We start from the raw sequence: 54,763 nt of genomic DNA, 5'->3' as shown, positions 1-54,763 counted from the left end.
GCGCGGAAAAGGAATTCAGCGATCTCTCATGGGTCGCCATGCTGTTTAGCGCAGGGATGGGGATCGGACTCATGTTCTGGAGCGTCGGCGAACCGCTGTTTCACTTCGCCGATCCGTTGTTCGGGGCTGAAGGCGAGACGGCCGCTGGAGCCGAAGTCGGCATGGCCACCACCTACTTCCACTGGGGATTTCACCCGTGGGCGATCTACGGACTGGTCGGGCTCGGTCTCGCCTTTTTCTCGTTCAACCGTGGGCTCCCGCTGACGTTCCGGTCGGTGTTCTGGCCGATTCTGGGCGATCGGATCTACGGTTGGCCGGGCCACGTAATCGACATCCTGACCGTCTTCGCGACGCTGTTCGGGATCGCAACATCGCTCGGGCTCGGCGCGCTCCAGATCTCGGCTGGGCTCTCGTTTATGGGCAACGAGGTCGTCGGGACAGCAGTCCCCACGGGGACGGGGATGCAAGTCGGTATCATCGCAGTTATTACGGCGATCGCACTCGTGTCAGTTGGCGCCGGACTGGACAAAGGCATTCGCCGACTCAGTACTCTCAACGTCGGCCTGATGCTCGCAATCATGGTTACGGTTCTGCTCGTCGGGCCGACAGTGTTCGTCCTCGGACTGTTCCCCCAAGCGCTGGGAACATATCTGTCGAACTTTCCTGAGCTGGCACTGTGGTCTGATAGCTTCGATAACGCTCCGTACGCGGGCTGGATGAACGACTGGACCATCTTCTACTGGGGCTGGTGGATCGCGTGGTCGCCGTTTGTCGGTCTGTTTATCGCCCGCATTTCCCGTGGCCGAACTGTCCGTGAGTTCATCGGCGGCGTCCTGATTATCCCAGCAGTCTTCTCTTTTTTCTGGATGTCAGTCTTCGGAGGCACGGCACTGCATTTCGAACTGTTCACCGAGCAGGGCATTATGGAAACGGTCTTTGACGCCGGTGAGGAAGTCGCTATGTTCGAACTGTTTACCCTGCTACCGTTTACGATTCTCCTCTCCACACTGGCGATCATCCTGGTAACGACGTTCTTCGTGACGTCGTCTGACTCCGGTTCGCTGGTCCTTGGGCACCTGTCCTCGGGCGGGAAACACGACGCCCCCCGAAAACAGCGGATCGCCTGGGCACTCACCGAGGGAATCGTCGCATCCGTGCTCCTGATCGGTGGCGTTCTCGGTGCGTTACAGACGGCGGTGATCACGGCCGGGCTCCCGTTCGTACTTGTCCTCGTTTTCCTGTGCTATAGCCTCTATCTGGGGCTCTCGACGGAGTATCGGACGCTCGAATCCGACGAGTTCGCCGAGTGGATCGAGGAGATCGAGGACGAACAAGATGTCGTCGTCAAAAAATCCGGTTCTGGCGTGGTAACGAACATTCGAGATACCGGGAGCAAACGGGGTGGGGCCGCCGAAGACGACTAGTAACGTCCCATGCCTGTACTGACGCGTCGAACCGGTTTGCGGGTGTCGGTTCGACGGAACGGATCGTTGTGTTCGATTACCGTTCGATCGGCTCGTTTTCACGGTGACGCGTCGTCGTCACCGGCACGTTCGCCGTCCGAACGACTTTTTCGGTCGTACTCCCGACGAGATAGTCGTCGATCCCGCTCCGTCCCTGTGCACCCATGACGATACCGTCGATGTCGTTGTCGTCTGCATAGCTGACGATCTCCTGTGCGACGCTACCGGTCCTTACTGCTCCCTCGCCGTCGAGCCCCTTCTCGACGGCCTTGTCGACGACGCGTTTGACGAGGTCCTCGCCGTAGGTGCGGTACTCATCCATCTCCCCGGGATCGTGTCCCGCAGCTGTGAAAACGTAGTGGGCTTTGGTCTCGATCACGTAGAGAGCGTGGACGGTCGCATCGAACGCGGTAGCGAGTTCGATGCCGTGGTCGACAGCCTTCCGCGCCGGCGTGCTCCCGTCAGTTGGAATGAGAATTGTCTCGTACATCCTCGGTCTCAGAACGGGTATTCGCCTGACAACCGCAAGTAATTTATTACATTTCACGGTCATTTCCAGTTCTTCTGACGATCCGTGACCACGTTCATGCTTCTCTGAAATACAGACTGAAGCTCACGAACAGAAAACTCGTCCCCACGAGCATGTATCGGTCCGTCGCAAATGCCCAGAGCGCGACGATCGCCAGCCCGCAGGCGATGGCCAGCGCGATCACGCCAGTTCCCGGCAGTGACGCTCACGATGGTGGCTCACGGCGTCGTTTGAGCTGCCGATCGACGTACCGAAAACAGTGTCTGAGACGGACTGTTGGCCGTCGGTACCGCTGATCGCCCCAGGCAGTTACCGATCCGTTCGGTCGGATCGCCGATCGGCTCGAATCCCGCCTCGGCGGCGAAAGAGCGAGGGGAGGGTCTTCCCAATTCGACCGAGCTGTTTGGCTGTCGGGGCTGTTGCTGGTAGGTAGAAATCTGGGATATGTGGGTCGTCGGTCTTTGATCGGTCCGAGCTCATATCGTGTGGTTGTCCCTCGATAGCATAAAAATCCCGGCATGGGGACGTATGGTATAAGAATTATCAGTACTATTATGGTATCTTATGACTACGAACGTCTGCGATCGCTCATACAACCCAGTCCTGTCGAGTCACTCCCGATCGTCGTCGAGAAGAACGTCCTCGATGAATCGAGCGGAGCCGCGTCTGAGTTGGCCGCCGACTGCCGTTGGCGAGAGATCGAGCAGCGATGCCAGTTCCGCCATGGACATCTCGCGTGGCTCGTCGTACAGTAATTCAGGCCGACTTCAGATAACGGTCGTGGGTGAGCCGACGCAGTCGGCGAATTACGCTGCGGTTCTGAAATTTTGGTTCAGATTCTCAAATCGTGGTTCAAATCCAATCGCGCCCCTCATTCTGCGATGACTGAACGTGAGATGTAAATCCGTCCCGCTTCCCAACATTGTTCGCTCCGGTAACGTAATGATCATTGACACCGTTATAGCATATGTCGGCAGAGCCGGTCGACGGCATCACATTGGGGATAGGGGGGAATCACAAATCGATCATCGCGACACGCGACGATCACCATCCCCGCTGCCGACGTGCGTACACCCTTTCGAAACTAGTATTCGGCCGTTGACCATATTGAACACAGCTGAACGCAAGCATACAAAGATTCATACGCTCCAACAAATCATCTGAATGTATGGTTGCAATCGGAATCGGGGCTCCGATCTACGTAATTATCCAAGCAGTTATCGCGCGCTTCGTCTACCGTGAAGCTTCGGCTCACAATCGACGATCACCGCTTGTAGTTGCCGTAAGCGTATTCGTCCTCAGCATTATGGCGGTGTTCGTCATCCATATCCTTCTTATTTTGCTCGCCCAATCAGTCGTTATCGCACTGTACCGACTTGGTACCTCACGGAACCAGCCAGCGCCTCAATAGCCCACTTCTGAACAGGTGTTCCACTAGTGTCAGCTGTCGACTGTTGTCAACTTCCACAGCATACCTTTTCAGGCCGACGATACAACCCCCTCGAGTCCAACGTCCCTCCATGGACGATACAGCCGTCGACACGACCGCCTACACCGATCTCGTCGCCGGGTCTACTAGTTTTCCCGAGCAGGCACGCCGCCGCGCCGAGACCGAACGCGAGGCCGTCGAGTGGGCGATCGACGAACTCGAGTCGATCGTCGACGAGCAGGGTGTCAACTTAGCGCCGTTGCTCGAGTACGCCCGACGGAGTCATGAGAGCCTCCCCGGGCGCCACCTGCGGGCCTACGAGGCGATGGCCGAGGAGTTCGATGTCGATCCGGAGATCTACGACGTCTACGTGTTCGCCTACGCGGAACTCTGCGAGGAGTTAGCTGATGGATCGGGACGCTCCGAAAAGAATCCGAGGGGATGTACGAATGCGCTCGTTGCCCCGCCGAAGGTCGAATCGGACGGTGGATTCGACGCCGGTAGCGCCGAGACATCCGCCGACCCGTGTGCCAGCGATTCCGGGCCGCTCGTGCTCAAAAACCGCGATATCGCGGGTCGGGGAACGCGCCCGAAGTCGATCATCGAGCAGCCGCCGATCGACGACTACTACGGCTTCCTGACGGTCGACACCTGCGGCACGATTTCGATCTTCAAAGGGGTCAACGATCAGGGGCTGGTCGCGGCTAACACGTTCATCGACAGCAAGCGCGACGATATCGAACCAGAGGATCAGCTCCGAAACGGCACCGTCATCCGGATGATCTTAGAGGAGTGTGCCACCATCGACGAGGCTCGAGACTTGCTCGAGTCCCACCCGACGCGTCACCTCTGTGGCCAGACGCTGTTTCTCGCGGACGCGACCGACGCCGCCTTGCTCGAGGTTGATCCGGTGGCTGAGCGGATCGTCGTCGACGACGATCCCGTCGTGACCAGAACGAACCACTTCGTGGACGGAGAGTCCACGCAGACGGAGAGTTCGACGGAGCGACGCGAACGGTCGCTCGAGTTGCTCGAGAGCGCGGACCGACTCGACCGCGACGACCTGTGGACGTTCGCGCAGGATCACGCGAACGGCCCCGGCGACGACTCGATCTGTCGCCATCCGGAGCCCGAGACGGACGAACCGCACGCGTTCGGCCAGTTGACGACTGCGAGCACGGCGATCTTCGAGGGTGGCTCGCCGGTGATCGAGGTCGGGATGGGCAACCCTTGCGAGACGGAGCGCACGCGGTGTGAATTCGGCGACGAGATTCCGACCGATCTCCGGACCGGCCGGCGGTGGCTCGATCGGCTGCACTGACGGTCGGTTCCCGATCACTCGCCCGGTGAACTGAACGGGGCACGCTTAGTCACCCAGTTAATCAAAATAGCAGTGGACTGTGAAAATGAGGCGTATTTAACATTATGAGGGGCTATAGCTAAAGTCGAGGGATATGGAATGGTCAATCATGACGACGTATTTGACGCATTGGCGGCCAGCCACCGACGACAGTTACTAGTAGAGCTACTTACCAGCACTCAACACGTCCCAGAACCGTCTGGCATTTCTCGAGAGGTTGCAGAAGCGGACGAAAACCTACTTCGGAGACATCTGTCCAGTTCTCGAACGATTCCAAAAGTGGATGAATATTCGGTCAGTATGCACCATATCCACCTTCCTAAATTGGCAGAGTACGGATTCATCGGGTGGGATTTAGATCTCAATCTCGTCGCACAGGGACCCTGTTTTGACGAGCTAAAACCTCATCTCAGACTATTGGCCGAACACGAGGACGGACGCCGTACAAAAGGCCCCGTCGTAACCCATCGTAGGTGAGGGTCGGTTGAGACAGCAGGCGCTATTCAGTATTTTTCCTGCTCGGATCGGCTCCCAGCAAAGTGAAAGACGGATTCAGGCTCGAGCGGGCTGGGTCGCGAGGTCAGCCTCGAGCCTTCTCGCCGCTTCCAGCCGAAGCCGTTTCGCTCGGCGCTTCGTGAGCCGCGAGTCGGGCAGTCGCTTCGCGAGCGGATCGTACGTCGACGGCGCGAATCCGAGTTGCTGTAGGTAGGCACGGACGCTCGAGTCACTCAGACCGTCGTAGATCGCGGCGTCGGTGATTTCCTGGACGGTCTCGAACTTGGGGAGGGGTACCTCACCCCCAACGTCCGGGCCGCCGCCGACGGTGGTCCCGCGGGCGTCGGCGTACGTGACGATCGAGCGGACCTCCTCGGCGAGGTGGAGGATCTGGCTCGGGAGTGCGGTGTCGGGCGAGCGCCACTCGACGGTCGGCATCGCCTTGCGCAGTCGGACGGGCGTCCAGACTGCATCGTAGGGATCGAACTCGTCGTCGAAGTCGGCCGGATCGACATCGCGCTCGAGTGCGCGTTCGCGGAAGCAGTCGTAGGCGTCCTCGAGGTTGGCCTCCCACTCCTCGACGCTGTCGACGTAGGGCCAGAGCTGGCCCTGTTCGGGACAGGCCTCGTAACACGAGCGTCGGTAGAGGAACGGGCGCGCACACTCGAGGAGGCGTTCGCCGCGGTAGTGCGAGGAACTGTTGACGAGCGCGAAGGCGGGATCGAGCGCCGTCAGCGTGTTCAGCTGGTCGACGACGTTCGACTGTTCGAAGTGGATGTGCGTGCCGGCACAGACGCGGGCGTCCTCGAACGCCGGGCCGACGATCCGGCGCTGGAGGTCGGTCCCCTGTTTGTCGCGGTAGGGAACCTCTTCCGGACCGGCGTGCAGCGGCGTCGACAGCGGAACGAGCCGTTTGTCCTGTTCGCGTGCCGCGTCGACGGTGGTACCGATGAGGCTGCGGAACTCCGCGCGGAGTTCGGCCATCGACTGACACGGGGTGGTCTTGATCTCGAGCATCGGCTCGACGAACTCGGGGTCGATCTGTTCTGAGACGTCGAGCAGTGATTCGGGTGGGACCAGGTCGCCGTCGTTGTCGATGACCCAGTACTCCACCTCGAGGCTGGTTTTCATGGATGGCTCCGTTGGGGGGTTCGGTGGTGCTGTGGCCCTCGAGCGAGCCGTCACCGGGCCAGCACGTGGACGGTGACCGTCGAACCCGAATGCGACGCACGAGTTCGTCCCCGTCCAGTGATTCGCTCCTGTAACTATCTCGGTAGGCCAGTACTACGTGAAGGGGTTGAGCCTGCGTGCGCAGGGGATAGATCGTCGGCTCAAGACCGTTCTTCTCCCGCGTATCGTGTGGTAAGCTACCCCTACGCACTGCCGACCGCAGTCTTGTGCGGGTCGTGTCGCTCAAAAACTCCACTAACACGAGTGTTACGTGGTTGCTTTCACGTCTCTACTGGGTTCATAGCCGTGCAGTAACATTGTGTAACTAGATGAGCAACGAAACGACCGGAGACGACAGCGGAACTGACGGGTCGGTAATCATCGTCGGCGGCGGTGCCGCCGGACTGAGCGCAGCGCTGTTTACGGCGAAGAACGGCCTCGAGACCACGGTGTTCGATGCGGACGAGACGTGGATGCACAAGGCTCACCTGTTCAACTATCTTGGTATCGGCTCGGTCGGCGGCAGCGAGTTTTTGGCGACCGCACGCCAGCAGGTCGACGACTTCGGTGCCGATCGCCATCAGGACGAACCCGTGACTTCGGTCACCGAGACTGACGACGGCTTCGCGGTCGAAACCGACGACGGTCACTACGAAGCCGACTACGTCGTCCTCGCGACGGGTGCCAACCGCGACCTCGCCGAAGGGGCCGGCTGCGAGTTCACCGACGCGGACGTCGTCGACGTCGGCGTCGAGATGGAAACGAGCGTGTCGGGTCTCTACGCAACGGGTGCGATGGTTCGGCCGGAGGAGTGGCAGGCCGCCATTGCGGTCGGCGACGGCGCCGCCGCAGCACTCAACATCCTCTCGAGCGTCAAGGGCGAACACTACCACGACTTCGACGTCCCCGCCGACGCGGCGCGTGTCTTCGGCGAACAGCTCGCTGAATAACCCTCCGAACGTATTCACACCACATGTCTAACGAGACCCAGAACCCAGTCACGTCCGAGCTACCCGACAGCCCCGTCCACATGACGGGCACCGATCACGTCACCATCTGGGGGAGCAACGAGGCCGATACCGTCGAGTTCTACCGCGACCTCCTCGGGATGCCCCTCGTCCTCCGCCAGCCCAACCTCGACGACCTCTCCCAGACCCACCTGTTCTTCGACACGGGTGACGGTCGCATCCTCACCTTCTTCGTCAGCGACGACCGCCCGTCGAACCGGCAGGGCCAGCGCGGCGGCGTCGGCGCCGTCCACCACCTCTGTTTCAGCGTCGACCCCGACGAGTACGAGGAGACGATGCAGGCGCTCGAGGACGCCGGCCACCGCTACAACGTCTTCGACCGCGGCATCTTCCACTCGATCTACACCACGGACAACAACGGCCTCGTCATCGAACTCTCGGCCGACAAGTACGAGATCCCCAACGATCGCCGCGGCGAGATCCTGGCGAAGGCACAGGAGCTCCGGGAGAACGACGGTGCCGACTACGCCAAGGACGAACACCTCCGCGGCGCGATCGAGGCGCTCGGCCTCGAGGTCGTCGAGCACGACCTTCCCGACGCCAGTGCCGGCACCGGTGGTCTCTGATGGCCGCCGAGTACGACGTCGACGGCCCGCATCAGGGTCAGCCACTCGTCACCGGCGGGACGGCCCTCGAGAACGCTTCCGCCGCGGTCGTACTCACCCACGGCCGGGGCGCAACGGCCCGGAGCATCGTCCAGATGGGCGAGGAGGTCCACCGAGACGGCGTCGCACTCCTCGCGCCGCAGGCCGCGCGTAACACCTGGTACCCGAACTCGTTTCTCGCCCCGGTCGAGCGGAACGAGCCCGGACGAACCTCGGGGCTGCGAGCCATCTCGGAGGCGATCGAGCAGGCGAACGAGGCCGGCATTCCCGCCGAGCGCGTCATGTTCGTCGGCTTCTCGCAGGGGGCCTGTCTCGCCAGCGAGTTCGTCGCTCGAAACCCGCGACGCTACGGCGGGCTCGCAGCCTTGAGCGGCGGTCTCATCGGCGAATCGATCGATCCCGACGACTACGCGACCGAGGGCGCAGATCTCGAGGGAACCTCCGCATTCCTCGGTTGTAGCGACGTCGATCCCCACATTCCGGAGGAGCGGGTCCACGAGACGGCCGACGTGCTCGCGGCGATGAACGCCGACGTCACGAAACGGCTCTACGAGGGGATGGGCCACGGCGTCAACGAGGACGAACTCGAGTTCGTCTCCGAGATGGTCGCGAATCTGGTCGACTGAACTCACGGACTTCGGCTGTGACCGTCTGTCTCCTCGCGGCGACCGTTCGCCTCGAGTGAACTGCGACTTATTCCGTTCACACGCGTAGTACCGACAATGACTCCCTACAGTACGGACCGCCGGACGCTCCTCTCGGGAGTGGCCGGGACCCTTGCAACGGTCTCCATCGCCGGCTGTCTGGGGCAGGACTCGAGTGACGATGACGGGGACGACGAACCCGACCCCGTCGTCGACGAAGCGGAGTTCGTCGAGGGCGATACCGATCCGGACGCGTGGCGGGACGTCGAGGAAATTCAGTTCGACGGCCACGTCGGCGGCTGGGTCGGCGTCGAACCGGCCGCCGTCGACCGCGTCGAGAACCCGACGCTCGTGCTCGAGGCGGGCCGGGAGTACGAACTCACCTGGGAGAACATGGACGGCGTCCACCACAACATCGCGTTCTGGGACGACGACCGCGAGGTCGTCGACGGCTACTCGACCGACGGCAACGAGACCGTCGGTGAGCGCGAGACGCTCGCGTTCGAAGCGACCCCCGAGATGGCGACCTACCGCTGTGAGTACCAGCCGGAAGGGCAGGTTGGCGAGGTTGTGTTTCTCGAGGATGCAAACGACAGTTTGTAGACACGCTCACATCCTCGTAGAATCGATCACCGAACGACCGTCACCGACATCGGGGCCCGACGGACGACCTGCTCGGCCACGCTGCCCAACAGCGCTCGAGACGCGCCGGATCGGCCGTGGTTGCCGATGATGATGTGGTCGATATCGTTCGCCTCGGCGTAGCTGACGATCTCTCGAGCGGGGTTGCCGGTCGCGACCTCCGTTCGGTAGTCGACGTCGGCGTCGTCGACGAACTCCGGAAGTTCCTCCTCCAGTTTCTCGATGGTCGTCTCCCGTCGCTCGCGAAGCAAGTCGTGGACGGCTTTGATCGTTGCCTCCGTGTAGCTGTCCGCGACCTCGACGACGCGAAAGAGGACGATCTCCTCGTCGGGGTACTCGTCGAACGCGCGTCGTACTGCCTTTTGTGCCGGTTCCGAGCCGTCGTAGGCGACGAGGACTGTCATACTCGCCGATAGCGGGGCCCGAAATATAAACCCGCTTACTGTCCGCCAACTGTCGGTACCTCGTGGGTTCGACTCGAGTAACCGTTACTCACGCAAGCGCGACTTACTGCCGTTCGTCGCGGACGTTACTCCTCGAATCCGTCTCTACGGCTCGCGTCGCTCGCCGTTTCAATCCGAGATCTTCGCGACGCTCAGATCTCGCTGTCCTCGAACCGGAACGTCCCATCGCGCTGGACGATCTCGCCATCGACCTCGATGAGCGAATCCTCGCTCATGTCGACGATCATGTCCACGTGGACCGCGGAATCGTTGGCCTCGTTCTCCTCGCCGACGGTGTCGTCGTAGGCGCGACCGACGGCCATGTGGACCGTATCGCCCATCTTCTCGTCGAACAGCATGTTGTAGGTGAACCGGTCGATGTCGCGGTTCATCCCGATGCCGAGTTCGCCCAGTCGGCGAGCGCCGTCGTCCGTGTTGAGCACTTCGGTCAGGACCTCCTCGTTCTTCGCCGCCGAGTGGTCGACCACTTCGCCGCCTTCGAACTCGAGGTAGACATCCGTGATCTCGCGGCCCTGATGGTAGAGTGGCATGTCGAACAGCACCTCGCCCTCGACGCTGTCGGGCTGGGGGGCGGTGAAGACCTCGCCGCCCGGCAGGTTGTGCTCGCCGTAGTCGTTGAGCGTCGGGTTGCCGTCGATCGACATCGTGACGTCGGTCGTTTCGCCGCTCTTGATGCGAATCTCCGAGGCGGGATCCATGAGCTCGACCATGTTCGCCTGGTGCTCGCGCTGCTCGTCCCAGTCCTTGTTGACGGCGTCCCAGACGAAGCCCTCGTAGCCCTCGGTGCTCATCTCCGCGAGCTGGGCGTTCGCCGGCGCGGGGTACTGCGTGAGACACCAGCGCGTCGAGAGCCGTTCCTCTAAGATCGGCCGGTGGGCCTGCTGGTAGGCCGCGCTGCTCTCGGGATCGACGTCCGCGGTCTGGGTGACGTTGTCGCCGGCCCGAATCGCGATGTAGACGTCCGTGTTCTGGATGAGCGCGAGTTCGTGCTCGGGGGTGTCGTACTCGTTATCGCCGGCCCGCAAAAAGGCGCGTCGCTGGCGGGCACCCGTTCGCTGGCTGACCGTCATCGGGTTCGCGCCGGCGTCGCCGATCACCTCGTGGAGGGCGACGACCAGGTCCTCGGCGACGGGGTGGGCGTCGACGACGACGTTGTCTCCGTCCTGCAGATCGACCGAGTGGTTCGCAATGATTTCGGCGTGTTCGCGGATACGCGGGTCCATGTGCCAGACGTCTCCCGACGCCGGGATACCGTTTTCGAATCGAAATGGTACGAAACTCAGTCTCGGTTCGCCAGAAAGATTCCGAGGTAGATCGACGCCAACGCGCAGGCGACGCCGGCGCCGAACGCGAGCGTGAACGGGGACTCGAGGCTCACCTCGCCGCCGTCGTCGAGCACCCAGCCGGAAAAGCCGAGCGCGAGCAGCCCGAACGCCGCGAGCCGGAGCGCCGAAACGAGGTGGGTGCCGGGACCGGGTGATTCGCCCATACGATGGATGCCGTTCGAGACCGTAGAAAACGTTGGGGTTTCGATGTGTTCGACACCTCGCGGAGCCGACATGCCGTCGACTATTTCTGCCCGCACTGCGCACCTCGAGTCATGATCGATCTGCGCTCGGATACGGTGACGAAACCGGACGATGTGATGCGGGAAGCGGCCCACAGTGCCGACGTTGGCGACGACGTCTACGGCGAGGATCCGACGGTGAACGAACTCGAGGCCCGCGCCGCCGAGGCGGTGGGGATGGAGGCCGCCCTGTACGTTCCCTCGGGGACGATGGGCAACCAGATCGCGGCGCGGGTCCACACCGACCGCGGACAGGAGGTGCTCGCGGACCGCAAGAGCCACGTCGTGAAGTACGAACTCGGCGGGTTCGCCCAGCACGCCGAACTGCAGGTCAGGATGCTCGAGACGGACCGCGGCGTGCCCTCACCCGCCCAGATCGCAGACGAGTACGTCGCGGAAGACCTCCACCGGCCCGGCACCGGCCTCGTTTGTCTCGAGAACACGCACAACGCTCGAGGCGGACTCGCCATCGCACCCGAGCGTCTCGCAGCGGCGGCCGACGCGGCCCGCGAGCGAGACGTTCCGGTCCACCTCGATGGGGCGCGACTGTTCAACGCCGCGACGGCGCTGAATGTCCCTGCCAGCCAACTCACCGACCCCGTCGACTCGGTCATGTTTTGCCTTTCGAAGGGGCTCGGCGCACCCGTCGGCTCGATGCTGGCGGGCAGCGAGGAATTCGTCGAGCGGGCCCGACGCACCCGCAAACTGCTCGGCGGCGGGATGCGCCAGGCCGGGATCATCGCCGCGCCCGGCCTGCAGGCGCTCGAGAACGTCGCCGACCTCGAGACCGACCACGAACACGCCCGATTGCTGGCCGACGGACTGGCCAACATCGCGGGATTCGACGTGCAAGAACCGGAGACGAACATCGTGCTCGTGGACGTTGCGGGGACGGGTCTCGAGACGGAGACGGTACTTGCACGACTCGAGGAACGAAATGTACTGGCGTCGCCGTTCGGGCCGACGACGATCCGGTTTTGCACCCATCGAGACGCCTCGCGGGAGAGCATCGAGACGGCACTGGAGACCGTCAGAAATACGTTCGACGCGGTCTGAAACCCCCGATCAGCGACCCATTCCTTCGCGGAACTCGAGGATGGTCTTGCGCAGGAGCAGATACGAGAAGAAGACCAGCGACAGGAGGATCAACACGATCACGATGATAACGGGATCGTCGGGGAGGAAGCCCAGCATACGAGAGCGTTACCGTGTCGGAGTGCAAAACCGTTTCGACCTCGTTCACGTATTCTCGAGTTGCCACGTTTCGATCACAGAACGGTAGACGGCTGGTCGTACGACGGCCCGTAGCCCGCTCGTACAGTAACTAAAACCGTATTTTCACCTTACGCTGGGTATATGCTTTCGGCTCGCGTAGCTATCGATGCGTCTCGATCGCTGGCCCTCCACCCTCGTGGTCGAGACCACCCGTCCGTTCGATCACCCTCACAGCAGCCTCCGTCGACGTCCGACCGCCAGTCGGACCGAACGGGCGATTTTCGGGTCGGGGACGTCCGGCCCGAGCGTTCCCGCTTCACTCGCACACCGAGCGTGTTCTCGGTACCGCGACACCCCGCTGACGCCTGGTTCCCCTGACGCAACGGTTTCCGTACGCCGATACGCTCCCGCCGATTATTCCTGCAGAGCGTCTGCTCTCGGCACCGTCAGCTCGAACGACGTCACGACCGTCCCGTCGGGTTCGCGGATCTCGCCTTCGAACGCGTTTCGTCCGTCCTCCGCCTCCTCACCCAGTTCGGGCTCCGTTTCGTTCTGTTCGCTTACCCTGCCGTCCGTTCGCGGCTCGAGCACGGCGAACCCCGGCCGATTCCCGCGCGGATCGGCGTGGCTGCCGGGATTCAACAGGAGGACGTCCTCGGTTTCGACGACCGTCGGTCGGTGGCTGTGGCCCGAGACGACGACGTCAGCGTCTCGCGAGCGACCGAACATCGCCAGTCCCGTCTGCCCGCCGTCTCGTCGGTGGGTTACGGCGAATCGGACGCCGGCCGCTTCGACGACGCGGGCCGTCGGCAACCGCTCGCGGACGGCCGCGCTGTCGGCGTTGCCGTGGACGGGAAAGAACACCTCGCACTCCCTCTGGAACGCCTCGAGTGCGGTCTCGCTCGTGAAATCGCCGGCGTGGATCACGACGTCGGCCTCGCGGGCCGCTCGCAGGGCCGCGCCCTCGAGTTCGTGTCCACTGGCGCTGTGCGTATCCGAGAAAATCGCGATCATACTGGTGGTACGGACTGCGGGGTCACGTTCTTTTCGTCGTGAGGGTCACCGAGCGAACTGGGCTTCCATTCGATACGCTACGTACGCTACTGTACCCCGCCGCCGTCGTCGCTGTCGTCGTAGCCCGCCACGACCGTCGATCCCGGCGGTCGGTCGTTCAGGGTCGCCGTCACCGTCGTCTCCTCGAGATCGACGGTCGACTCGAGGGCCTCCCAGCCGTCCTCGCCGTCGACGGCGACGGCGACGTCGGTCGGACTCGCGCCCGGCGGCAGTTTCGAGGGGTCGTAGACGAGCGCGATTCGGACCGCTTCGACGGCCTTCAGATCTTCGAGAGCGACGAGTTCGACGGGATCCGCGAGCGCGTCAACCGGCGGATCGCGGCCGCTCTTCTCGAGGCCGAACTCGTCGGGGACGACGCCCGCGACGACGGCGACGCGGGCGCCCGCGTGCTCGAGTGTGAACTCTGCGACGTTGCTGGAATCGTACCCGGGAATGGCCATACTCGTAGCGACGGCCCAGAGACATATGGCCCTGTAGCGTGCGTTCGCCGGCCGGCGGTTACGCAATTTGCCGGACGGCCGACCACCAATCACCGTTCCCGCCGAGTCGCGTTTACGTGCGTGGGTCGAACCGAGACGAACGCTTTTATCGCAGTGGGAACCAATTATCCACCGTGTCCGAAACAGCCGGGTACATGCGCTTTTTCCCGTACGAACAGCCGTACGAGAATCAGCGCGAGGCGATGGACCGCATCCACAACTCGCTGCAGCGAGGCCAGGACGTCCTCTTCGAGGGCGCTTGCGGGACCGGCAAGACGCTCTCGTCGCTCGTCCCCGCCCTCGAGGTGGCCCGCGAGCACGACAAGACGGTCGTCATCACGACCAACGTCCACCAGCAGATGCGCCAGTTCGTCGCCGAGGCCCGGGCGATCACCCGCGAAGAGGACATCCGCGCGGTCGTCTTCAAGGGAAAGTCGTCGATGTGTCACATCGACGTCGGCTACGAGGAGTGTCAGGCCCTGCGGGACAACACCCGCGCGGTCGTCGACACCGAACGCGACAAGCGACAACTCGAGCGTCGCCAGCGCGAACTCCTGTCCGAGAGCCAGGAGGGCGACGGCGGCGCGGCGGACGCTCGCAGCGCCGTCATGGACGAACTCGAGAACCTCGAGGACCGACTCGAGGACCTCGAAGAGCAGAACGTCTGTGAGTACTACCGGAACAACCTGACCGAGGATACGGACGACTTCTTCGCGTGGCTCTTCGAGGACGTCCGCACCCCCGACGAAATCTACGAGCACGCGGAAAATCAGGAGTTTTGCGGCTACGAACTGCTCAAGGAGGGGATCGAGGGCGTCGATCTGGTCGTCTGTAACTACCACCACCTGCTCGATTCCACGATCCGAGAGCAGTTCTTCCGCTGGCTGGGCCGAGAGCCCGAGGACGTCATCGCCGTCTTCGACGAGGCCCACAACGTCGAGGACGCCGCCCGCGAGCACGCCACGCGAACGTGTTCCGAACGGACCTTCGACTCCGCGCTCGACGAGTTGGCCGACGCCGACGACCCGCGCTCGGAGGACGCCGCGAACGCCCTCTCGGCGTTCCACCGCGCGCTCGTCGAGACCTACGAGGACTCCTTCGGCTTCGGCGACCGCGAGGCGATCGACGAGAACTGGACGGACGTCTCTATCGCGAACGAGAACCGGAAGGACGACCTCACGCTCGAGTTCCTCCAGCGCTACTCGGGTCGAGGGATTCAGGATGATCTCGAGGCCGCGATGAAACTCGGCCAGGAGTTGGACGAGCAGTACGAGGAGGCCTACCGCGAGGGCGAGACGGCCACCCGGACGGAGTGTCAGACCTTACAGGCCGCCGCGTTCGTCAGTGCGTGGATGAACGAGGGCTCGAAGGAGGGGCTCTACCCCGTCGTCGCCGTCACCCGTGACGGTGGCACGGACGAGGTCTACGGCCGCGCGGAACTGTACTCCTGTCTGCCGCGGCAGGTGACCGGCCGGCTGTTCGACGAGGTGTACGCGACCGTGTTGATGAGTGCGACGCTCCAGCCGTTCGACGTCACCGAGAGCGTGCTGGGACTCGAGGATCCGGTGACGATGGCCTACGGGCTCCAGTTCCCCGAGGACCGGCGGCGAACGTACGCCGTCGAGACGCCGGCGCTCTTCTCGTCGGACCGAGACGACCCCGCCGTCCAGGAGGAGGTCGCCGAGACGATTCACGACACCGTTCGGATGACCCCCGGCAACACGCTCGCGTTCTTCCCCAACTACGGCGAGGCGAGTCGGTACGCGGAGCGAGTCGACGAGCGCTCCGAGAAAACGGTCTACCTCGACGAACCGGGGACGTCGGTCGAAGAGCTACGCCAGCAGTTCGTCGCGGACGACGGCGCGGTGCTGTGTACGTCGCTGTGGGGCACCCTCGCGGAGGGGGTCAGTTTCGACGGTGACGACGCCCACACGGTTCTCGTCGTCGGCGTTCCCTACCCCCACCTGGACGACCGTGCGGAGGCGGTCCAGGAGGCCTACGACGCGGCCTTCGAGGGAACCGAGACGGGCTGGCGCTACGCCGTCGAGATTCCGACGGTTCGCAAGACCAGACAGGCGCTTGGCCGGGTCATCCGGTCGCCCGAGGACGTCGGCGTCCGCGCCTTGCTCGACCGGCGCTACTCGCGGTCGGCCAAGTCGGATCTCGGCAGGTACAGCGTCAACAGCACCTTCCCGCACGAAGAACGCGAGGAACTGATCGACATCGCACCCGAGAAGCTCAAGTTTGCGATGCTCAACTTCTACGGCGATTTCGACGCCTACGGCGGCAAGACGCCCGCGCCGTAGTCTTCGTAGCCTGTCGTTGTGGGTGACCACAACAACTATTCTGTTGGAGGAAGTAACAACGAACGATGGGCGGGAGCGCTGATGACGATGCTTCACCGGTGATTCGGGTCACAAAGGACTTCGGCGAAACGTATGCCGAAGTCCGAGCGTGGGATGTTCCGGAGTCGGAAAGATATCCCGACGGCCTAAAGTAGTCAATGCAGTACGGAACGGCTGACGGTGAGACGATCGTTCGATACGATAACTTTCCGGATCATCCGGACGCGGCTCCCCATCACAAACATCAGTCCGATGGAACGGTCGAAGATGTCGAATTTGTGGGTCTCGAACCGCTATTCGAACGATTTCAAAACGAGGTACGTGATTATGGCGAACACTGGTAACTCCACCGACGGCGACCGAACGATGTACGTCCGCTTTCAACAGGGCGACGAAGACGGGCTTAGAGACGCTCTTAGTGACCTTGATCGAGATGAAACGACCACCCCTCACTTCGAGGTCGTCTTCGATGACCCCGACGACATCCATCGCGTTACGCGACCGAAGAACCTCGAGTTACTTCGGACGATCGCCCAGTTCGAGCCCGAAAGTATTCGAGAGACGGCACGTCTCGTCGATCGAGACGTCCGACAGGTCCACACGAACCTCGAGGAACTGGCGGACCTCCACTTGATCGAACTCGAGCAAGATGGACGACGAAAGCGCCCGACCGTCTGGTACGAGACGATAGAAGTTGATCTTCCGCTTTCTGAGTCAGATGTGAGCCGCGATAGAGCCAACGTGTAAGGGAATTACGACGCCTACGACGGCGAAACGCCCGTGCCGTAGCTCCTGCCTCGAGAACCACGCACCCGTCTCACTCGACCGGTTCGACCGTCACGTCGGCGACGCCGTTCGTCACCGTGACGACGTGGGCGCCGTCGGATTCGATCGTCACGTCGTAGCTGTCGCTCTCTTCGATCGATCGCGCGTCGAGGGGGCCCTCGCCGACCTCGGCGACCTGCACGCTGACTGCGCTCCCCTCGTCGACTTGCTGGACGTCGACCGCGACGGCGAGATCGTCGCCGGCGTCGGCGCTGAACTCTGCCGGTTCTTCGTCCCGGAGGGTGTCGTCGACGTAGCCGTCGTCGATCAGGCCGGTAACGTCGCTACAGCCCGCCAGTACCACCGCCGTCGACCCCGCGAGAACTGCCCGTCGGTACATAGCTCGAGGTACCGAGACGACCGAGTAATAGCTCCCGGACGACTCACGGTTCGATTCCGGCGCTGAGTCCGCGTCGGACTGCTGGCGAGTTCGATCAAGCCGGCAGCGAGACGCGGCTCACCGGCAACTTGTACGTGCCGTCCCAGAACTCGAGTTCGCTGACGGTCCACCGGATCGGCTCGATCTCCCGTTCGGCGAGGCGTTTTGCGGTCTCGAGGTCGCCACCGCGGGCCAGCGTGACGTGGGGAACGTAGTCGGCCCCCTCGAGGCCGTCGACAGTGTCGAAGGTCTCGGTGAGGGTCGCGTGGATCGACTCGAGGCCGGGGCTCTCGACGGCGAGATAGACTACAGGAGCGGAGCCGAGCGGCGGATCCTCGAAGTAGTCGATACCCGTAATTCGGGCTTCGACGGCGGGACTCCCCTCGAGCGCGCGGTGGGCGCGGTGTTGTAACTGGGCGACGTGGTCGGCGTCGCCGAGGCGTTTGAGCAGACAGGAGTGGTCCTCGCGGACGTTGTCGAAGCCGACGAGTTCCGGGTAGAGCTCGTTGGCGATCGTTCGGACGCGTCCGGGGACCGGGACGTTGACGCTGTACACTACGGCGCTCGTAGGGGTGAGCACCCTATCAGTGTGGCGTTTCGCTAGATGCGGTCAAGCAGCCAGAGACCGATCACGAGCAGGATGGCGATCATGAGCAGCGGCTGGAGAAGCCCGAGGAGCCCGCTGATGATCGAGCTTAGAATGTTGATGACCAGCAGGATGGCGACCAGTACGAGGACGATTTTCAGAAGCGTTTCGACCTCGAGTTTGCCACGAGTTCCGTGCATACATTCTGCTACGGACGAACGTTTCAAAAATACATCGCTGTCGTCGTCGGAAAGACCTATTTGGACGGCTACGACAGTTCATGGTAATGGATTCGAAGGGGCTCTGGGCCCTGCTCTGGGTGCTCGTGGTCGTCGGGTGTGCGGTCGCGTTGCTGCCGGTTGCGTCGGTCGGTGCGGTCGCCGACGCTGGAGCCACAGGAGCGACGGTTCAGGAGGACGAGGAGCCGGTCGAGCGCGAAGAACTCGACGAGGCGGACGAGGTGCACATCGACGTCTCTCTCCTCGAGAACGGATCGGCGACGTTCGAGGTCGACTATCGGTATTTCCTCGAGAACGAGAACAACACCGAGGAGGACTGGGAAGAGCTACGCGAACAGATCGATTCGGACCCCGAGGCGTTCACCGAAGCGGAGATGGAGGGCTGGGACAGCATTCGTGCCGAGGGACAGAACGAGACTGGACGGGAGATGAACATCTCGAACGCCACCGTCTCGACCGACGAGAGCCCCGCGCCACGGGATATCGGTCACGTCCAGTTCACGTTCGAGTGGTCGTCGTTCGCCTACGTCGAGTTGACCGAAATCACCGCGGGCGACGCGCTCTCGGGCTTTACGCTCATTGAGGGCACGACGCTACAGATCACCGGCCCCGAGGGCTACGCGGTCCACGAGCACGAGCCGACGGCCGACAGTACGGAGCCGAACGCGGTCTACTGGGACGGTGGCGGGACCGAGTTCAACGACGATCAGCCGCGAGTCGTCTTCATCGAGAACGGGGATTCGGCTGCGGAGGCGACCGAACCCGACGACGGGCTGCCGACGACCTGGCTCGCCGTACTGGCCGCGCTCGGCCTGCTCGCGACCGGAGCGGTGATCGGCTGGTGGCTCAGACACGGTCGGGACGACAAACCGGCTCCCGGCGGTGACGTCGCCGCGCCGCCGCCGTCCAACGAGGCGCCCGCGTCCGGCAACGCGGCGGGACCGCCACCCGAACTCCTCAGCAACGAGGAACGCGTCCTGCGGCTGCTCGAGGAGCGCGGCGGTCGGATCAAACAGCAGGAGGTCGTCGCGGAACTGGACTGGACGGAGGCCAAGACGAGCCAGGTCGTCGGCAGCCTGCGGGAGGACGACGAGATTGAGGTGTTCCGAATCGGCCGGGAGAACGTGCTGTCGCTTCCCGACGAGGACGAGGAGTAGTTGCTATCGCCGCGTCCGCGATCACCACTGTCGGTCGGTTTCGACTTACTGCTACCGATTGAACTCTCGTGACGTGTTATCGTTCGCATCGCTCGCTGCGGGTTAGAAAGCCGCAATACTTGCTATTCAGCAGGATTTAATACCGGTGGCGCTCTACGAGCCACCAATGAGTCTCACCGTCGGTACCACGCTCGCCGCGTTCGGTACCGACGGGACCGTCTCGCCGCGGCGACCGCGACGGCGGCGGCCGGGCCTTTGAGCCCGACTATTACTTCACCATTCGACCCCAGTTTGTTCCATCGTTCACCACTCTAGTAAACCTAGAATTTTCGGTTAGCAGACGCTCTATCGTTAATTTACGCGTGCTAAATCAATGTGCTTAAGTCGCTCCTGCCGTTTTCCTCGAGTACGATATGACACGCGTTGCACTCGCGTTCTCGGGTGGGTTGGACACGACCGTCTGTGTCCCGCTGCTCGAGGAAGAATACGGATACGACGACGTTATCGGCGTCACGGTCGACGTCGGTCAGCCGGCTTCCGAATTCGAGGAAGCTGAAGAAACCGCAGAAGCGCTCGGTCTCGAACACTACGTCGTCGACGCGAAGGAGGAATTTGCACAGCTCTGTCTCGACAGCGTTCGCGCGAACGCGACGTATCAGGGCTACCCGCTCGGCACGGCACTCGCCCGCCCCGTGATCGCGAAGGCGATTCTCGAGGTCGCGGAGGAACAGGGCTGTACCGGCATCGCCCACGGCTGTACGGGCAAGGGGAACGACCAGCTCCGTTTCGAAGCCGTCTGGCGCGACTCGGACCTTGAGGTCATCGCGCCCGTGCGCGAACTCGGGCTCACGCGCGAGTGGGAGAACGAGTACGCCGCGGAGAAGGACCTGCCCGTCGAGGGCGGCGACGGCGGCAAGTGGTCGGTCGACACCAACCTCTGGAGTCGCTCCGTCGAAGGCTCCGAACTCGAGGACCCCAGCTACGTCCCCGGGGAGGAGATCTACAACTGGACGCAGGCACCGACCGGCGAGACCCAGGAGATCGAAATCACCTTCGAGAAGGGCTACCCCGTCGCCGTCGACGGCGTCGAGTACGACCCGATCGAGCTCATCGAGCACTTAAACGGCGTGGCGGGCGCGTACGGCGTCGGCCGCACCGACTCGATGGAAGACCGCATGCTCGGCCTGAAGGTCCGCGAAAACTACGAGCACCCGGCCGCGACGACGCTGCTCAACGCACACGAAGCCCTCGAGGGCCTCGTCCTCACGCAGGAAGAACGCGAGTTCAAGCAGCTGATCGACCAGCGCTGGTCGAAGAAGGGCTACGAGGGCCTGATCGACGCACCGCTCGTGAAGGCGCTCGAGGCCTTCATCGACGAGACCCAACAGCGCGTCACCGGCACGGTCACGATCCGTTTCGAGGGCGGTCAGGCTCGCGCGGTGGGTCGCGACAGCAAGTACGCCGCCTACTCCGCCGAGCACGCCTCCTTCGACACGGAGACGGTCGGCAAGATCGACCAGGAAGACGCCACGGGCGTCGCGAAGTACCACGGCTTCCAGCGCCGTCTCGCGAACTCGGTGACGGGCGCGGAAGACGAGGACGACGCGGTCGAACTCGCGACCGACGGCAGCGGAACTGACGAGGACGAGTAACCATGACCGAGGAGAGCGCTCACGACGACCTGTCCGAACTCGAGTCCGCAGTCGCAACCGACGGGAGCGGCGAGGGCGTCGTCCGGCGGGACCGCTTCAGCGGCGGCCCCGCCCGGAGCTTTCTCTCCTCGCTCGAGGCCGATCGGCGGATCTTCGAGGCCGACCTCGAGGTCGACCGCGCACACGTCCTGATGCTCGCCGAGCAGGGGATCGTCGAGGACGACGTCGCGGGCGAGATTCTGACGGCCCTCGACGCCATCGAAGTCGACGGCCACGGCTCGCTTCCCGACGGCGAGGACGTCCACGAGGCCATCGAGACGGCCGTTATCCAACGCATCGGTGCCGAGGGCGGGAAGATGCACACCGCGCGCTCGCGTAACGACGAGGTCGCGGCCTGCATTCGCTACCGCCTGCGCGAGGACGTTCTCGAGGCCATCGAGACGACGCTCGCGTTGCGCGAGGCACTGGTGGTGGTTGCCGAGGCGAACGCGGAGACGATCATGCCCGGCTACACCCACCTCCAGCCCGCCCAGCCGATCACCGTCGCTCACTGGGCGTGCTCCTACGAGGGAGCCGTCCGCCGCGATACGGAGCGCCTGCTCGAGGCCTACGCCCGGATCAACCAGTCGCCGCTCGGTGGCGCCGCGTTCGCCGGGACGACGTTCGATATCGACCGCGAGCGCACGGCCGAGTTGCTGGGATTCGAGAACGTCGTCGAGAACTCGATGGACGCCTCCTCGAGCCGGGACTTCCTGCTCGAGACGACGCAGGCGCTGTCGACGCACGCGACGACGCTGTCGGGACTCGCGGAGGATCTGATCATCTTCGCGAACCGCGGCTTCGTCGATCTCGCGGACGACTACTCCTCGACGTCGTCGATCATGCCCCAAAAAAAGAATCCCGACACGCTCGAACTCGTCCGCGCGGTCGCGGGCGACGCCGCAGGATCGGTGCAGGGGTTGACGACGACGCTCAAGGGACTGCCGCGCGCGTACAACCGCGACCTCCAGCGGGCGACGACCCACGCCTGGGACACCGTCGACGCCGTGACGGATGCGAGCGAGGTTGCGGCGGGGGCCGTCGCGACGGCCGACTGGAACGAGGAGACGCTGGCCGCCGAAGCCGGCGCGGGCTTCTCGACGGCGACCGGCGTCGCCGACCTGCTCGCGGCGAACGGGCTGCCGTTCAGGACGGCCCACGAGATGGTCGCGATCGCTGCAGCGAACGGGGGCGACTACGAGGCGATCGAGTCGGCTGCCCAGGAGGTACTGGGAGAGCCACTCGAGTCGTTCGTCGACCCCGCGGCCGTCGAGGCCGCGCTCGATCCCGTCGAAAGCGTCGCGAGCCGCGACTCGCAGGGTGGCCCTGCCCCCGACGCGATCGGGCCACAGCTCGAGGCGGCCCGCGAGGCGCTGTCGACCGACGAGGAGTCGCTCGCCGAGACGAGCGATTCGCTCGAGGCGGCTCACGAGGCGCTCCGCGAGGAGGTGAACGGCTATGTCTGAGGCAGAATACCCGCGGCCGGCACCGCGACCGTCCCCGCGAGGGGACAATACACCGTCTACATGATATGTCAGACAAAATTTGCCGCGAATTCGCCTTTTCATCTGCTTAGCGGACAGTCTGTGTAGTGTAATTTTGCTGTTAAGTTCGAAGGCTTTAAGGGTCATCGGCTCTCAGTTGCAGGTACAATGACCGAATGCGTCGAGTGTGGGGCTGAGGTGTCCCTGCACGACGATCTGGAAGTTGGAGAGATCGTTGACTGTACGACCTGTGGAGCAGAGCTAGAAGTCGTCGACACTGAGCCGCCAGTCCTCGAGCGAGCCCCGGAGCTCGAAGAGGACTGGGGTGAGTGACCTTGCAAATAGGAATACTCTACTCACGAATCCGCAAAGACGAGAAGCTCCTCCTCAACGAGCTTCGCGAGCGCGACCACGAGATCACTAAGATCGACGTCCGCAAACAGACGTTCGACATCAGCGAGGTCCCCGAGGAGTTCGCGGACCTCGACATCGTCGTCGACCGCTGTCTCGCCACGAGCCGGAGCCTGTACGCCACGCAGTTCTTCGAGGCCTACGGCATCCCCGTGGTCAACAGCCACGAGACCGCCGACATCTGTGCGGACAAAGTGAAGAACAGCTTAGCGCTCGAGAAAGCCGGCGTCCCCACGCCCGCCACGAAAGTCGCGTTCACCAAGGAGACCGCGATGGAAGCCATCGAGGACTTTGGCTACCCCTGCGTCCTCAAACCCGTCGTGGGTTCCTGGGGCCGCCTGATGGCCAAGATCGACTCGCCAGACGCTGCAGAGGCGATTCTGGAGCACAAGGCGACGCTGGGCCACTACGAGCACAAGGTGTTCTACGTCCAGGAGTTCGTCGACAAACCCGGCCGCGACATCCGCGTGCTCGCGACCGACGGCGAACCGATCGCCGGCATGGTCCGCTCCTCGGACCACTGGATCACGAACGCCGCCAAGGGCGCCGAGACGAACGTCTTCGAACCCGACGAGGAAGCGAAAGAACTGGTGAAGAAGGCCAGCGACGCCGTCGGCGGCGGCCTGCTCGGGATCGACCTCATGGAGACCGACGAGGGATATACGGTCCACGAAGTCAACCACACCGTCGAGTTCAAGGCGCTCGACGGCGCGGTCGACACCGACATCGCCGGCACCGTCGTCGACTGGCTCGAGGAGAAAGCGGCCGCCGAAGCCGACGAGGAACTCGAGGTGACCGTCTGATGGCGGTCGGTACCGAGACCGGTGCAGCGGCGGACGCCGAGACGGTTACCGCGAGCGTCATCGGCGGCAGTGGATTCACGGGCGGCGAACTCCTGCGACTGCTCGCCGGCCATCCGAACTTCGAGATTACGGAAGTCACCAGCCGCTCGAAGGCCGGCAAGAGCGTCGGCTCCGTTCACCCGCCACTTCGCGGCTCGGATCTACGGTTTACCGAACCCGACGATCTCGAGTCCGTCGACGTCCTGTTCGCCGCGACGCCACACGGCGTCTCGATGGGGCAGATCGACGAGTTCTTCGAAATCGCCGACACCGTCGTCGACCTCTCGGCGGACTTCCGCCTCGAGACGGAAGAACAGTACGACGAGTGGTACGACGGCCACGACGCGCCCGAATACCTGGAAAAGGCCGAGTACGCCCTGCCCGAAATCAACCGCGAGAACCTCTCCGGTGCGGGGCTCATTGCTGGCGGCGGCTGTAACGCCACCGCGACGATTCTCGGCCTGTACCCGCTGTTCGAGCACGGGATTCTCGAGGGCGGCGAGCAGGTCGTCGTCGACGTCAAAGTCGGCTCCTCGGAGGGCGGTGCCGGCGGCGGCGAGGCCTCGAGCCACCCCGAGCGCTCGGGCGTCGTCCGTCCGTACGCGCCGACGGGTCACCGTCACGAGGCCGAGATCGAACAGTTCCTCGACACCTCGGTCTCCTTTACGTGCCACGCCGTGGACATGATCCGCGGCGCCAGCGCGACGAACCACGTCTTCCCCTCGGGACCGGTCTCGAAGGGCGACCTCTGGAAGGCCTACCGCGGCTGTTACGAGGACGAGCCGTTCGTCCGCATGGCCGCTGGTGGCTCCGGAGTCTATCGCTACCCCGAACCGAAGGCCGTCGCGGGGACGAACCTCGCCGAGGTCGGCTTCGAACTCGATCCCTCGAACAAACGCATCGTCGTCTTCTCGGCCATCGACAACATGATGAAAGGCTCCGCGGGACAGGCGGTCCACGCCGCCAACATCGCGCTGGGCTTGGAGGAAACGGCCGGACTCGAGTTTACGGGACTGCATCCCGTGGGGGCACCGTAAATGACGACCGTCGTCAAAATCGGCGGCGCGCGGGCCGTCGATCCCGAGGGCGCGCTCGCGGACGTCGCGAGCCTCGTCGAAGACGGCGAAGACGTCGTCCTCACCCACGGCGGCTCGACCGCCGTCGATGAAACCTTGGAAGAACTCGGTCAGGAACCGACCTACGTCGAGACTCCCGGCGGCGTCGTCGGACGCTTCACCGACGAGGACACGATGGACGTCTTCAAGATGGTGATGCCCGGCAAGCTCAACACCGATCTGGTGGAGAGCCTGCAGACCCTCGAGGTGAACGCGGTCGGCCTTTCGGGTACCGACGGCAAACTGCTCGAGGGCAAACGCAAGTCCGCCGTTCGCGTCAAAGAGGACGGCAAGAAGAAGATCAAGCGCGGCGACCACTCGGGCAAGATCGAGTCCGTGAACGCGGACCTGCTCGAGACCGTTCTCGATGGCGGCTACACCCCCGTCGTCTCCGTTCCCATGTTGGGCAAGGAGAAAGGCGGCGGCTACACGGCGGTCAACGCCGACGCAGACCGCGCCGCCGCTGCGATTGCTGGTGCGCTCGATGCGGACCTGGTGCTTCTCACGGACGTCTCGGGGATTTACGAGGATCCCGACGACGAGTCGACGCGTATCGAATCAGCGTCCACGCCCACCGAGTTCTCCGCGGTCAAATCCGCCGCTGAAGGGTTCATGACGAAGAAGGTCATGGCCGCCGAGGAGGCGCTCGAGGGCGGCGCATCGTCGGTTATCGTCGCGACTGCGAACGCCGAGGAGCCGATCACGAGCGCGCTCGCGGGCGAGGGGACGACCCTCGAGCCCGGCGTACTCGAAGACGGGGCTGCGGAGGTGGAACAGTGAGCGACCACGACTTCATCTCCGGCAGCAAGCCCATCGGCATCGAACGCGGCGAGGGGCCGTACCTCTACACCGCAGACGATACGGCGTATCTCGACGCCGGCGCGAGTTTCGCGTGCACGCCGCTGGGTCACAGCCACCCTGCAGTCGTCGAGGCGGTCCAGGAGCAGGTCGGCAAGCTGACGTTTGTCGACTCCTCCTATCCCGTGCAGTCCCGGGAGGACGCCTACGCCGCGCTCGTCGCGGCGACGCCCGACGGACTCGAGTCCGCCTGGTTCTGTAACTCCGGGACCGAGGCCAACGAGGCCGCACTGAAGTTCGCCCGCTCGGCGACCGGCGAGTCGAAGATCATCGCCGCGACCCGCTCGTTCCACGGCCGGACGATGGGCTCGCTCGCGGCGACCTGGAAGGACAAGTACAAGGAGCCGTTCGAACCCCTCGCCGGCGACGTGGAGTTCGTTCCCTACGGCGACAGCGAGGAGCTCGCGGCCGCCGTGGACGACGAGACCGCGGCCGTCATTCTCGAGCCGATTCAGGGCGAAGGCGGGATCAACGTCCCGCCCGCGGGCTACCTCGAGACCGCTCGCGAACTGACCGAGGAGACCGGCGCGGCGCTCGTCTTCGACGAGGTCCAGACCGGCATGGGCCGGACGGGCGAGATGTGGGCCTGCCAGCGGGCAGGCGTCACGCCCGACGTGCTCACGACGGCGAAAGGGCTCGGTAACGGCCTGCCCGTCGGTGCCGTCGCAGTGCAGGACTGGATCGCCGACGGCGCGGCTTCGCACAACGCCACGTTCAGCGGCGGTCCCGTCGTCTCCGCGGCGGTTCACGCGACCCTCTCGACGCTGGTCGAGGAGGAGTGGCCCGCCCACGCCGCCGAGATGGGCGACTATCTCACGGCGGAACTCGAGGCCGCACTCGGCGACGGGGTGCGCGAGGTCCGCGGCGACGGCCTGCTCGTCGGCATCGAGCTGAAACGCGGCGCGAACCGCGTCGCTCGGGATCTGGCGATGGACCACCAGATCCTGGCGCTTCCGGCGGGCCGGACCGTCCTACGTCTGCTCCCGCCGCTCGTGATCGACGAGGCGGAAGCCGATCAGCTCGTGGACGCACTGACCGAGATCGTCGCCCCCGAGGCGAGTGCCGAATCATGAGTGCAGCCATGGAAGATACGACCGACGTCTCGCTCGAGGACGCGCGCCAACTGCTGACCGACCTCGTGTCGATTCCGTCGCCCTCGGGCGACGAGGCGGAGGCCGCGGAGCGACTCGTCGACTTCTTCGACGCCCGCGGCCGCGAGGCGTGGATCGACGAGGTCGGCAACGTTCGCGCACCCGCGGACGACGCCGTCCTCCTCACCTCACACGTCGACACCGTGCCCGGCGAGATTCCGGTCGAGGTAACGTCGGCCGACGAGACCGACGTCGAGCGGGAGGTCGCTGAAGAGACCGGCGAGGATATCCTCTGGGGCCGCGGCAGCGTCGACGCCACCGGCCCGCTGGCCGCGATGGCCGCCGCCGCCGTCCGCACGGGCGTCTCCTTCGTCGGCGTCGTCGGCGAGGAGACGAACTCGCGCGGTGCGCGACACCTCGTGGAGGACCGCGAGGAACCCCGCGCCGTCGTCAACGGCGAGCCAAGCGGTGCGACGGGCATCACGCTCGGCTACCGCGGTTTTCTGGCAGGGACCTACGTTGCGACCAGCGAGTCCGGCCACACCTCGCGTCCCGAACCGAACGCGATCCAGCACGCGACCAACTGGTGGACGGGCGTCGAAGACGCTTTCGAGGACGACGAGTACACGGCCGTCTTCGAGCGCGTCACCGCCAAACCCGTCGACATGAACGGCGGGATCAGCGACGACGGGCTCTCGGTCGAAGCGACGCTCGACGTACAACTGCGGATCCCGCCGTCGCTGGACGCCGAAACGGTCCGCGAGACCGCCGAAGCCGGTCTCGAGATCGGGACCGTCTCCTGGGCAGAGCCGATTCCGCCGGTGATGGAGAGTCCCCGAACCGAGGTCGCCCGAGCGTTCCGCGCGGCGATCCGGAAGGGCGGCAGCGATCCGCGGCTCCTGCGCAAGACCGGTACCAGCGACATGAACCTCTATGCCGGCGTCTGGGACTGCCCGATGGTCACCTACGGCCCCGGCAACTCCGACCTCGATCACGCGCCGGACGAACGGCTCTCGCTCGTCGAGTTCGATCGCTCGGTCGAGGTCTTAGAACGCGTCGCGACGACGCTGCGCGGAGGCGACGACTGATGGCGGGCGATACTGACGTTCGTCACTTCCTCGAGATCGACGATCTCTCGCCGGACGAACTCGAGACGGTCCTCGACCGCGCAGAGACGTACAAAGAGGCCCAGCAGCAGGGGGAAGATCATCCCGATCTGGACGGCCAGACGCTGGGGATGATCTTCCAGAAGCCGAGTACGCGAACCCGCGTCTCCTTCGAGACCGGGATGACCCAACTCGGCGGTCACGCCGTGTTCCTGGGCGAGGACGACATCCAACTGGGCCGCGGCGAGCCGTTAAAAGACACCTCGCGAACGCTCTCGCGGTACGTCGACGCCGTGATGGCTCGCGTCTTCAAACACGAGAACATCGAGGTGTTCGCGGAGTACGCCTCGGTCCCGGTCGTCAACGGGCTTACCGACGACGCCCACCCCTGTCAGACGCTCGCCGATCTGCTAACGATTCGCGAGGAAGAGGGCGGGTTCGAAGACGTTTCGGCGGCCTGGATCGGCGACGGGAACAACGTCGCCCAGTCGTTCGTCCTGGGCTGTGCCATCGCGGGGATCGACCTGACGGTCGCCACGCCCGCGGGGTACGGGATCGACGACTCGGTGCTCGAGCAGGCACGAGCACTCGGCGGCGATCCGACGGTGACGACCGACCCGGTCGAGGCCGTCTCCGACGCCGACGTCATCTACACCGACGTTTGGATCAGCATGGGCCAGGAGGACGAACGCGACGTCCGAATGGACGCCTTCGAGGGCTTTCAGGTTCGCTCGGGGTTACTCGAGCACGCCCCCGACGCGTCGGTCATGCACTGTCTGCCCGCCCACCGCGGCGAGGAGATTACCGACGACGTCATCGAGAGCGATCGGTCGATCGTCTTCGATCAGGCCGAGAATCGGTTGCATGCCCAGAAGGCGTTGTTGAGCTGGCTGCTCGAGTAACCGTCGGAGTCAACTGTTTCGCGGTCACCCTCACTACGATCCCCGAGTCGCGTACGCGAAGTCGTCACACCGGGGGTCGTCGACGCTTGTCGGCCATCCCCCTGCGTCGGTACGTGTTCCCTTCCGGTCGATAACCCGAACATTACCCGAGGAAATACAGTATTGCCTCTCGACAGGATCGACGGCGGAGCTGAACGATCTTCCGTGCTTATATGTAGCGTTCAAATCGTTCCGACCGGAAGATGTCGTTCAGAGTACTGCTCGCCACGCTGATCATGCTGCTCGGGCCGGCGGCCCTGTTGGCAGTGCATCTGACGTGAGCGAGTTCGGGGGTGGTGAACAGGCGATAGACTGTGTGGATCGACCGAGACGCTCGTTTTTGGCCGTTCCGTCGACGGGTTCGGAGCGTCGGGACCGCCGAACCCACGTGCTTTTTCTCCCTCGCCTCCCTCTCGAGGGACAATGAGTCTCAGTCTCTCCGCGGACCAGCCGTCAGCACCCGACGACGCCGACGACGGCGTCTGGCTCGAGTGTATCGAGTGCGGTGAAACGTTCGCTCCCTTCGACGATATTCGCTATACCTGTGACGAGTGTGACGGGCTGCTCGAGGTCCGCTACGACGAGCTGCCGACGTTCGACGACTTCGAGGGCCACGGTGTCTGGCGCTACGCCGACGCCCTGCCGTTCGAGGCGGGTGTCTCGATTCAGGAGGGGGCGACGCCGCTGTACGAGGTGCCGCGGCTCGAGGACGATATCGGCGTCGAGGCGCTGCGGATCAAACACGAGGGGATGAACCCGACGGGCTCGTTCAAGGATCGCGGGATGACCGTCGGCGTCCGGGTCGCCGAGGAACTCGGCGTCGGTCGACTCGCCTGTGCGTCGACGGGGAACACGAGCGCGGCCCTCGCGGCCTACGGCTCCCGCGGCGGGATGGAGACGCTCGTGCTCCTTCCCGCAGGGAAGGTCGCAGCAGGGAAGATCGCCCAAGCGAGTCTCCACGGCGCTCGAATTCTCGAGGTCGACGGCAACTTCGACGCCTGCCTCGACATCGTCCAGGAGCTGGCCGGCCAGGGCGAGGCCTACCTGCTGAACTCGCTGAACCCGTTCCGACTCGAGGGCCAGAAGACGATCGGTCTCGAGATCCTCGAGGGCTTTCTCGCCGACTACGACGCGGTTCCGGACCGAATCGTGCTGCCGGTCGGCAACGCCGGGAACACCTCGGCGCTGTACAAGGCCTTCCGCGAACTCGTTCAGGCGGGCGAGCTCGAGAAGGAGGACGTGCCCAAACTGACGGGCGTTCAAGCCGAGGGCGCGGCACCGATGGTCGAAGCGATCGAAAACGGCGCGGACGAAGTGACGCGCTGGGAGGAGGTCGAGACGCGCGCGACGGCGATCCGAATCGGGAACCCGGTCAACGCACCGAAGGCACTGCCCGGGATCCGCGAGACCGGCGGCACCGCCGTCGCGGTCTCCGACGAGGAGATCACCGAGGCCCAGCGGGACGTCGCCGGCGAGGGAATCGGCGTCGAACCCGCTTCAGCCGCCTCTATTGCGGGCCTGCGGAAGCTCCGACGCAAGGGGATCGTCGACGACGACGAACGCGTCGCCTGTCTGACGACCGGTCACCTGCTCAAGGACCCCGACGCCGCAGCGGCCGCGGGTGCCGATCCCGAACCGGTGCCGAACGATCTCGAAGGGGTCCTCGCGACCCTCGCGAGCGAGGGTTCGTCGGAGCGGTAGATCCGACGGTGTTCTCGAGCATCTTCGCAAGTGATGCTGTGTCTTTCGAGTGCACGACCCGCGTCAGACGCGTCTGACGGCCGACTGACTGAGCTTTTTCCGGACTGCGTGCGAAGCCGTATCCATGTCCGTCGAGCAACGACCTCCCGCCGGAACGTCCCCCACTGACGAACTCGTGGCAGCGCGAGGACGATCGCCCTCCGAGCGAGCGGCTGATTCCGTGTCCAGCCATCCCTCGAGCGTAGGGGGAACTGATCGCACGACGCCCCCGAAGCCACCCCTCCACGCTCGGATCGAACAAACACAGTTGCGGGTGCAGGTCGCAGCACTCGAACGCGCACTCGAGACGAGCGAGCGACGACGACAGACCGTCATCGACCGATACGAGCACCTCCTCGCGGAGCGCGAGGCATCAGCCAACGAGTCGTCGGCGTCGACGGCGCGACCCGGCCCCTCCCTGAAACGACTTCTCGGTTTGTCGCACTGAGCTTCGACGATTCGTCGTTCGACCGAATACCCTGAAACGACTGCGCTTTCGACCGGCCGCTTCGCTGCCGTGAGCGCCGACCGTCGACCGGTTGCTCGGCTCCTTCTTTCGGATGCACCGAGTCATCGATCGGACACCGTTCGCGTATTTATTCCCATTAGCCATCCTACATTTTAAATACTATCACGAACCTCAAATCACATACGGAATGGAAATAACCAATGGTTGATGTTGACTCAACTTCCGAGTGTCCCGAATGCGACGGCAGATTACGAACGAGGGGAACTGAAACTATCTGTGAGGACTGCGGACTCGTCTCTGCGGAGGATTCGATCGACCGCGGCCCTGAATGGCGTTCGTTCGATGAGGAGGAGACTGACCGTCGGCGAACTGGTGCCCCGTTGACTCGCTCGAGACACGACCGTGGGCTCTCGACGGAGATTGGCTACGGCTCCGGCTCGGACGCCGACTACCGGTCCCGACTCACCGGTCGGAAACGACGCCAGATTACCCGGCTTCGCCGAGAACACAATCGCGCTCGAATCTCTACGAAGGCCAAACGCAATCAGGTGTACGGATTCACCGAAATTCAGCGGGTCAACGTCTCGCTGTCGCTTCCCGACTCGGTCAGGGAGCAGGCGTGTGTCCTGTTCAAATCGGCCCAATCCGAGGGTCTCTTTCCGGGGCGGTCACTCGAGGGGTTTGCCGCTGCATCGGTGTATGCGACCTGTCGAACGCAGTCGAATCCGCGAACGATCGCCGAGGTGACGACCGTTGCTCGCGCCAGCGACGACGAACTCACCGTTGCCTACGATGCGCTCAACCGCGAACTCGGGCTACCCACCGGTCCGATCGATCCGACACAGTACCTGCCGCGGTACGCCTCGAAACTCGACCTCGGGACGGCCGTCGAGCGCCGCGCCCACGAGTTTGCGTCCACGTTACTGCAAAACGGGGCGGTCGGTGGGCGCAACCCCAGCGGCGTCGCGGCGGCCTGTCTCTACGAGGCGGCCGGCGAACGCGAGGAGTGGCCGACGGTCACGCAGGCTGCGGCGGCCGACGTCGCCGACGTTGCGCCGGCGACGGTTCGATCGACCGTGAAAACGATCCGAGAGCTGTGACTCGTCGTCGAACACTGCGTCGGGACAACTCATTCGGTTCGATTTGATCGCCCTCGAGCGCTATCGTCGACCCCGGCGTCGTCTACAGTCGGTTCGATTACGTCGTTCGGAGGTTGTCCATGCTCGGCTCGTAGACCTCGCCTTTCTGCTTGAGCTTCTCGATCTCGTGTTCCGCTTTGGACTGATCCATCCCGATCTCTTCGGCCCGCTCCATGACGATGTCGACCGGCGCGCCGTCGTCGTACTCCTCTTCAATATCGCTGATGAGCTGTTTGAGGTTCTTGATCCGGTCGCGCTGGGACTTCGAGGTTCCTGCCTCGACGATGTCCGCGTCGAACTCGCCCGTTTCAGGATCGACCCCGATATCCTGTAGACACGAGCGAACGATCTCGATGACGCGGTTCGCGTCCGACTCCTCGACCGTATCCGAAAGCCGTACGCGAGCGCTGGCCTCCGAGAGACGGACGAGCGCCTCGAGTTTCCGTGCCGTCACCGGGATCGGCGCGTCGTCGTCGGTCCCCTTCGAGCGCAGGTCGACGTAGAAATCCCGGATCGCGTTGCGGGCCACCTCCGTCATCCGCGGATGACAGTTCTGCTTCGAGTAGGCGATGTACTTCCGCAGGAGGTCGGCGTCGATCTCGGGATCGACCTTCTCGGTCATCTCCTCGATCTCCTCGCTCGAGACGTCCATCGTGTTCATCTGCTTCTGTTGGGTCGTCAGCTCGCCGGCGTAGTTGGTGTTGATGATGTGTTCGGCGAGGTTTCGATCTTTCTCCTCGTCCGGCTCGTCGGTGACGGTGAAGATCAGATCGAATCGGGAGATGAGCGCCGGCTCGAGGTCGATCTGCTCGCTGATGGGCTCGTAGTGGTCGAAGCGGCCGTACTTGGGGTTCGCAGCTCCGAGGAGCGAGCAGCGAGATTTGAGCGTCGCGTTGATCCCCGCCTTGGAGACCGAGATTTTCTGTTGCTCTAAGGCCTCGTGCATAGCGGACCTATCTTCGCTTCGCATTTTATCTAGCTCGTCAACTGCCGCGATTCCGCGGTCGGCAAGGACGAGCGCGCCGGCCTCGAGCGTCCACTGTTGGCCGTCGCCGAAGTCGTCGCGAACTGCGGCGGCAGTAAGCCCAGCAGAGGAGGAACCCTTACCAGACGTATAGACGGCTCGAGGGGCGATATTTTTGATGTAGCCGATCATCTGCGATTTTCCGGTACCCGGATCACCGATCAGCAGCATATGCAGGTCGCCACGGATCCTCGAGCCGTCGGGCAACTGCTTCGTCACGCCCGAAAACAGCTGCAAAATCATCGCGAGCTTCTCCTGTTCGTAGCCGTAGATCGAGGGGGCGATGGAGGCGACCATCTGCTCGTAGACGTCGTCCTGATTGGAAATCTCGTAGATCGCCTTTTTGTCCTCGTCGGTGATGTCCATGTCCTCGAACTGCTCTTCGTCGATGTCGACGGACATCCCCTCCATGTAAAAGTCGAAGACGGGCGACTTCTCCTGCTGGTCGCCCTGTTGCTCGAGTCGCAACACGCCGGTCGCGGAGACGTGGTCGCCGGGGGTGACCTCGCCGGTGATGTCGTCTTCGATGTGGACGTCGAGCGACTGCGGGGTCTCTCCGCCGCGTAGTCCTTCGGGGCTCTCTTGCATCCGGAGCTTCTGGGAGTCGACGAACTCCGACTGGTCGAAGTTCACTTTGAACGGTCCCTGTCGCTCACAGCCTTGACACTCGTGGGGCTCCTGGAAGTCGCCGCTGGACTGGGGAATCCGCGTCAGGGTGCCACAGAGCTGGCACTCGAAGGCGGCCTCCTCGATCTTCGGGCGGACGTCGGTAGCCTTCCGGACGATGCCGTGGACCTGCACGAGGGAGTTCATATCCCGCGCGCGGATCTCCCGAATTTCGGGGGCCTCCGTCTCGGGGAGCCCTCGAATCCTGACGTGGGCCTGTCCGAGGCTAACGTCGATCGGCAGGTCGTACAGCCGCAGCGCCTCCTCGGCGTAGCGCTGGAGCTGTTCGGGCTGGTTGAGATAGTCGTCCGCGAGATCCGGATCGTACCGGTAGAGGTCCTGCCAGTCGATATGAAGCGAGCGCTGCTCGTTGGGGTATCGCTGCGCAAGCTGCTTGATCTCGTTGTCGTAGTAGTTGCGGAAGAACTGCTCGAATGCGTCGACGAGTTCCGTATTTCCCGCTTGCGCCATTGGACACTCTTAGGTGCGCCATCGGGTATAAATGGTAGCAAAGCGGAGCGAAACTGATCGGCCACGTCTCGAGTCGTCCCGTTCGGATCGTCCGCGGGCACCTCAGTTCGCGGGTTCGGCGCCTGTCTCGTTCCGACGGCGGTCGCTCACCTCGAGTGTAAGACGACCGACAAAGCTGAGTCACCCTTCGAGCTGTGACACCGCGTCCGACAATCGCCGCCAGCGAGCTACTGGGGGCGCACACGCCGCATTCCTGTATTCCTGTGGGCCGCTTCGGCCACACACATGCTTTCGACTACTGGGTTATGTAGGTGCGGCCAATCTGTTTTGGTCATCACCGGTGATAGTCGGACTGTCGACAATTTCACTCGTGTTCCGCTTCGCCGAGTTCGGTGGAGGCGACGCCAAGCGTCGCGATCGAGCGGATGGCCTCCTCGACGGTGATGTCGACGTCGTAGACGTGCTCGGCTGGCATATGCATCACGAACCCGTTGGTCGTCGGATTCGGGCCAAGGGGGACCATGACGGTCACCATCGTATCGTCGCCGACGCGTTCTTCGACCACCCTCGGGGTATCCGCAGTGAGAAAGGCCAGCATGTAGGCGTCCCGATGGGGGAACTCGACGAGTTTCACGTCCTTGAACTGCTCCGTATCGTCGTCGAGCAACATGGTACTCGCCCGGCGAACGCTCTCGTAGACCGTGCTGATTCCGGGGATAGTCTCCATCGTTGCGTGAACGCGCCTCGAGATGTACCGACCGGGCGTGTACTCCGCAACGATGCCGATCACGACGAAGAACGCGATCAGCGAGAGGAGCGTCACCAACTGGACGACCGCCGTCGGCGGATCGTTCGGCAGAACGTAGATGATTCCCTGGACGATCGGCGAGAGCACGCCGAGGATGAAATCGACGACGACGAGCAACACCAGGAGCGTAATCACCAGCGGAATCGCGATTGCGATTCCGTTGATCAGCCAGCGCTTGAAGAGGGCTCTCGGGTCGCCTCGAGGCTCCGGCATGTGTTCTAGGCGAACGGATGTGATCGGGAAGTCGTTCGGCTTGCAGGGACCGTCGCGTTAGGTGATGGGTTCGAATCTCGGGATGGTTCCGGCTCCACCGAGGTCTTCTCCCCGTCGCTCGACGACTCGTTACCGTTCTCGAAACCCAATGGGTGCATCGAGATTATATGACGTATATAACGAGTGAACTTCCATACAGACTGTAAATTGTCCAGAACTGGCCCAAACGAAAGACGGGTAAAAAGGGGCTGGACCGGTCAGAACCGGTACGGTATGAGCGGCGACGAACCGCGGCGAGCGGTAGCCCAGTGCGTCGATTGTGATGCGGTTTTCGCAGCCAGTATTGCCTCGGACGGCTCGATTCGGAGTATCGGTCGCCCCGATGGCTGTAGCTGTGGTGGACGGGAGTTCGTTCTGTTATCCGAGTGACTAGTGTACTCGAGGCTTACCGGTGTTTCCATAGGGGTGACTCGAGTGAGAGACAGTCCCTTCCCGTCGCTACGTGGGTGGTGCTCTCAGAAGCGTTCCGTCGAGGGACCAGGGAACCGTTACACAGTCGTCGCTCGCGAGTTTGCTCGCGGCAGAAGTGATGGGATCGCCCGGATTTGAACCGGGGTCACGGGCACCCAAGGCCCGAAGTATACCAAGCTAACCCACGATCCCGTACCTCCCTCTAACTGGTGCACTGCATAAAGGGTTTCGTTACGCACCGAACGGTTTTACCGGTCGACGTGATACCGCCGAGCACATGACTGGTCTCGAAATCCTCCTCCTCGTCCTCGTTCTCGTGGGTGTACTCCTCGCCGCGACGATCGTTCGTGCGATCAGCCCGTTCATCGTCAACGCGGTCGTCGGCTTGCTCGTCTTATTCCTCGCCAACGCGGTGTTCGCCCTCCCGATTGCGGTGACGCCGGTCGTTCTCCTGATCGTCGCTCTGGGCGGCGTCCTCGGTGCGATCGCCGTGATCGTCCTCGCACTATTCGGTATCGCGTTCGTCCCCTAAAACGAGACTCCCACGCGTCAGCGAATCGCTGTCAGCCCGCCCCTGCCGTCACTTCTCCAGAATTCGAGCGATGTCTTCGTCGGTCGCCTCGGCCGTCGGCGTCGGCTCGAGTTCGATCGTCCCCGCCGTGCCGTCGTTCCACTCTGCGAGCAGGTCTGCGACCTCCTCGTCGGTCGCCTCCGAGAGCGAGTCTTCGGTGTCCTCGTCGGCGACGACGGCATCGAAGATCGTTCCGAACGTGGAGACGACCCGATCCTCGTAGTACGTCGGATCGAAGTGGAAGTGTGCGGCGGCGTCGACGCTCGCGAGTCGGTTCGTAAGTACATGCGTGAACTGGAAGGCGTGCTTGGGAGACGAACTGCACAGCACTGCATCGAGCGAGTCGAAACAGACCGTGATCCGCTCGTCCGACTCCTCCCAGTGTTTGCAGAACCGACTGATCGCGACGCCGATTTCGGAGAGATCGGTCGGATCGCAGACGGCGTCGACGACGACGGTGTCGGTGAAGTCGGGATCCACGTCGCCGGTGCTGTGTAACAGGTCGCCGACTCGTAGCAGTCCGACCGTGCCCTCGACGTCGTCCGAATCCGGTTCGGCCGGCTGGTCGTCGCCGAACGTCACGCTGAGTTCGGCCGTGGGGTCGTGCTCGTGACGGAGTTCGGCGCAGGCGTCGGACTCGCCGCGGGGCGCGTGAACGAGCAAGACGTTGGCCGGCGGTTCGATCTCGGCGGGTGGTTCGGGCTCCATTGATTTCGTCGGGGTGATCCCCGTGCTGATAGCTGCATTGGCACTCTCGTTCTTTACCGTTCCGGCCGCTGATACGTTCCTCAAAAGGGTTCCGGCCGGAGTCGCGTGGGTGTGACTCCCGGACGTGATTGGACGAACCGAATTGTCTCAGTGACAGACTCGAGGCTGCCTACAGATCGTCGTCGCGAAGCTCGAGGTCGGCGACGAGTTCGTAGGGGTGGGCGTCCTTCCGAATGCCGTCGAGCAGCGCGAACGCGTCGCCGGGGTCGAGGAAGTGTCTCGTGATGACGCGGCCCAGCGGCGTGGGTTCGAAGCCGTCGATGAAGTCGTACTGCAGGAGCTTTCCGATGGCGTGTTTCGTCGGGATATCCCCGATCATGCGGTCGTTGAGCGCCTTTGCGGCCTTCCCGCCGACCGTGATGTTCGCGAGCGTCTCCTCGACGGCCGCGCCCTCGTCGTAGTGGGTCATCACCGACTCCATGTCTCCTTTTAACAACTTGAACGCGACCTCGTCCTCGCTCATCTCCATCGAGTTGTGGTAGGCGCAGTCGGGTTCGACGAGGACGTACACCGTCCCCTTGTCGTGGTAGTCCGGCCGACCCGCGCGGCCGAGCATCTGGTGGAACTCCTGGACCGAGAGCCACTCGATCCCCATCGCCAGCGAGTCGAAGATGACCTGCGAGGCCGGGAAGTCGACCCCTGCCGCGAGGGCTGCGGTCGTGACGACAGCGGACAACTCCTGTTCGCCGAACTGGCGTTCGACCTGTTTCCGTTTTCGGTAGTCCAGCCCCGCGTGGTACGGCGCGGCGGAGTAATCGAGTTTTCGCGAGATCTCGTGACACCGTCGCCGGGAGTTCGTGAAGATGATCGTCTGCCCGCGATACCCCTTCGAGGATTCGGTGTCGAACGCGCGCTTGACGAGTTTGTTCTCGATACGGACCTTCTCCTGTCCGTCGGCGAACGTGACGTGGCGCTCGATCGGGACCGGCCGCTCCTCGAACTCGATGAGTTTCGCCTCGAGCGCCGTCGCTAACTGCTCGGGGTTGCCGACGGTCGCGGAGAGGTAGACCCACTGTGCACCCTCGTACTCCTCGCGGCGTTTCGCCCGCTGCTCGCAGGTGTACTTCAATCGCGAGATGAGTCCGTCCAGTCGGTGGCCCCGTTCTTCCTCTTTGAGCGTGTGGACCTCGTCGATGACGACGGTCCCGATGTCGCCCATCTCTTTGCCCGTCCGCAGGGCGTGGTCGATCCCCTCGTAGGTGCCGACGATGACGTCGGCGTTGGGATCGAACTGGTTGCCGTTGTCCGAAATCCGACTCGCGCCCACGCGAATCGAGACGTCGACGAGGTGGCCGTACTCGTCCTGGAAATCCTCGTACTTCTGGTTCGCGAGCGCCACGAGGGGGACGAGAAACAGCATCTTGCCCTTCCCCTCGAGCACGCGGTCGATCCCGGTCATCTCGCCGACGAGCGTCTTCCCGGTCGCCGTCGCCGAGACCACCATCTGGTCGTCGCCGTCGAGCAGTCCGTGATCCACCGCGAGGCTCTGGACGGGCAACAGCGTCTCGAACCGGTCCTCGAGCAGGTTCTGGACCCCCGGATGCAGGTTCATCGAGTCCACCCGGACGGGGTCGACCTCGTCGGTCGTCGCCGAGATGGTATCGAACTTCGTCAGGTCGGGGTCGAGTTGCCCTTTCAGCAGGTTGACGATCCGTTCTAAGTCCTGGACCTCCATCATGAGGTCCTCGAGGCGGTCTTTCGCGGCCCCCGTCACCTCGCCGCCGCCGGCGTAGCTCAACTGCCGTTCGAGCTGCTGGCGCGCACAGTCCTTGCAGATCCAGTCGTTGTCGTCCTTGATTGCCGTCTCCGTCGTGATCGGCGAGTAGCGGCCCGCGGAGGCGCAGTACCGGCAGGTCCGGACGGTCTTGGTCTTGTCGTCGAGCTGGTAGCCGCCGAACATCTCGGTGAGCTCCTGGCGACCTGCCCTCGAGGTCTGTTCCGAAATGCGGATCCGCTGCGCTCGGCGGGCGAGTTCGACGAACTCGTCGGGTTGGCGGGGCTCCTCGCTCGAGCCGTCTTTCAGCCGGAACTTCGCGGGGCGGGGGCCGGCCGAGGTTTCGGACAGCCCGAGTTTCGCCCGGAACAGCCGCTGTCCGTCACGTTCGACGACGACGAGGTAGTCGTTGCCGATCTCGTGACAAAAGATCGTCTCGACCTCCTGGACCTGCTTCGACACGACAACAGATAGTCGCGTGGCGTACTTGAGCGATTCGGACTCTATTCGGTAGAAGATAACACATATCAAGATACCGTCCCCGGTTCGGCGTCGATCGAATCGGAGTCCGGTACCTCACCGACGACTGCGCAGACAGCCCTCGACGGGCTCGCCCTGTCGATCCGCCAGGAACCGCACGCGACCGCGTCCGCGCCTACCCGACTCCGCGTCTCCGTGCGGCCGGCGACGTGCCGGCCGCCCTCCGACAGCCGTTGGGGCGGCTGCGAGGGTTGTAGGCGATAGCGGCCGGACGACCGTCTGGGGTTCACTCCTCGACGGGATGGTGGGGCATGATCGTCGGTCCCTCTTCGCTGTAACCGACGGTGGCGACGACGCCGAACACTTCCTCGAGCAGTTCGTCGGTGACGACCTCATCGGGCGGCCCCCAGTCGTAGACGGAGCCGTCACGGAGCGCGACGAGGTTGTCGGCGTAGCGGGCGGCTTGGGAGATGTCGTGGAGGACGACGCCGACCGTGACGCCGCGTTCTTCGTTGATCGTTCGGACGACCTGCATCACCCGAAGCTGATGGTGGAGGTCGAGGTAGGTCGTCGGCTCGTCGAGCAGGAGGACGTCGGTCTCCTGGGCGAGTACCATCGCGATCCAGACGAGCTGTTTCTGGCCGCCGCTCAGGTTACCGACGTTCTCGTCGCGCAGGTGGTCGACGCCCGCGAGGTCGATCGCCCGTTCGACGGCCGCCTCGTCGTCCGCGCCGACGGTATCGAAGAAGCCTTTGTGGGGGTACCGGCCGTAGTAGATCAGCTCTTCGGCGCTCATGCTGCCCGGTGACTCGTGCTCCTGGGAGAGCAAGCCCACGCGGCGGGCGAACGCTTTGGAGTCGAAGTCGTCGATGTCGCCGCCGTCGAGGAGGACGACGCCGTCGTCGGGAGCGTGCTGGCGGGCCAGCGCCTTCAGCAGCGTCGACTTTCCGCTGCCGTTCGGACCGACCAGGGCCGTCACCTCGCCCGCGGGGAGATCGAGTCGGTCGACCTCGACGACCGGCTCTTCGGTCGAGGGGTAGCCGATGGCGAGCTCCTCGCCGACGAGTCGGCTCGAGTCGTCGGTCTCCGTGTCGGTGTCGCTCGGCGGTGGCCGGCGCTCGAGATCGGTTTCGGCTGTCTCGCTGTCGGATCGCGTGGACGAGGATTCGAGGGAGTGTTCGTTGCTCATAGGTCACCGAGTTGGTCGCGTTTGCACAGCAGATCGCGGCAGTACGAGCTTCCGACCAGTTCCGTCAAGGGACCGACCGGAAGCTGCAGCCGATCGTCAGCCGCTAGTAGTCGCTGCCGACGATCGTGCTGGACCACGTGAAGGACGATGAGGCCAACGAAGCCGCTGATGCCGGTCGCGACGCCACCGTACCCGCGGCTCTCGTTCGACGACGCGACGTCCCCGCTCATCTCACTCCCCGCCCCGGACGATCTCGGCGACTCGGTCGCGGTCGAAGAGTTCCCCATCGAACTGATTGGGGTAGCACTCGAGTGCGGTCCGTTCGGTGACGAACAGGTTGTAGATCGGTCCCTGGTAGATCGGACCGCCGCGGAACACCCGCTCGCTCTCGACGGCGGTGAGGTCGCTTGCGACGCTGTGATCTGCCATATACTCGAGGACGGTGTCTTCGAACTCTTCGCGGCTTTTGTCCTCGTGGCCGCGCAGGAAGATGGCGTCCGGATCGACGTCGAGAATCGCCTCGTAGTCGAGCGTACCTCGGTCGCTCGTGCTCAGGCCGTCGATACCGGTGCCCTCGAGCGCGTCGCCGATCTCGAGGTCGCGATAGTGTTTGGTGCCGGCACCCTCGTCGCTGATGCGATACGGGGAGAACTCCTCCGGTTCGTTCGACCCCTCGAAGAGCAACAGGCCGTCGGGTCGGTCGCCATCGTCCGGCAGCGACGCATCGATTTCCGCGAGCAGTTCGTCGTGCACCGTCGAAAACGCCTCGTAGCGATCCTCGCGGCCGAACACCTGCGCGACTTTCTCGAAGGCCTCGTACAGCGTGTAGTACTCGTAGTCGTGCCAGTCGTCGGTCCGTCGAAAGATCGTGTTCCCGATGAACGGGGCGACGTATTCCTCGAGTTCGCTTACGTCGTCGGCGTCGAGTCCGAACGCGGCGTTGTGTTCGAGCCAGTTCGGGTCTACCAGGTGGACGTCGACATCGAGTTCGTAGAACAGCTCCTTGTCGACGCCGTCGTTCCACAGCGGCGTCGGCTCCGCGGGGTAGGGAACGTCGAGTTCGTCGTAGTACTCGGCGTGAAACCGGTCGGGCTCGCCGACGGCTCGCAGCCCGTCGCCGACGCCGAGTGCGACGCCCATGTCGGCGTAGTCGCTCTCGTAGGCGAGCCAGGTTTCGGGCACCGACTCGAACTCGACGGTGCCGACCGTCTCCATCGTCACGGCGGTCGATCCGCCGTCGGTATCGTCGCCTCCCTCATCGTCGTCCCCGGTCCCGCTGACGCAGCCGGCGAGTACTCCGACCGTCGTCGCTCCCGTCGCGAGAACAGTTCGTCGAGTCGCTGTCGATTCCATACGCTTTAGGCTCACCTAATCATTGAAAAACACACCGTTTTAGGACTGCCTAAAACGCGGAGCGACCATCGCAGTCGAACGGTCTCGAGACGGCCGAATTCTGGACTGGCGAAGCGAACGGTCTCCAGAGACTACAGTAGCCCGTACAGCGGGACGAGGGCAAACCACGCGATGTAGCTCAACGATGCGGCCATCAACCCGTCGATACGCTGGGCGCCTGCTGTCTCGTCTAGGCGACGTCGAACCAGCCAGCAGATCCCCAGCGCGTGGGGGACAGAGAGAGCGATCGCCGGACCGTACGCGTCGGGAACCAGCCCCAGAAGGTGCCAGCCGACTGCAGTCAGGGCGGCCAGTAGCACCGTTCCCATTGCGACCGCGCCGGCGCCGCCGATCCCGAACCGGACGGCGATCGTTCGCTTGCCTACGGCCCGATCGGCCGCGTAGTCGGGTACCCCGGCGAGCGTAATCGAGGGGAGAACGGCCAGTAGGAACGGAACGCCGAGCAGCCACGGCTCCGGCTCCCGCCACGAGCCGCCGAGAGCGAGGAACCCGATCAGCAGCACGCCGATACTGTGGGTCCAGCCAACGGTCACCTCGCCGAGCGTTCGATACGACAGTTCTAGCGGTGGGGCGGTATAACCGAGCGCCAGCACCGCGAGTACGGCTACCGCGCTCGCCGTCGCAACCGTCGAGCCAGCGCTGGCCGCCACCGTCGCAGCACCGAACACCACCGCGAGCACGAGCGTCACGCCGATCCCGATCTGAAGCTCACGAACCGATAACGCGTCGTCGACCAGCACCTGCGACCCGCCCGTGAACGGCCCGGCGAACGCGTTCTGTCGGTCGGTCCCGTAATCGTAGTACTCGTTGCTCAATACCGTCGCCGCCTCGAGGAAAAACAAGAAACCCAACCCTAGCCAGTACGCACTCGAACCGAAGACATCGCTCGAGCCGACCGCGGCCAGCGCACCGATCGTGTAGGCGAGCCACGCCATCGGGTAGAACTGCAAGCGGAGCGCGCCGAGCCACGTCTTCGCTTTGTGCGTCGCTCGCGCCGTCTGTGACTCCGGCCCCGTCACCAGACTCCGGCCGTGCTCTCTGACCCGATGGAGCCACCCTTTCCGTTCCTCGAGCGTCGAGGACTCGACTGGCCCAAGTTCGGTCACCCGCGTGGTCCGAACGCCGGCGTAGCCCAGCGTGGCGCGTTTGACGGCGTTGGTGCCCGGCTGGCGGTAGATCCAGCGGTAGACCCACGGCGGCATGTCCATCGTGACGATCAACTCGGCCGTCTTGTCGTCGAGCAACTCGACGTGGCCCGCACCCGCTCCCTCCTCGTACTCGGCGAAGGCGAACCCGGGTTCGAAGACGCGGTCGAAAAAGCCCTTGAGCCGCGCGGGCATCGTCCCCCACCAGTTCGGGTAGACGAAGGCGAGGTGGTCGGCCCACCCAATCAGCCGCTGGGCGGCCCGGAGGTCGTCCTCGAGGTACTGATCGGTCGGACTCTCGGCGTGGACGTCGGGATCGAACGCGAGGTCGTCGACGGCGAGCGCCCGTACGTCGACGCCCGCCGCCTCGGCCCCCTCACAGTAGGCGTCGGCCAGCGCGCCACAGAAGCTCTCGGGCCGGGGGTGGCCCAGAATACAGAGGACGTTCACGACGTTGCCGGCGATTCAACGATCCGAGTGATATAGTTGATCCGTCGTTGCCGGCTGCGAAGCCGCGGTCGTCGCCGAGTCGCCGTCGCTCACTCGACCAGTTCGATCGCGTCGTCGCCGTTGGGAACCGCACAGATGAACGCGCCCCGCTCGTCGCCCTCGTTTCGGTACCAGTGGACGGTCCCGCCGGGGATGAGCAGCGAATCGCCCGCTCGGACCTCGTACTCCGCGTCTCCGATGCCCACCGTGTACTCGCCCTCGAGAACGTACTGCTCGTGTTCGACCTCGTTCGTGTGTTCGGGCACCTCCGCGCCGGCCTCGAGGACGAACCGTCGGATCGCGAAGTTCGGCGCACCGTCCGTCTCGTCGATCAGGACGCCCTTCTCGAGGCCGTCGGCGGCGCTTACGGGTTCGTACTCGATCTCGTCGCGTCGGCGGATCATCGGCTCGGGGTCGGCTGTCGATTCGGCCATACCAGTCAGTGGGCGCCGAAGCCACTAAACGTTCATCGGGTTCGCTATCGCCGGCAAGCGCCGTCGCTCGTCGATGTAAAATACAGTTCTGAAGTGCCGATACCTCCGCGAATTCCGATTTACAGGCGCTCGACGTTCGTCGCGCGCGGGCCCTTGGGGGCCTGCTCGATGTCGAACTCGAGCTCCTGTCCTTCCTCAAGGTCCGGGCCGCCGATGTCTTCCATGTGGAAGAACACGTCGTCGTCCGCGTCCTCAGTCTCGATGAATCCGTAGCCGCCAGTGTCGTTGAAGAAATCAACGGTTCCTTTCGCCATTGCTTCTAAAGAGAGTGCTCCGATACGCATAAAGGCTGCGACTCGATTCATCTCGCCGCTCCGGTCCGATAACGGGCTTTGAGCGGTTTCCCGTCCGATCTCCGCCGTCTCGTTAGAGCTCGTTTCGCCCCTCGAGTCGGTGGACCGTCACGGAGACGAAAAATACCAGCATGAACAGGAAAAAGCCGATGACGAGTCCGCCGAGTTCGGTCGCGCCGATGCCGCCCGGGGTGACCATCGCGAGCACTGCCAGCGCCAGGATGAAGACGAGAATCGTAAAGACGCCGACGGCGTAGTAGAAGCCGGTGTCCGACTCGAGGTACTCCCGCATAGGCATACGTTTCATCGCGGTCGGCAAAACGCTACCGGCAGCGGGCCGCTCGAGTCCGGCTCGACGCGACAGAACTCGATATCAGACGGCGTGATCGCCCTCAGTAGAGCAGACTGCGCGTTGCTTCCACGTACTCCGGCGGAATCTCCTCGGCGATCGCTTCAGGGTTCGTCTCGCCGTTGACGTTGACCAGATACGCCCGCCCGTACTCGTCGCCGTAGATCCCCTGGAAGTCGTAGACGAAGCCGTAGACGTCAACGTCGTCCGGGACGTCGTCTGACTCGCGGAGGAACGTCGCCTGGTGATCGACGTTGTATTCGACGAGCTGGTTGATCACGGTTTCCTCGTCGGCGTCGGCGTCGATCAAGTCGCTCTCGAGGGCCTCCTCGACGACGGGGACGAGCTGTCCGACCCACTTGTCGACGCCGCGCGGACCGGGCATGCTGCCGCCGGTTGCGGCCTGGTACGCGGCGGTAACGGCTCCACAGCCGGTGTGGCCGACGACGGCGGCGACGTCGGTGTCGGCGTGGTGGATGGGGTACAGCAGGCCGCCGTCGACGATTTGTTCGCCGTCGTCCTCGTCCCAGACCTGGTTGCCGATGTTGCTCGGAGTGAACACCGTCCCCGGATCGTCGACGCCCCACATCCGTTCCTGTGGGACTCGCGAGTCCGAACAGCAGACGGTGACGACGTCGGGATGTTGTCCCGTCTGCACCGCGTCGAAGTACGCGTCGGGCAGGCCGTCGACGTGACGCTCGTTTCCGGCTAACAACTCGTTGAGAACGTCGTGGTCCATACTGTACTGATGACGTATCTCCGTCAAAACGTTTCCTTTCGGGTCGGGATTTGCGAGGGTCGGGAACGGCGGTCGGTTCTCGACCGAGATTCGGTCAGGGGTCGAGTTGTGGGATCGAGTCCGACGCTAACGAACGAAACTCTCAGCCGGTTCCGGGACACCAATATTAACCTACCGTCCCCACCCATTGGGTGTATGGCAGAAACCAGACAGTGGCAGCTCGCGAGCCGTCCGGTCGGCGAACCGACCCACGAGAACTTCGAACTCGTCACCGTCGACCGTCCCGAACCCGGCCCGAACGAGGTGCTGATCAAGACGCTCTATCAGTCCGTCGACCCCTACATGCGCGGGCGAATGCGCGACGCGGAGTCCTACGCCGAACCGTGGGACGTCGGCGATCCGATGCAGGCCAGCGTCGTCGGCGAAGTGCTCGAGTCCAACAGCAGCCGGTTCGCGGAGGGCGATTTCGTCACCGGCGATCTCCTGTGGGCGGAACACATCGTGGCGGACGCGGGCGAACTCCAGCGCGTGAACCCGGATCACGGCCCGATCTCGACGGCCCTCGGCGTGCTCGGGATGCCCGGCGTAACGGCCTACTGGGGCACCACCGACGTCGCCGACCCCAACCCCGGCGACACGGTCGTCGTCTCCGCTGCCGCCGGCGCGGTCGGCTCCGTCGTCGGCCAACTCGCCACACTCTCGGGCGCACGCGTGGTCGGGACTGCCGGTAGCGAGGCGAAAGTCGAGTGGCTCACCGAGGAGCTCGGCTTCGACGCGGCGATCAACTACAAGGAGACCGACGACCTCTCCGGCGCGGTCGACGAGCACTGTCCGAACGGCGTCGACGTCTACTTCGACAACGTCGGCGGCCCGATCACGGACGCCGTCTGGCCCCGGCTGAACGTCGACGCTCGCGTCGCGGTCTGCGGCCAGATCGCGCTCTACAACGAGACCCAGGTGCCGACCGGCCCGCGAAAGCTCGCGAAACTCATCGAGACGCGAGCGACGGTCGAGGGACTGCTCGTCAGCGACTACCAACCCCGCTGGGGCGAAGCCCTCCAGCGTCTCTCGCAGTTCGTCCGGAACGGCGATATCCAGTACCGCGAGAACGTCGTCGAGGGCTTCGAGAACGCTCCCGACGCGTTCCTCGGGCTGTTCGAGGGCGAGAACATCGGGAAGCAGGTCGTCAAAGTCGCGGACCGCGAGGCGTAGTCGGAGTAGCCGCTCGAGGCGAACTGTCGCCCGTCGGCCGCCTCAGTCCGTCAGCCCGTAGCCGATTTTGAACAGGTAGACGTCTATCGCGATGACGACGACGGTGAGCAGCGTCAGAATTCCGAGCGACGCGTACGGCGCGAACTCGGCGTAGGCCGTCGGTGCGACCGAGATCATATCCGAGTGACCCAGCAGGCCGTATCGGACGCTGTCGACCATGTACACCATCGGGTTCAGCAGGGAGACCTGCACCTGCCAGGCCTGGTCGAACATCTCGAGGGAGTAGAAGACCGCCCCGAAGAAGACGAGCGGCCGCAGGATGAACTGGTTCATGACCGTGAGATCGTCGAAGTCCCGCGCCACGAGACCGCCGATGATACCGAAACCGGCGAACAGCGACGCGATGACGATCATCGTGGCGACGAGGAACAGCCCGTGTTCGATCGAGATCGGCACGAACAGCCGACCGATAACGGCGATGATCACGCCGACGATCAGTCCGCGGACGGCGCTCGCGCCGACGTAGGCGACGACCATCTCCGCGTAGGACAGCGGCGAGGTGAGCGTCTCGTGGATGTACTCGTTCCAGCGCCCGTGGAAGATCGAGAACGAGGCGTTCTCGAAGGCGTTCGAGATCGTGCCGAGGACGACGAGTCCGGGGACGAGAAAGAGGATGTAGCCGATCCCTTCGACCGGCTCGTCGATCCGTCCGCCCAGAATGAGGCCGAAGACGGCGAAGTAGAGCACGTTCGTGATCGCCGGCGGCATGAACGTGTTCTTCGGTCGCCGGATGAATCGCAGCAGTTCGCGCCGGAAGAGCGCCCGGAAGCCGACCGACAGCATCAGGCGACCCCCTCCTGTTCGCGCTCGCGTTCGGCGTCGCGTTTCTTTTCGCTGTTCTCCTCGGTGTCACCGTCCGCAGGCGACGCACTGGATCGGGTTACCGTTCGATCCTCGCTCCGCGTTAGATCGACGAAGATCTCCTCGAGCGAGGTTCTGGAAATCTCGAGGTCGACGATCTCGTAACCCATCGCCTCGAGATCGTGCAACAGTTGTGGCGCGGTCGAGCCGCCGTCGTCGACGCGCACCTCGAGGCGGTCGCCGGCCGCAGAAACCTCATGGGCGTACGCGCCGAGGTCTGCCTCGAGGCCGGCCGTCGCGCTCGAGGAAACCGGGGACTCGAGACGAACGGAGATCGTGTCCGTTCCGCGGGTCTTCAGTTCGTCCGGCGTCGCGACGGTCACCTTCCGGCCCTCGTTCATGATCGCGACGCGGTCACAGAGCCGTTCGGCTTCCTCGATATAGTGCGTGGTCAAGAGGATCGTCGTCCCCTCCTCGTTGAGTTCGGTGACGAGGTCCCAGAGGTCGTGGCGCAACTGGACGTCGACGCCGGCCGTCGGCTCGTCAAGAATCAGCAGATCGGGATCGGTGACGAGCGCGCGGGCGAGCAAAAGCCGGCGTTTCATCCCGCCGGAGAGCCAGTCGAAGCGCTCGTTGCGCTTGTCGTAGATCCCGACTCGCTTCAGCACCTCGTCGGCCCGTTCGGCGGCTTCCTCCTCGGAGACGCCGTGGTAGCCGGCCTTGTGCTCGAGGACCTCCCGAATGGGGAAGAAGCGATCGACGTTGAACTCCTGGGGCGCCAGTCCGATCGCGTCGCGGGCCTGCCGGTAGTCGTCCTCGACGTCGTGGCCGAAGACGCGCGCGTCGCCGCCGGTCTTGCGGACCAACCCGACCAGCGTGTTGATGAACGTCGTCTTGCCCGCGCCGTTGGGGCCGAGCAGGCCGAAGAACTCGCCCTCCTCGACGGTGAGCGACAGCTCCTGTAGGGCGCGCAAGTCGCCGTACTCCTTCACGAGGTCCGTCGTCTCGATGGCCGGTGGCATCGCCGGGGAGTCGGCCCCGGCCGCGGTTAAGAATGTTGATAGCGGCGCTCGAGACGGCCGAAACGGCTGGTTTTGCCGCTTCACCGCTCGAGTACGTCGTCAGTCCGTCGCTCAATTGGCAGACCGTCGCTCAGTCCGCGGTTCGTGGCTGCCGGTTCGGGCTCACCGAACCGCTCTTCTGGACGATATCGAAGGCGGTCATCACGTCCGAACGCGAGATAAGGCCGATGAGGTCGCCGTCGTCGACGACGAGCAGGCGACCGATGTTGTGCTCGCGCATCCGCTCGATCGCCGTCATCGCGTCCGACTCGGGTGAGATCGTCTTCAGATCGGTCGTCATCACTTCCTCGACGGTAAACGCGTCGCGCTCGACGGGGTCGATTTCGCGGGCGTCGCTCAGCGTGACGAGACCGACGAGTCGCTCGCCCTCGAAGCCGCTGCGGTCGATCACCGGATAGCCGGTGTGGCGCTCGGTGAACATCCGCTGGATCAACGCCGCGACCGACGTCTCGGGGCCGACGGTGTGGAGATCCTTCGCGGGCGTCATGATATCACCGACGGTGACGTCCTGGAAGGCGGCTTTCATCGTCACCTGCTGGGCCTCGCTCGAGGCCGCGATGTAGATGAAGAAAGCCAGCGCGATGAAGATGATGTTGAACTGCAGGAGTCCGAACAGCCCCATCAGGATCGCGAACAGTTTACCGACGCTGGCGGCCTGCTGGGTCGCCTTCGCGTAGGGCGTGTTGCGGGCGAGCAGCGCCCGGAGGACGCGACCGCCGTCCATCGGGAACGCGGGGATCATGTTGAAGCCGGCGAGGACGATGTTCAAGACCGCGAGGTAGCCGAGGACGAACCGCGCGCCGTCGAGCGATTCGGGGGTGACGAGGAAGAGTCCGTACGACGCCACACCCACGAGTATGGAGACGATGGGGCCGGCGATGGCGATGTTCAACTCCTGTCGCCAGTCCTCGGGCATCTCCGAGAGCGCGGCGATGCCGCCGAGCAGCCAGAGCGTGATCGAGTCGATCGGGAAGCCGTAGCGCTGGGCCGTCAGCGAGTGGCCGAGTTCGTGCAGGACGACGCCGACGAACAGGCCGATCGCGGCGATCAACCCGATGAGGAACGGCATCCACGACTCAGTAGTGAGCGCGTCGACGTCGATCCCCGCGCCCATGGACGTGTTGAGGATATCCACGACGGGTTCGATCTGGGCGCCGATGAGATACGCGAACAGCGGCAACACCAGTAAGAACGTGAGATCCAACTTGATCGGAATCCCGAACAGGGAGCCGATCCGGAAACTCTTCATCATGTGTCACACTATCGGCGGAGGCGCCTTAAAAACGCCGCCATCGCGACGTTCCGCCGCTCGCGCCGACGGGATGTGCGGACCTTGAACCTCCCGTCCACGACTCCCGTCACTCAGATACTCGTCTGTAACCGATGCCGAGGCCGGAGCAGTTCGCTCGACGGCTCTACTCGAGTCCCATTCACCCGATTGGCGGCCGTCACGGGCTGGGGATGTTAATACTCCTTATACAGGATGCTCCACATAGACCCTAATGATTATTCATTTTGTTTACTACTGTCGATTAGCGTGATTTCAGCAATTCGAATCGAATCGAGTCGAACTGAGCCAGCGCAGCGTCGGAACCTATTGCGAGACGAGACAGTCGCTCGATCCTGCTTGAGAGGCTCCAGTCTGCCGTATGCGGGACAATAACATTCATCGCGTCGCGATAGCTTCTCTTGTCACCTGGAATCAATAGATATAATCACAATAATACTCGTTAGCCAATATGCATTATCTCCACCATAGATTTATACAGGAGTTCGCCGTTGGTGTTGATACGATGATAGAACAGACTCACCCAAGCGCCGAAATCAGCCAGCTGCCGACCGAGGTCGAGTCCCCGCAGGGCAAGCTCGTCTACCTCTACATCGACGCGACGGGCGGTGCCACCGCCGACGAGATGGGGAAAATTCTCTCGATGAAGAAGATCGGGATTCTGAGCGTTCTCAATTCGCTCTCGAGTGCGGGTCTCGTCGAGAAGCGAAACGATCAGTACGTCCTCGCCAACTGAGCCGCTATTCTGTCGCCGCGCGTCGTGCTGTCGGTGCCGTCACGGGAGCCACGGCTACTCGAGTCCGCCGCGAACGTCGGTTCCATCGAACGGAACGCTCCGGCCTTCGACGACCACGTGCACCGTTTCCGGCCCTCTTCCTGACGATTTCCGCCGGCAGACCGGTACGCGCTCCTGATCTTTCGGACCGGCATCGGTGTCGATGGAATCGGTTGGCGTCGCCTCGTCCGCTCGCGTATTCGAACCGCCGTTCCAGCGCGTGGTTCGAAGCCTTTATCCGCACGGTAGGCCTGCGTTTTCGTAAGTAATCACAGCCATGTCAGACAAACCTGCCTCAATGTACCGGGAAATCGATAAGCCGGCCTACACGCGCCGCGAATACATTACCGGCATCCCGGGCTCGAAAATCGCACAGCACAAGATGGGCGACGTCAGCGCCGATCCTGACGAGTACCCCGTCCAGATTAGTCTCATCACCGAGGAGGAAGTGCAGATCCGTCACGGGAGCCTCGAGGCCTCGCGTCTCTCGGCTAACCGTCACATGCTGAAAAACGCCGGTGAGCACAACTACAAGATGATTCTCCGAAAGTTCCCCCACCAGGTCATCCGAGAGAACAAGCAGGCGACGGGTGCGGGTGCGGACCGTGTCTCCGACGGGATGCGACAGTCCTTCGGGAAGATCGTCGGCACCGCCGCGCGAATGGGCTCCGGCGAGCGCATCTTCACGATCTGGTGTGACGTCGACGACGCCGAGTTCGCCAAGGACGCGCTCCGACGCGCCTACAACAAGATCTCGCCGCCGTGCCGCATCGTCGTCGAACGGGGCGAAGAGCAGCTAATTGCGTAGGACGAAGTTTTGCTCTGCGGTCTATCGCGGCCGCGGTCCGCCGCGGCCGCGATGTCCCTCGGCAAAAATTCGATTAAAAGCACTCCTCCTTCCGTTCACTCACTCCTGAGCGACGCTTCGCGTCGCTCAGTCGTTCGTTCACATCAGTCGTCGGCCCGCTCGCTCGGCCTTCGGCCTCGCTCGCGGTGAGTATCGGTGAACCACCTGCCCTTCCCCGAGTCGCGCGTCTCTCGCCGTTGCTCGAGACGCGCTCCTGGCCACTAATCGGAGTCCCGACCGAGTGTCTCGAGCACCTTTTTATTGCCTCCATCCCGATTTCCGACTATGATCGATCTCGCGGTCGCAAACGATCAGGAGACGTTTCAGCGGATGCGAGAGCCGCTAGCCGAGCGAGGAATTCGGGTCCATCACGTGCCCGCGAGCGAGCGCGTGGTGCCGTTAGGCGAGGACGCGCCGTGGTCGCCCGACGAGTACGACGCCGGCTACGTTTATCCCGGCCGACTGATGGAAGGTGGGGTGGCCGACGCCCTGCTCGAGGTACCGTGGCTCAACGACCACGAGACGGTGTTGACCTCGCGGAACAAGGCCGAGGTGATCGCGCGACTCGGTCGGGCCGGCCTCCCGGTGCCGGAGTCGGTCTACGTCTCGAACGAGGTCTCGGAGTCCGAACTCGCCGACGCCTTCGAGCGGTTCGAGCCGCCGGTCGTCGTCAAGCCGAACTCGACGACCCGCGGCGTCGGCGTCGCGAAAGCGCACGACCTCGACTCGTTTCTGGGGATCTGTGACTACCTCTCGCTGGTCCACGACTACCGCGCGACCGGTGACCGCTCCTTTCTCGTCCAGGAGTATCTCCCCGACGCGACCGACTATCGCGTGATGGTCCTCGAGGGCGAGTACGTCGGCGCGGTCGAACGTCGCCTGCCCGACGACGCGGTCGCGGAGGGCCAGTGGAAACACAACGTCCACCGCGGCGCGGCGGCGACCGGCGTCGACCTGCCCGAACCGTGGCGCGAGTTGGCCGAAGCCGTCGCCCGCGAACTCGAGATTCCGTTTCTCGGCGTCGACTTGCTCGAGACCGACGACGGCGTGGTGATAAACGAGACGAACGCGCGCCCGACGATCGATGAGGAAACGAAGTACGAACCGGGGTTTTACGACCGACTCGCGGCTGCGATTCGAAAAACGGCCGACCGAGAATAGAATTCGCGCGACTGCGACGTCGCTGTGACTGCGACCGCGAGGACCGCCTACTCGAGACTGATTCCCGACGACTGCTCCGCGAGGTCGAAGACGACCTCGAGGACGCCGTTGTTGTAGGTCGCGGAGGCCGTGTGCTCGTTGACGCGCTGGGGCAGGGAGACGCGCTCGTCGTACTCGCGGTGGTCGCTCGAGGCGGAGATGGTCAGCGTCTTGCCGTCGCACTCGAGTTCGATGTTGTCCTTCTCGACGCCGGGGAGGTCCGCGACGACGCGGATCTCTTCGTCGGTTTCGTGGATGTCGACGTGGGTGTCCATCCCGAAGCCGTTGTCGACGCCGGAGGAGTTGAAGTCGACGTTCGCGTCGGCTCCGTTCATCATTTCGTTCATCATGCGTTCAATCTCGCGGAACAGGTCGTCGAAGGGTTCGTCGCGGTCGTCTCGGCGCATGCGAACGTGTAGTAGACCGCGAGGCAAAAACTTTCTGTCGTCGCTAGTTGTTTGGAGTGATCGAAATCGAAGAAAGCGGGGGAGCGTCGCGTCCGGATCGGTCGCTCGAGACGGCCGATCTACAGACCGATACCCATCGTCTCGTCGGTCGTCGCGATACTCTCCTCGGCGTCGGTCGCGCCGAGCACCGCTCGGATGGCGTCGACGTTCTCCGGGACGACGTCGCTCTCCTGGTGGATCCCCTGGAAGAGATAGAGATCCGTTCCGACCGTGGAGATGGACTCCTCCCAGATGCAGTTCTCCCAGATGTCGCCGCGCGGGCGGCCCGCGTCCATCGCGTACTCCTTGAGTTTCCCGCTGCCGTCGATATCCATCCGCTCGGGGATCAGGAACAGTCGGGACTCGTCGACGAACAGGTCTCGAACCTCGCTCGCGTCGACCTCCTCCGCCAACGTCACGTTCAGGCTGTGCATGTGCATCAGCGTCGCGGGCACCTTCATCCCGAGCGTGTCGATGTCGAGGTCGTCGAAGATGGTCTCGACGTCGGGCCCGTGGTGGGAGGGGATCGTGACCGGGTTCGGCAGAATGTCGTTGATCGGCCCGCGCGAGGTCTGGCCGGGGTCGCCACCGCGGCGGACGAGCGTCGCGCGAACCTTCTCGACGCCGTAGGCCTCGCGAAGCGGTGCGAGAACTCGCGAGAGTCCGGTCGTGTTACAGGAGACGACACGGACGTGGTCGGCGTCGACGGCGTCCTCGAAATTCGAGCGCGCGTTGAAGCTGACGTCGACGAGGTCGGCGTCCTCGCCGCCCTGGTAGAGCGCCGGCGTGTCGTACTCCTCGTACATCGACTTGTTCTCCGCGCCGATTCCCGAGGGCGTCGCGTCGACGACGACGTCCGCTTCGTCGACCAGGTCCTCGACGGGACCGGCGATCTCGAGCCCGGCCTCTTCGAACTGGTCTGCGCGCTCTTCGATGGCGGCATAGAGCGGGAACCCCTTCCCGACGGCTGTCTCGGCCTCGAAGTTCGGCCGCGTCTTGGCGACGCCGACGACCTCCATATCCGGCTGCTCTCGCACGGCGTCCGCGACGCGTTTTCCGATCGTGCCGTAGCCGTTGATCGCGACCTGAATCATATGTCCGGGAGTCCACTACCGAGGGGGATAACCGTTTCGAGCCTTTTCGACCGATTGTAACTCAGAACCGAGTTTTACA

Annotated in this window: 57 protein-coding genes and 1 tRNA gene (1 of these 58 cut by a window edge); 28 read left to right on the top strand and 30 right to left on the bottom strand. The window is 63.8% G+C overall.

Features of this window, described 5'->3' with window-relative positions; all coding sequences use genetic code 11:
- Positions 1–1,424 carry the 3' portion of a BCCT family transporter gene (locus ACSFDB_RS16950; protein ID WP_440772094.1) on the top strand. Its footprint begins 364 nt before the window's first position, so only the last 1,424 of its 1,788 coding nucleotides appear in the window; the start codon falls outside the window, past its left edge; its stop codon occupies positions 1,422–1,424.
- Positions 1,425–1,500: 76 nt separating this feature from the next.
- On the opposite strand, the gene ACSFDB_RS16945 is transcribed toward ACSFDB_RS16950, so the two are convergent.
- Positions 1,501–1,953: a universal stress protein gene (locus ACSFDB_RS16945; protein ID WP_440766746.1), complete on the bottom strand. Its 453-nt coding sequence runs from the start codon at positions 1,951–1,953 to the stop codon at positions 1,501–1,503.
- A gap of 650 nt (positions 1,954–2,603) precedes the next feature.
- Positions 2,604–2,717 (bottom strand): transcriptional regulator, encoded by a 114-nt coding sequence (locus ACSFDB_RS16940; protein WP_440772093.1) that lies wholly within the window; start codon positions 2,715–2,717, stop codon positions 2,604–2,606.
- Between the two features lie 795 nt (positions 2,718–3,512).
- Between ACSFDB_RS16940 and ACSFDB_RS16935 the strand changes: the two genes are divergently transcribed.
- A complete protein-coding gene (locus ACSFDB_RS16935) occupies positions 3,513–4,742 on the top strand; it encodes a C45 family autoproteolytic acyltransferase/hydrolase (RefSeq protein WP_440772092.1) in 1,230 nt (409 codons plus the stop codon).
- 138 nt (positions 4,743–4,880) lie between these two features.
- The gene (locus ACSFDB_RS16930) at positions 4,881–5,258 is read left to right on the top strand and encodes a DUF7344 domain-containing protein (protein ID WP_440772091.1); all 378 of its coding nucleotides are present in this window, start codon (positions 4,881–4,883) and stop codon (positions 5,256–5,258) included.
- A 75-nt stretch (positions 5,259–5,333) separates the two neighbouring features.
- Here the strand turns inward: ACSFDB_RS16930 and ACSFDB_RS16925 are convergent, their stop codons facing one another.
- Entirely contained in the window at positions 5,334–6,407 is a 1,074-nt protein-coding gene (locus tag ACSFDB_RS16925; protein WP_440772090.1) for a glutamate--cysteine ligase family protein, read from the bottom strand.
- A gap of 368 nt (positions 6,408–6,775) precedes the next feature.
- Here ACSFDB_RS16925 and ACSFDB_RS16920 point away from each other — a divergent pair, with 368 nt between their 5' ends.
- The 4 genes from ACSFDB_RS16920 (at position 6,776) to ACSFDB_RS16905 (ending at position 9,326) form a co-directional block, all read left to right on the top strand.
- Entirely contained in the window at positions 6,776–7,396 is a 621-nt protein-coding gene (locus ACSFDB_RS16920; protein WP_440772089.1) for an FAD-dependent oxidoreductase, read from the top strand.
- Between the two features lie 23 nt (positions 7,397–7,419).
- Positions 7,420–8,040 carry a VOC family protein gene (locus tag ACSFDB_RS16915; protein ID WP_440772088.1) on the top strand — a complete coding sequence of 207 codons (621 nt, stop codon included), beginning with the start codon at positions 7,420–7,422 and terminating at the stop codon, positions 8,038–8,040.
- Complete coding sequence (locus ACSFDB_RS16910; RefSeq protein WP_440772087.1) at positions 8,040–8,705, top strand: alpha/beta hydrolase; 666 nt, start codon at positions 8,040–8,042, stop codon at positions 8,703–8,705. The genes ACSFDB_RS16915 and ACSFDB_RS16910 overlap by 1 nt, the downstream gene beginning before the upstream one ends.
- Before the next feature lie 96 nt (positions 8,706–8,801).
- A complete protein-coding gene (locus ACSFDB_RS16905) occupies positions 8,802–9,326 on the top strand; it encodes a cupredoxin domain-containing protein (protein ID WP_440772086.1) in 525 nt (174 codons plus the stop codon).
- 26 nt (positions 9,327–9,352) lie between these two features.
- Here the strand turns inward: ACSFDB_RS16905 and ACSFDB_RS16900 are convergent, their stop codons facing one another.
- The 3 genes from ACSFDB_RS16900 to ACSFDB_RS16890 form a co-directional block, all read right to left on the bottom strand.
- Positions 9,353–9,769 carry a universal stress protein gene (locus ACSFDB_RS16900; RefSeq protein ID WP_440772085.1) on the bottom strand — a complete coding sequence of 139 codons (417 nt, stop codon included), beginning with the start codon at positions 9,767–9,769 and terminating at the stop codon, positions 9,353–9,355.
- 191 nt (positions 9,770–9,960) lie between these two features.
- On the bottom strand, positions 9,961–11,052 hold the full coding sequence (locus tag ACSFDB_RS16895) for an aminopeptidase (protein WP_440772084.1): 1,092 nt from the start codon (positions 11,050–11,052) through the stop codon (positions 9,961–9,963).
- 56 nt (positions 11,053–11,108) lie between these two features.
- Positions 11,109–11,318 carry a hypothetical protein gene (locus ACSFDB_RS16890; RefSeq protein WP_440772083.1) on the bottom strand — a complete coding sequence of 70 codons (210 nt, stop codon included), beginning with the start codon at positions 11,316–11,318 and terminating at the stop codon, positions 11,109–11,111.
- A 111-nt stretch (positions 11,319–11,429) separates the two neighbouring features.
- On the opposite strand from ACSFDB_RS16890, the gene ACSFDB_RS16885 reads away from it, so the two are divergent.
- The gene (locus tag ACSFDB_RS16885; protein ID WP_440772082.1) at positions 11,430–12,452 is read left to right on the top strand and encodes a threonine aldolase family protein; all 1,023 of its coding nucleotides are present in this window, start codon (positions 11,430–11,432) and stop codon (positions 12,450–12,452) included.
- A 9-nt stretch (positions 12,453–12,461) separates the two neighbouring features.
- Here the strand turns inward: ACSFDB_RS16885 and ACSFDB_RS16880 are convergent, their stop codons facing one another.
- From ACSFDB_RS16880 to ACSFDB_RS16870, 3 genes are all read right to left on the bottom strand, one after another.
- Positions 12,462–12,590: a DUF7859 family protein gene (locus tag ACSFDB_RS16880; protein WP_006092488.1), complete on the bottom strand. Its 129-nt coding sequence runs from the start codon at positions 12,588–12,590 to the stop codon at positions 12,462–12,464.
- A 435-nt stretch (positions 12,591–13,025) separates the two neighbouring features.
- Complete coding sequence (locus ACSFDB_RS16875) at positions 13,026–13,625, bottom strand: metallophosphoesterase (RefSeq protein WP_440772081.1); 600 nt, start codon at positions 13,623–13,625, stop codon at positions 13,026–13,028.
- Between the two features lie 86 nt (positions 13,626–13,711).
- Entirely contained in the window at positions 13,712–14,125 is a 414-nt protein-coding gene (locus ACSFDB_RS16870; RefSeq protein ID WP_440772080.1) for a hypothetical protein, read from the bottom strand.
- Between the two features lie 173 nt (positions 14,126–14,298).
- Here ACSFDB_RS16870 and ACSFDB_RS16865 point away from each other — a divergent pair, with 173 nt between their 5' ends.
- The 3 genes from ACSFDB_RS16865 (at position 14,299) to ACSFDB_RS16855 (ending at position 17,256) form a co-directional block, all read left to right on the top strand.
- Positions 14,299–16,470, top strand: a complete 2,172-nt coding sequence (locus ACSFDB_RS16865; protein WP_440772079.1) for an ATP-dependent DNA helicase — start codon at positions 14,299–14,301, stop codon at positions 16,468–16,470.
- A gap of 197 nt (positions 16,471–16,667) precedes the next feature.
- A complete protein-coding gene (locus tag ACSFDB_RS16860; RefSeq protein ID WP_440772078.1) occupies positions 16,668–16,853 on the top strand; it encodes a toxin-antitoxin system TumE family protein in 186 nt (61 codons plus the stop codon).
- Positions 16,837–17,256 carry an HVO_A0114 family putative DNA-binding protein gene (locus ACSFDB_RS16855; protein ID WP_440772077.1) on the top strand — a complete coding sequence of 140 codons (420 nt, stop codon included), beginning with the start codon at positions 16,837–16,839 and terminating at the stop codon, positions 17,254–17,256. Before ACSFDB_RS16860 ends, ACSFDB_RS16855 begins: the two co-directional genes overlap by 17 nt.
- Before the next feature lie 70 nt (positions 17,257–17,326).
- On the opposite strand, the gene ACSFDB_RS16850 is transcribed toward ACSFDB_RS16855, so the two are convergent.
- The 3 genes from ACSFDB_RS16850 to ACSFDB_RS16840 form a co-directional block, all read right to left on the bottom strand.
- Positions 17,327–17,674 carry a hypothetical protein gene (locus ACSFDB_RS16850; protein ID WP_440772076.1) on the bottom strand — a complete coding sequence of 116 codons (348 nt, stop codon included), beginning with the start codon at positions 17,672–17,674 and terminating at the stop codon, positions 17,327–17,329.
- Positions 17,675–17,768: 94 nt separating this feature from the next.
- Positions 17,769–18,269, bottom strand: a complete 501-nt coding sequence (locus tag ACSFDB_RS16845; RefSeq protein ID WP_440772075.1) for a 2'-5' RNA ligase family protein — start codon at positions 18,267–18,269, stop codon at positions 17,769–17,771.
- A 44-nt stretch (positions 18,270–18,313) separates the two neighbouring features.
- Positions 18,314–18,499, bottom strand: a complete 186-nt coding sequence (locus ACSFDB_RS16840; RefSeq protein WP_440772074.1) for a DUF7554 family protein — start codon at positions 18,497–18,499, stop codon at positions 18,314–18,316.
- 86 nt (positions 18,500–18,585) lie between these two features.
- On the opposite strand from ACSFDB_RS16840, the gene ACSFDB_RS16835 reads away from it, so the two are divergent.
- The 12 genes from ACSFDB_RS16835 to ACSFDB_RS16780 all read left to right on the top strand — a co-directional run bounded on the left by ACSFDB_RS16835 (position 18,586) and on the right by ACSFDB_RS16780 (position 32,543).
- On the top strand, positions 18,586–19,695 hold the full coding sequence (locus ACSFDB_RS16835) for a helix-turn-helix transcriptional regulator (protein ID WP_440772073.1): 1,110 nt from the start codon (positions 18,586–18,588) through the stop codon (positions 19,693–19,695).
- A gap of 413 nt (positions 19,696–20,108) precedes the next feature.
- Positions 20,109–21,347 carry an argininosuccinate synthase gene (locus ACSFDB_RS16830; RefSeq protein WP_440772072.1) on the top strand — a complete coding sequence of 413 codons (1,239 nt, stop codon included), beginning with the start codon at positions 20,109–20,111 and terminating at the stop codon, positions 21,345–21,347.
- A 2-nt stretch (positions 21,348–21,349) separates the two neighbouring features.
- Positions 21,350–22,852: an argininosuccinate lyase gene (argH, locus tag ACSFDB_RS16825; RefSeq protein WP_440772071.1), complete on the top strand. Its 1,503-nt coding sequence runs from the start codon at positions 21,350–21,352 to the stop codon at positions 22,850–22,852.
- A 186-nt stretch (positions 22,853–23,038) separates the two neighbouring features.
- Positions 23,039–23,203: a lysine biosynthesis protein LysW gene (gene lysW, locus ACSFDB_RS16820; RefSeq protein WP_005554620.1), complete on the top strand. Its 165-nt coding sequence runs from the start codon at positions 23,039–23,041 to the stop codon at positions 23,201–23,203.
- A complete protein-coding gene (gene lysX, locus ACSFDB_RS16815; protein WP_440772070.1) occupies positions 23,200–24,084 on the top strand; it encodes a lysine biosynthesis protein LysX in 885 nt (294 codons plus the stop codon). The genes lysW and lysX overlap by 4 nt, the downstream gene beginning before the upstream one ends.
- Positions 24,084–25,160, top strand: coding sequence for an N-acetyl-gamma-glutamyl-phosphate reductase (gene argC / locus ACSFDB_RS16810; RefSeq protein ID WP_440772069.1), 1,077 nt, complete (start codon positions 24,084–24,086; stop codon positions 25,158–25,160). The genes lysX and argC overlap by 1 nt, the downstream gene beginning before the upstream one ends.
- Positions 25,161–26,018, top strand: a complete 858-nt coding sequence (locus ACSFDB_RS16805; protein WP_440772068.1) for an acetylglutamate/acetylaminoadipate kinase — start codon at positions 25,161–25,163, stop codon at positions 26,016–26,018.
- Entirely contained in the window at positions 26,015–27,169 is a 1,155-nt protein-coding gene (locus ACSFDB_RS16800) for an aspartate aminotransferase family protein (protein ID WP_440772067.1), read from the top strand. Before ACSFDB_RS16805 ends, ACSFDB_RS16800 begins: the two co-directional genes overlap by 4 nt.
- Positions 27,166–28,275, top strand: coding sequence for a [LysW]-lysine hydrolase (locus ACSFDB_RS16795; RefSeq protein WP_440772066.1), 1,110 nt, complete (start codon positions 27,166–27,168; stop codon positions 28,273–28,275). Before ACSFDB_RS16800 ends, ACSFDB_RS16795 begins: the two co-directional genes overlap by 4 nt.
- Positions 28,275–29,195, top strand: a complete 921-nt coding sequence (gene argF, locus ACSFDB_RS16790) for an ornithine carbamoyltransferase (RefSeq protein ID WP_440772065.1) — start codon at positions 28,275–28,277, stop codon at positions 29,193–29,195. Before ACSFDB_RS16795 ends, argF begins: the two co-directional genes overlap by 1 nt.
- A 462-nt stretch (positions 29,196–29,657) precedes the next feature.
- Entirely contained in the window at positions 29,658–30,935 is a 1,278-nt protein-coding gene (thrC, locus tag ACSFDB_RS16785; protein ID WP_440772064.1) for a threonine synthase, read from the top strand.
- Between the two features lie 708 nt (positions 30,936–31,643).
- A complete protein-coding gene (locus ACSFDB_RS16780) occupies positions 31,644–32,543 on the top strand; it encodes a transcription initiation factor IIB (RefSeq protein ID WP_440772063.1) in 900 nt (299 codons plus the stop codon).
- A 97-nt stretch (positions 32,544–32,640) separates the two neighbouring features.
- On the opposite strand, the gene ACSFDB_RS16775 is transcribed toward ACSFDB_RS16780, so the two are convergent.
- From ACSFDB_RS16775 to ACSFDB_RS16765, 3 genes are all read right to left on the bottom strand, one after another.
- Positions 32,641–34,743, bottom strand: a complete 2,103-nt coding sequence (locus ACSFDB_RS16775) for a minichromosome maintenance protein MCM (RefSeq protein ID WP_440772062.1) — start codon at positions 34,741–34,743, stop codon at positions 32,641–32,643.
- A gap of 364 nt (positions 34,744–35,107) precedes the next feature.
- Entirely contained in the window at positions 35,108–35,764 is a 657-nt protein-coding gene (locus tag ACSFDB_RS16770) for a DUF502 domain-containing protein (protein WP_440772061.1), read from the bottom strand.
- 590 nt (positions 35,765–36,354) lie between these two features.
- Positions 36,355–36,427: transfer RNA gene (locus ACSFDB_RS16765), tRNA-Pro, on the bottom strand.
- A gap of 85 nt (positions 36,428–36,512) precedes the next feature.
- Here ACSFDB_RS16765 and ACSFDB_RS16760 point away from each other — a divergent pair.
- Entirely contained in the window at positions 36,513–36,767 is a 255-nt protein-coding gene (locus tag ACSFDB_RS16760) for a pro-sigmaK processing inhibitor BofA family protein (protein ID WP_440772060.1), read from the top strand.
- Positions 36,768–36,815: 48 nt separating this feature from the next.
- On the opposite strand, the gene ACSFDB_RS16755 is transcribed toward ACSFDB_RS16760, so the two are convergent.
- The 10 genes from ACSFDB_RS16755 to ACSFDB_RS16710 all read right to left on the bottom strand — a co-directional run bounded on the left by ACSFDB_RS16755 (position 36,816) and on the right by ACSFDB_RS16710 (position 45,879).
- Positions 36,816–37,514 carry a DUF7504 family protein gene (locus tag ACSFDB_RS16755; protein WP_440772059.1) on the bottom strand — a complete coding sequence of 233 codons (699 nt, stop codon included), beginning with the start codon at positions 37,512–37,514 and terminating at the stop codon, positions 36,816–36,818.
- Positions 37,515–37,683: 169 nt separating this feature from the next.
- Positions 37,684–39,750 carry a DEAD/DEAH box helicase gene (locus ACSFDB_RS16750; protein ID WP_440772058.1) on the bottom strand — a complete coding sequence of 689 codons (2,067 nt, stop codon included), beginning with the start codon at positions 39,748–39,750 and terminating at the stop codon, positions 37,684–37,686.
- A gap of 304 nt (positions 39,751–40,054) precedes the next feature.
- A complete protein-coding gene (locus tag ACSFDB_RS16745) occupies positions 40,055–40,957 on the bottom strand; it encodes an ABC transporter ATP-binding protein (protein ID WP_440772057.1) in 903 nt (300 codons plus the stop codon).
- On the bottom strand, positions 40,954–41,187 hold the full coding sequence (locus tag ACSFDB_RS16740; protein WP_440772056.1) for a hypothetical protein: 234 nt from the start codon (positions 41,185–41,187) through the stop codon (positions 40,954–40,956). The genes ACSFDB_RS16745 and ACSFDB_RS16740 overlap by 4 nt, the downstream gene beginning before the upstream one ends.
- A 1-nt stretch (position 41,188) precedes the next feature.
- Entirely contained in the window at positions 41,189–42,310 is a 1,122-nt protein-coding gene (locus tag ACSFDB_RS16735) for an ABC transporter substrate-binding protein (RefSeq protein ID WP_440772055.1), read from the bottom strand.
- A gap of 131 nt (positions 42,311–42,441) precedes the next feature.
- Positions 42,442–43,965: an NAD(P)H-dependent oxidoreductase gene (locus ACSFDB_RS16730; RefSeq protein WP_440772054.1), complete on the bottom strand. Its 1,524-nt coding sequence runs from the start codon at positions 43,963–43,965 to the stop codon at positions 42,442–42,444.
- Positions 43,966–44,054: 89 nt separating this feature from the next.
- On the bottom strand, positions 44,055–44,438 hold the full coding sequence (locus tag ACSFDB_RS16725) for a cupin domain-containing protein (protein WP_440772053.1): 384 nt from the start codon (positions 44,436–44,438) through the stop codon (positions 44,055–44,057).
- A 119-nt stretch (positions 44,439–44,557) separates the two neighbouring features.
- Positions 44,558–44,752 (bottom strand): cold-shock protein, encoded by a 195-nt coding sequence (locus ACSFDB_RS16720; protein WP_005554588.1) that lies wholly within the window; start codon positions 44,750–44,752, stop codon positions 44,558–44,560.
- A gap of 112 nt (positions 44,753–44,864) precedes the next feature.
- Positions 44,865–45,083 carry a hypothetical protein gene (locus ACSFDB_RS16715; RefSeq protein ID WP_440772052.1) on the bottom strand — a complete coding sequence of 73 codons (219 nt, stop codon included), beginning with the start codon at positions 45,081–45,083 and terminating at the stop codon, positions 44,865–44,867.
- A 100-nt stretch (positions 45,084–45,183) separates the two neighbouring features.
- Complete coding sequence (locus ACSFDB_RS16710) at positions 45,184–45,879, bottom strand: carbonic anhydrase (RefSeq protein ID WP_440772051.1); 696 nt, start codon at positions 45,877–45,879, stop codon at positions 45,184–45,186.
- A 195-nt stretch (positions 45,880–46,074) separates the two neighbouring features.
- On the opposite strand from ACSFDB_RS16710, the gene ACSFDB_RS16705 reads away from it, so the two are divergent.
- The gene (locus tag ACSFDB_RS16705) at positions 46,075–47,091 is read left to right on the top strand and encodes an NADP-dependent oxidoreductase (protein WP_440772050.1); all 1,017 of its coding nucleotides are present in this window, start codon (positions 46,075–46,077) and stop codon (positions 47,089–47,091) included.
- A gap of 42 nt (positions 47,092–47,133) precedes the next feature.
- Here ACSFDB_RS16705 and ACSFDB_RS16700 read toward each other — a convergent pair whose 3' ends face one another.
- The 3 genes from ACSFDB_RS16700 to ACSFDB_RS16690 all read right to left on the bottom strand — a co-directional run bounded on the left by ACSFDB_RS16700 (position 47,134) and on the right by ACSFDB_RS16690 (position 50,286).
- The gene (locus ACSFDB_RS16700) at positions 47,134–47,934 is read right to left on the bottom strand and encodes an ABC transporter permease (RefSeq protein ID WP_440772049.1); all 801 of its coding nucleotides are present in this window, start codon (positions 47,932–47,934) and stop codon (positions 47,134–47,136) included.
- Positions 47,934–48,974, bottom strand: coding sequence for an ABC transporter ATP-binding protein (locus ACSFDB_RS16695; protein ID WP_440772048.1), 1,041 nt, complete (start codon positions 48,972–48,974; stop codon positions 47,934–47,936). The genes ACSFDB_RS16700 and ACSFDB_RS16695 overlap by 1 nt, the downstream gene beginning before the upstream one ends.
- Before the next feature lie 130 nt (positions 48,975–49,104).
- Complete coding sequence (locus ACSFDB_RS16690; protein ID WP_440772047.1) at positions 49,105–50,286, bottom strand: CBS domain-containing protein; 1,182 nt, start codon at positions 50,284–50,286, stop codon at positions 49,105–49,107.
- Between the two features lie 541 nt (positions 50,287–50,827).
- Between ACSFDB_RS16690 and ACSFDB_RS16685 the strand changes: the two genes are divergently transcribed.
- The 3 genes from ACSFDB_RS16685 (at position 50,828) to ACSFDB_RS16675 (ending at position 53,105) form a co-directional block, all read left to right on the top strand.
- The gene (locus ACSFDB_RS16685) at positions 50,828–51,058 is read left to right on the top strand and encodes a MarR family transcriptional regulator (RefSeq protein WP_440772046.1); all 231 of its coding nucleotides are present in this window, start codon (positions 50,828–50,830) and stop codon (positions 51,056–51,058) included.
- Positions 51,059–51,374: 316 nt separating this feature from the next.
- On the top strand, positions 51,375–51,905 hold the full coding sequence (locus tag ACSFDB_RS16680) for a 50S ribosomal protein L16 (RefSeq protein WP_090308471.1): 531 nt from the start codon (positions 51,375–51,377) through the stop codon (positions 51,903–51,905).
- A 324-nt stretch (positions 51,906–52,229) separates the two neighbouring features.
- Positions 52,230–53,105, top strand: coding sequence for an ATP-grasp domain-containing protein (locus ACSFDB_RS16675; protein ID WP_440772045.1), 876 nt, complete (start codon positions 52,230–52,232; stop codon positions 53,103–53,105).
- A 47-nt stretch (positions 53,106–53,152) separates the two neighbouring features.
- Here the strand turns inward: ACSFDB_RS16675 and ACSFDB_RS16670 are convergent, their stop codons facing one another.
- Positions 53,153–53,551, bottom strand: a complete 399-nt coding sequence (locus ACSFDB_RS16670) for an Hsp20/alpha crystallin family protein (protein WP_090308478.1) — start codon at positions 53,549–53,551, stop codon at positions 53,153–53,155.
- Between the two features lie 119 nt (positions 53,552–53,670).
- The gene (locus ACSFDB_RS16665) at positions 53,671–54,684 is read right to left on the bottom strand and encodes a type II glyceraldehyde-3-phosphate dehydrogenase (protein WP_440772044.1); all 1,014 of its coding nucleotides are present in this window, start codon (positions 54,682–54,684) and stop codon (positions 53,671–53,673) included.
- Positions 54,685–54,763 lie beyond the last annotated feature (79 nt).

The organism is Natronorubrum amylolyticum (genome assembly GCF_052040145.1).
Taxonomy (GTDB): Archaea; Halobacteriota; Halobacteria; order Halobacteriales; family Natrialbaceae; genus Natronorubrum.
This window is presented reverse-complemented; position numbering and strand designations above follow the sequence as displayed.

Coding starts and splice junctions, on each gene's coding strand:
- ACSFDB_RS16675 (WP_440772045.1), top strand. CDS start 52,230: ATGATCGATCTCGCGGTCGCAAACGATCAGGAGACGTTTCAGCGGATG.
- ACSFDB_RS16855 (WP_440772077.1), top strand. CDS start 16,837: ATGGCGAACACTGGTAACTCCACCGACGGCGACCGAACGATGTACGTC.
- ACSFDB_RS16745 (WP_440772057.1), bottom strand. CDS start 40,957: ATGAGCAACGAACACTCCCTCGAATCCTCGTCCACGCGATCCGACAGC.
- ACSFDB_RS16805 (WP_440772068.1), top strand. CDS start 25,161: ATGACGACCGTCGTCAAAATCGGCGGCGCGCGGGCCGTCGATCCCGAG.
- ACSFDB_RS16695 (WP_440772048.1), bottom strand. CDS start 48,974: ATGCCACCGGCCATCGAGACGACGGACCTCGTGAAGGAGTACGGCGAC.
- ACSFDB_RS16910 (WP_440772087.1), top strand. CDS start 8,040: ATGGCCGCCGAGTACGACGTCGACGGCCCGCATCAGGGTCAGCCACTC.
- lysW (WP_005554620.1), top strand. CDS start 23,039: ATGACCGAATGCGTCGAGTGTGGGGCTGAGGTGTCCCTGCACGACGAT.
- ACSFDB_RS16835 (WP_440772073.1), top strand. CDS start 18,586: ATGGATTCGAAGGGGCTCTGGGCCCTGCTCTGGGTGCTCGTGGTCGTC.
- ACSFDB_RS16715 (WP_440772052.1), bottom strand. CDS start 45,083: ATGCGGGAGTACCTCGAGTCGGACACCGGCTTCTACTACGCCGTCGGC.
- ACSFDB_RS16915 (WP_440772088.1), top strand. CDS start 7,420: ATGTCTAACGAGACCCAGAACCCAGTCACGTCCGAGCTACCCGACAGC.
- argC (WP_440772069.1), top strand. CDS start 24,084: ATGGCGGTCGGTACCGAGACCGGTGCAGCGGCGGACGCCGAGACGGTT.
- ACSFDB_RS16795 (WP_440772066.1), top strand. CDS start 27,166: ATGAGTGCAGCCATGGAAGATACGACCGACGTCTCGCTCGAGGACGCG.
- ACSFDB_RS16875 (WP_440772081.1), bottom strand. CDS start 13,625: ATGATCGCGATTTTCTCGGATACGCACAGCGCCAGTGGACACGAACTC.
- ACSFDB_RS16665 (WP_440772044.1), bottom strand. CDS start 54,684: ATGATTCAGGTCGCGATCAACGGCTACGGCACGATCGGAAAACGCGTC.
- ACSFDB_RS16700 (WP_440772049.1), bottom strand. CDS start 47,934: ATGCTGTCGGTCGGCTTCCGGGCGCTCTTCCGGCGCGAACTGCTGCGA.
- ACSFDB_RS16945 (WP_440766746.1), bottom strand. CDS start 1,953: ATGTACGAGACAATTCTCATTCCAACTGACGGGAGCACGCCGGCGCGG.
- ACSFDB_RS16775 (WP_440772062.1), bottom strand. CDS start 34,743: ATGGCGCAAGCGGGAAATACGGAACTCGTCGACGCATTCGAGCAGTTC.
- argF (WP_440772065.1), top strand. CDS start 28,275: ATGGCGGGCGATACTGACGTTCGTCACTTCCTCGAGATCGACGATCTC.
- ACSFDB_RS16940 (WP_440772093.1), bottom strand. CDS start 2,717: ATGGCGGAACTGGCATCGCTGCTCGATCTCTCGCCAACGGCAGTCGGC.
- ACSFDB_RS16690 (WP_440772047.1), bottom strand. CDS start 50,286: ATGATGAAGAGTTTCCGGATCGGCTCCCTGTTCGGGATTCCGATCAAG.
- ACSFDB_RS16840 (WP_440772074.1), bottom strand. CDS start 18,499: ATGCACGGAACTCGTGGCAAACTCGAGGTCGAAACGCTTCTGAAAATC.
- ACSFDB_RS16710 (WP_440772051.1), bottom strand. CDS start 45,879: ATGGACCACGACGTTCTCAACGAGTTGTTAGCCGGAAACGAGCGTCAC.
- ACSFDB_RS16755 (WP_440772059.1), bottom strand. CDS start 37,514: ATGGAGCCCGAACCACCCGCCGAGATCGAACCGCCGGCCAACGTCTTG.
- ACSFDB_RS16850 (WP_440772076.1), bottom strand. CDS start 17,674: ATGTACCGACGGGCAGTTCTCGCGGGGTCGACGGCGGTGGTACTGGCG.
- ACSFDB_RS16860 (WP_440772078.1), top strand. CDS start 16,668: ATGCAGTACGGAACGGCTGACGGTGAGACGATCGTTCGATACGATAAC.
- ACSFDB_RS16935 (WP_440772092.1), top strand. CDS start 3,513: ATGGACGATACAGCCGTCGACACGACCGCCTACACCGATCTCGTCGCC.
- ACSFDB_RS16895 (WP_440772084.1), bottom strand. CDS start 11,052: ATGGACCCGCGTATCCGCGAACACGCCGAAATCATTGCGAACCACTCG.
- ACSFDB_RS16830 (WP_440772072.1), top strand. CDS start 20,109: ATGACACGCGTTGCACTCGCGTTCTCGGGTGGGTTGGACACGACCGTC.
- ACSFDB_RS16890 (WP_440772083.1), bottom strand. CDS start 11,318: ATGGGCGAATCACCCGGTCCCGGCACCCACCTCGTTTCGGCGCTCCGG.
- ACSFDB_RS16770 (WP_440772061.1), bottom strand. CDS start 35,764: ATGCCGGAGCCTCGAGGCGACCCGAGAGCCCTCTTCAAGCGCTGGCTG.
- ACSFDB_RS16680 (WP_090308471.1), top strand. CDS start 51,375: ATGTCAGACAAACCTGCCTCAATGTACCGGGAAATCGATAAGCCGGCC.
- ACSFDB_RS16900 (WP_440772085.1), bottom strand. CDS start 9,769: ATGACAGTCCTCGTCGCCTACGACGGCTCGGAACCGGCACAAAAGGCA.
- ACSFDB_RS16880 (WP_006092488.1), bottom strand. CDS start 12,590: ATGCTGGGCTTCCTCCCCGACGATCCCGTTATCATCGTGATCGTGTTG.
- ACSFDB_RS16925 (WP_440772090.1), bottom strand. CDS start 6,407: ATGAAAACCAGCCTCGAGGTGGAGTACTGGGTCATCGACAACGACGGC.
- ACSFDB_RS16670 (WP_090308478.1), bottom strand. CDS start 53,551: ATGCGCCGAGACGACCGCGACGAACCCTTCGACGACCTGTTCCGCGAG.
- ACSFDB_RS16885 (WP_440772082.1), top strand. CDS start 11,430: ATGATCGATCTGCGCTCGGATACGGTGACGAAACCGGACGATGTGATG.
- ACSFDB_RS16780 (WP_440772063.1), top strand. CDS start 31,644: ATGGTTGATGTTGACTCAACTTCCGAGTGTCCCGAATGCGACGGCAGA.
- ACSFDB_RS16725 (WP_440772053.1), bottom strand. CDS start 44,438: ATGGCCGAATCGACAGCCGACCCCGAGCCGATGATCCGCCGACGCGAC.
- ACSFDB_RS16760 (WP_440772060.1), top strand. CDS start 36,513: ATGACTGGTCTCGAAATCCTCCTCCTCGTCCTCGTTCTCGTGGGTGTA.
- ACSFDB_RS16870 (WP_440772080.1), bottom strand. CDS start 14,125: ATGGCCATTCCCGGGTACGATTCCAGCAACGTCGCAGAGTTCACACTC.
- ACSFDB_RS16905 (WP_440772086.1), top strand. CDS start 8,802: ATGACTCCCTACAGTACGGACCGCCGGACGCTCCTCTCGGGAGTGGCC.
- ACSFDB_RS16685 (WP_440772046.1), top strand. CDS start 50,828: ATGATAGAACAGACTCACCCAAGCGCCGAAATCAGCCAGCTGCCGACC.
- ACSFDB_RS16735 (WP_440772055.1), bottom strand. CDS start 42,310: ATGGAATCGACAGCGACTCGACGAACTGTTCTCGCGACGGGAGCGACG.
- ACSFDB_RS16720 (WP_005554588.1), bottom strand. CDS start 44,752: ATGGCGAAAGGAACCGTTGATTTCTTCAACGACACTGGCGGCTACGGA.
- ACSFDB_RS16705 (WP_440772050.1), top strand. CDS start 46,075: ATGGCAGAAACCAGACAGTGGCAGCTCGCGAGCCGTCCGGTCGGCGAA.
- ACSFDB_RS16740 (WP_440772056.1), bottom strand. CDS start 41,187: ATGAGCGGGGACGTCGCGTCGTCGAACGAGAGCCGCGGGTACGGTGGC.
- ACSFDB_RS16930 (WP_440772091.1), top strand. CDS start 4,881: ATGGTCAATCATGACGACGTATTTGACGCATTGGCGGCCAGCCACCGA.
- argH (WP_440772071.1), top strand. CDS start 21,350: ATGACCGAGGAGAGCGCTCACGACGACCTGTCCGAACTCGAGTCCGCA.
- ACSFDB_RS16920 (WP_440772089.1), top strand. CDS start 6,776: ATGAGCAACGAAACGACCGGAGACGACAGCGGAACTGACGGGTCGGTA.
- thrC (WP_440772064.1), top strand. CDS start 29,658: ATGAGTCTCAGTCTCTCCGCGGACCAGCCGTCAGCACCCGACGACGCC.